Below are 57,671 nucleotides of genomic sequence, written 5' to 3'. Positions count from 1 at the left end.
TGCACGACGCGTTTCGCGCGGTGATCAACCGGGTCGACCTGTCGCAATCGGCCGGCGCGATCCTCGACACGCTGACGAAGGACGGCCGCCACCAGGCGCTGCTCGACGACGCGATCGAGCAGGTGGTCGACGTGCTCGACAAGGAGGAGAACCGCGAGGTGATTGCGGGCTTCATCGTCGAATGGCTGAAGACGCAGTACCCGAAGGTCGAGAAGATCATGCCGACGCAGTGGTTCGGCGAGAACGGCGCGCGGATGCTGGCGAGCGCGGTGAGCCGCGTGCTGGAAGGCGTGGCGGCCGACCCCGAGCACGAGCTGCGGCAACGCTTCGACCGGACGGTCGTGCGGCTGACCGAGCGGTTGAAGCACGATCCCGCGTTCATCGCGAAGGGCGAGGAGATCAAGCACTATATCCGCGACGGCGCTGCGTTCAACGAGTACGTGCGCGATTTGTGGGATCAGTTGCGCGCGTGGCTGAAGGCCGATCTCGCGCGCCCCGATTCGGCGCTGCACCGGCAGGCCGCGACGCTCGGCGGCTGGCTCGGCGCGCGGCTGGCGGAGAGCCCGGCATTGCGCGCGTCGCTGAACGAGCACGTCGAGAAGGCCGTGCACGAGATGGCGCCGGATTTCGCGGATTTCCTGATGCGTCACATTCGCGACACGGTGCGTAACTGGGATGCGCGCGAGATGTCGCGGCAGATCGAGCTGAATATCGGCAAGGATCTGCAATACATCCGCATCAACGGCACGCTGGTCGGCGGGCTGATCGGGCTCGGGTTGTATCTGGTGTCGCTGGTGCCGCGCTGGGCGGCCGGCTGGCTGCACTGACGCGGCCACGGGTATCGCGCGGCGGGCGTGCCGGGCCGCGCCCGTGCATCATGCGTGCGCTTTCGCGCCGTGCAGTTGCAGGCCGAGTGCCTTGATGACCTTCAGGATCGTGCCGAAGCTCGGGTTGCCGTCGTGCGACAGCGCCTTGTACAGCCCTTCGCGCGACAGGCCCGCATCGCGGGCGACCTGCGACATGCCGCGTGCGCGCGCGATCACGCCGAGCGCGTGCGCGATGAAGGCCGGATCGTCGCCGGCTTCCTGCAGACACGCTTCGAAGTAGTCGGCCATGTCGTCTTCGGTTTTCAGATGGTCGGCCGAATCCCACGGCCGGGTGCTGATCTTGTCCATCGATTACTCCATGTCGAGATGCGCGAGCATCGCGTGGGCGGCGCGGATGTCGGCCTGCTGCGTCGATCTATCGCCACCGCAGAGCAGGACGACCCAGATCGTTCCGCGCCGGACGTAGTAGACGCGATAGCCGGGGCCGTGGTCGATCCGCATCGCGACGACCGGCGAGCCGGCGGACTTCCAGTCGCCCGGATTGCCCATCGAGAGACGGTCGATGCGTGCCTGGATGCGGCGCTTCGCGACGCGATCCGGCAGGCCGGCAAACCAGGCGTCGAAGACGCCGGTGGTCCGGATGCTGAACGTTGGGGCACTGTAGGGCATGGATTGCAATGTGTCAACCATGGTTCACATGTCTGATGTGTTGTTTCGTTGCCGCTACAGTAGGGCCGCGCGCTTCGTTTGCGTGCTGAATGGCCGTTCGGCCGAAGTCGGGATCTTCCGAATCCGTCTACAATCAAAAACGTCTTTGCCGCCCGTGCGTGCCTGCCGCGCGCGGGCGGGTCCGTTTGTCCTCCGGTCTCCGGAGGCGCCGCCGTGCAGCGTGTGTCGCGCGGCGGGCAGTGCCGTGGTTTGTGTCCAGTAGGTAAGCGTCCGCGTGCCGTAGGCCGGCGCGCGTTCTGAACGCCGCGTGTCCGTAGGCCGGGCAGGCGGCATCAACCGAGAGTCCCCCATGAAAGCATCGGATTTGTTCGTGAAGGCGCTGGAAGCCGAAGGCGTCGAGTACGTGTTCGGCATTCCCGGCGAAGAAAACCTCGATCTGCTCGAATCGCTGCGGCGATCGAAGATCAAGCTCGTGCTGACCCGGCACGAGCAGGCGGCCGGGTTCATGGCTGCCACCTACGGCCGCCTGACGGGCCGCACCGGCGTGTGTATCGCCACGCTCGGGCCCGGTGCGACCAACTTCGTGACGGCCGCCGCGTATGCGCAGCTCGGCGGGATGCCGATGCTGATGATCACCGGGCAGAAGCCGATCAAGTCCAGCAAGCAGGGCCACTTCCAGATCGTCGACGTGGTCGACATGATGCAGCCGCTCACGAAGTTCACGCGGCAGATCGTGTCGATCGGCAACATCCCGTCGGCCATACGCGAGGCGTTCCGTCGCGCGGAGGAAGAGCGCCCGGGCGCCGCGCACCTCGAGCTGCCGGAAGACATCGCGCACGAGGAGGGCGACGGCAAGCCGATTCCGCGCAGCTACAGCCGGCGGCCGGTGGCCGAGGAGAAGGCGGTCGCGCACGCGGTCGACGCGATCCAGGCCGCGCGCCATCCGCTCCTGATGATCGGCGCGGGCGGCAACCGCAAGACCACCTGCAAGATGCTGCTCGAATTCGTCGACAAGACGGGCATCCCGTTCTTCACGACGCAGATGGGCAAGGGCGTGATCGACGAGACCCACCCGCTGTGGCTCGGCAACGCGACGCTGTCCGACGGCGATTTCGTGCACCGTGCGATCGAGCAGGCCGATTGCATCATCAACGTCGGCCACGACGTGATCGAGAAGCCGCCGTTCTTCATGCGTACCGACGACAAGACCGTGATCCACGTGAACTTCCTCGGCGCGCAGGTCGATCCCGTCTACTTCCCGCAGATCGAGGTGGTCGGCGATATCGCGAACGCGGTGTGGCAGATGAAAGAGGCGCTCGCGCCGCAGCCGCACTGGGATTTCGCGCGCTTCGCGATGATCAAGGAGCATTTCGACGCCCATCTGGCGAAGGGCCAGCACGATCCGCGCTTTCCGATGTACCCGGTGCGGATCGTCAACGATCTGTACAACGCAATGCCGGTCGACGGCATCGTCTGTCTCGACAACGGGATGTACAAGATCTGGTTCGCGCGCTACTGGCGTGCGCACGAGCCGAATTCGCTGCTGCTCGACAACGCGCTCGCGTCGATGGGCGCCGGCCTGCCATCGGCGATCGCGACGAAGATCGTGCATCCGCAGCGCAAGGTGATCGCCGTGTGCGGCGACGGCGGCTTCATGATGAATTCGCAGGAGCTCGAAACGGCTGTGCGGTTGAAGCTCGACCTCGTCGTGATGATCCTGCGCGACGACGCATTCGGGATGATCCGCTGGAAGCAGGAGAACATGAACTTCCCCGATTTCGCGATGACGCTGCAGAACCCCGATTTCGTCGCGTATGCGCAGAGCTACGGTGCGCACGGGCATCGCGTCGAATCGGCCGACGATCTCGAGCCGCTGCTGCGCGAGTGTTTCTCGTCGCCGGGCGTGCACGTGATCGATGTGCCGATCGACTACTCGGACAACGAGCGCGTGCTGAACCGCGAGATCAAGCGCCTGTCGGCGCAACTCTGAATGTCCCGTTCACAGGAAGGAGTCGTTCCATGTTGAAGGAAACCTATCCGTACTACCTCGCCAACGAAGCCGTCTACGCGAACACCGATCTGGAAGTGACGGACAAGTTCAGCGGCAAGGTCGCGACGCGTGTCGCGCTGGCCGACGCGAAGGCCATCGACGCGGCGATCGGCGCGGCGGTCGACGCCGCAAAGCCGATGCGCGAGCTGCCGGCCTACAAGCGGCAGGCCGTGCTCGACCATTGCGTCGCGCGCTTTCGCGAGCGCTTCGACGAGCTGGCCGAGGCGCTGTGCATCGAGGCCGGCAAGCCGATCAACGATTCGAAGGGCGAAGTGACGCGGCTGATCGACACGTTCCGCGTGGCGTCCGAGGAATCGGTGCGCATCGACGGCGAGATCATCAACCTCGAGATTTCCGCGCGTGCGCAGGGCTATACGGGCTACACGAAGCGCGTACCGGTCGGCCCGTGCTCGTTCATCTCGCCGTTCAACTTTCCGCTGAACCTCGCCGCGCACAAGGTCGCGCCCGCGCTCGCGGCCGGTTGTCCGTTCGTGCTGAAGCCCGCGAGCCGCACGCCGATCGGCGCACTGATCATCGGCGAGGTGCTCGCGGAAACCGATCTGCCGAAGGGCGCGTTCTCGGTGCTGCCCGCGCACCGCGACGGCGCCGACCTGTTCACGACCGACGAGCGTTTCAAGCTGCTGTCGTTCACCGGTTCGCCGGCCGTCGGCTGGGCGTTGAAGGAGAAGGCCGGCAAGAAGAAAGTCGTGCTGGAGCTCGGCGGCAACGCGGCCGCGATCGTCGATGCGGACCAGCGCGACCGGCTCGACTACGTGGTCGAGCGTCTGGCGTTCGGCGCGTACTACCAGTCGGGCCAGAGCTGCATCGGCGTGCAGCGGATCCTCGTGCATGCCGACCTGTACGACGTACTGCGCGAGAAGCTGATCGCGAAGACGCGTTCGTTGAAGATGGGCGATCCGAAGGATCCGTCGACGTTCGTCGGCCCGATGATCTCCGAATCCGAATCGCGCCGGCTGTCGGGCTGGATGGATGCGGCCGTCGCGGCGGGCGCGAAGATCGTCGCGGGCGGCAAGGTCGATGGTGCGATGTTCGAGGCGACGCTACTGGAAAACGTTGGGCACGAGCAGGACCTGTACCGGAAGGAGGCGTTCGGCCCCGTTGCGATCCTCGAGAAGTTCGACCGGTTCGACGATGCGCTCGCGCGCGTGAACGACAGCGACTTCGGGCTGCAGGCCGGCGTGTTCACCGATTCGCTCACGCATGCGCAGCGCGCGTGGGACGAACTGGAGGTCGGCGGCGTCGTGATCAACGACGTGCCGTCGTTCCGCGTCGACAACATGCCCTATGGCGGCGTGAAGGATTCGGGCCTCGGTCGCGAAGGGATTCGTTACGCGATCGAAGACATGACCGAGCCGCGGCTGATGGTCGTGCGGCGCCGGTAACGCGCGGGCAGCAGCAGGGTGCCGCGACGGCACGCGGGCGGGCGATCGGGCCGGCCCGCGTGCCGTTTTTCATGGCGGCGCGCGCATCGGGCCGGCACCGGGCGGGCGTGGTGCCCGCGCTGCGTGGCGGGCTGCCCGGCCGCGCTCGACTGCGGGCCTCGCCTCGTGATGTAATCGCGCGAAACTGCCGACCGGGGTACGACGCCGGAAAGCGCAATTCATTCTTCACGAGGTCGATTCATGTCTCCCGTCTCGGCATTCAAGCTGGTTTTGTTGTCATTCCTCGCGATCGTCGCGCTCGAATGCATCGCCAAGCGGCTGCGGCTGCCGCCCGCGGCCGCGCTGCTGATCGGCGGCATCGGCATCGCGTTCATCCCCGGCCTGCCGCCGATCAATCTCGATCCCGAACTGGTGCTGCTGGTGTTCCTGCCGCCGCTGCTGATGGACGGTGCGTACTTCTCGGTGTGGGAGGAGTTCAAGCGTAATGTCGGCGGCATCCTGCTGCTTGCGATCGGCGCGGTCGTGTTCACGACGTTCGCGGTCGGCTTCGCCGTGCACTGGGTGGCGCCGTCGCTGCCGTGGGCCGCGTGTTTCGCGCTCGGCGCGATCGTGTCGCCGCCCGACGCCGTTGCCGCGAAGGCCGTGCTCGAACGCGTCGCGTTGCCGCGCCGGCTGATGGTGCTGCTCGAAGGCGAGAGCCTGCTGAACGACGCGGCCGGGCTCGTGCTGTTCCGCTTTGCGGTCGCGGCCGCGCTTACCGGCGCGTTCAGCCTCGAGCACGCGGTCGTGCGCTTCGCGGAGCTCGGGCTCGGCGGCGTGGCGATCGGCTTCGCGGTCGGCAAGCTCGTCGTGTGGTTCCTGAAGCAGCTCGACGACGACTACCTCGTGATCACCGTCGCGGTGATCGCCGGCTGGATCGCCTATATCGCGGGCGAAATGGTCGAGGTATCCGGCGTGATCGCCACCGTCACGGCCGGCATGATCGTCGGCTGGCATCAGCACGAGGTGTTCTCGGCGGCCGTGCGCACGCGCGGCACCGCGTTCTGGCAGGTCATCGTGTTCCTGCTCGAAGCGATGGTGTTCGTGCTGATCGGGCTGTCGCTGCGCGGCGCGATCCACCGGCTCGGCGGCTTCGAGCAGGTGCTTGCCACGATGGTGCCGCCGATGCTCGCGGTGCTGGCGGCGGTGATCGTGTCGCGTTTCGTGTGGATCTACGCGGTCGAGGCGCTGAAGTGGCCGGTGCGCGGGATCGCGCGGCGCGGCGAAGCGCCCGACTGGAAGGCCGCGACGATCATGAGCTGGGCCGGGATGCGCGGCGTCGTCACGCTGGCGATCGCACTGTCGCTGCCCGAGGCGATGCCCGGCCGCGACGTGATCCTGGTCGCGTCGTTCGCGGTGATCCTCGTCACCGTGCTGCTGCAGGGCACGACGATCGGGCCGTTGATCCGGCTGCTGCGCCTGCCGCAGCGCGAAGAACGTGCGGCGCATCACCTGACCGAGCCGCAGACGTGGGCGTACATCGAGGCTGCGCAGCTCGCGGCGATCCAGCCGCTCGTGCGCGACGAGAACGGGGCCGTGATTCATCCGCGCCTGCTCGAGCAGTACACGTATCGCGCGGAGCTGACCGAGCGGGCGAAGAACGAGCCCGCGTATCCGGCAGAAGTGCGTACCGCACACTACGATGTCGTGCTGGCCGCGATCCGGGCCGGGCGCGCGGAACTGTTGCGCCTGCACCGTTCGGGGCACATCCACGACGAGATGCTGCATGCGCTCGAACGCGACCTCGACCTGCAGGAAGTGTCCGCGCAGCACGCGCGCGGGTAAGGCTGCTCACCACCGTCATACCGCCGTCGAGCGGCCGGCTCCGGCCAGCCCGATGCGCGCGGGCCGATCGTTGCCTGGCGCGCCATTTTTTCTTCCGCCGGCGCGCCGATTCGGCGGATTTCCATCCGGCCCCCAATGCGGCGGGCAGCCGGCCTTGCAGCGCATGCAAACCTTATGGCGCCGGTCTCGCAAACGTTACCGCCTTTCGAATTCCGAAATGATCCGATTTAACTGATTCCGGCTCGTTCGTCATATTTGGCAAAACTAAACCGGAAGGAGATAGATGCTGTGTTCTAATTTCATTTAGAATCAGCCGGTTATGTTTATTGAGAGAAAGGATGCGGAGGTAATGCGGCCGCCAACGGGGAGAAATCGGCGTCCGGAGCCCCGCTAGGCAGTGCCGACAGGCCAAATCGGCGGAATCGGGCGGGATTTTCAACCGCCAGAATGAGATAGCATCCAAGCCGGATAAACAACTCCTATGAAAGAATCGACTGGAGAATCGGCGTTTGAAGCTGTATTTATGAAAGAATCGAGCGGTGATAATGCCTCGGATTGTCTTGAATCGGGGTTATCGGTCCTTCTCGTCGACGATCAACCGTTCGTCGGCGAGGTGATCCGCCGCGCGCTGCGCAGCGAACACGACATCGACCTGCACGTGTGCACTGACGCGCACCGGGCGATGGCGGTCGCGCGCGACGTGAAGCCGACGGTCATCCTGCAGGATCTCGTGATGCCGGAGATCGACGGCCTCGATCTCGTCCGCGCGTGGCGCGCGGATGCCGGCACCGCTCGCGTGCCGATCATCGTGCTGTCCGCGAAGGAGGAGCCGATCGTCAAGCGCGAGGCGTTCATTGCCGGCGCGAACGACTATCTGGTGAAGCTCCCCGACGCGATGGAGCTGGCCGCCCGGATCCGCTATCACTCGAATTCGTACCTGATGTCGCGGCAGCGCGACGAGGCGCTCGATTTCCTGTCGCACGACATGCGTTCGCCGCAGACGTCGATCCTTGCGCTGCTCGACGTCTACCGGACCGAGCACGGCGACATGCCGGCGATCATGGAGCGCATTGCCGGCCATGCACGGCGCGCGCTCGCGCTGGCCGACGGCTTCATCCACCTGACCCGCGCGCAGTCCGAGCGCCGCGCACACGAGGTCGTGAGTCTCAACGAGATCGTGCTCGACGCCGTCGACCAGCTGTGGGAGAAGGCAGCCGGGCTCGGCAGCCGGGTCGCCGCGCACGTGCCCGATACCGAGTGCGTGACGATGGGCGACCGCATGATGCTGACGCGCGCGGTCGCGAACCTGATCGACAACGGGCTGAAGTACGGCCCGGCCGGCACGGACGTGCACTGCACGCTGAGCGGCGAGGACGGTGCCTGGCTGATCGGTGTCGAGGATACCGGCGCCGGGATCGCGCCGGAGCAGCGCACGGCCGCGACCGAGTCGTTCGTGCAGCTCGAATCCGTGCATGGTGCGGCACGCGGCGGCTTCGGCCTCGGGCTCGCGTTCGTCCGCGCGACGGCGGCGCGGCATCGCGGCCAGATCCTGATGCGCAATACGGCGCGCGGCTTCATGGTCGCGCTTCGGCTGCCGGCGCAAGCGGAGCGGTGATTTCGCGGCGCGGCCTGCCGGCGCCGCGCTGCCCGCAGACCCCGATGCGCTCGTGGCGCGCCGTCCGGCGCACAGGCGGGCGCGAATTTTTTCAACGCTGATTTTAGAAAGCCCATAACGAACATGGCCACCGTGACGCCTCGCGCGACCAATGAAAGCCTGCATCCGACGATCGGCGCTGGCCGGCTGACGCTCGGCAATCGCATCCTGCTCAGCTTCGGCGTGCTGTTCGTGCTGATGCTGGTGACAGCCGGCGTGTCGTACGAGCGACTGCGCGCGATCAATACCGAAGCCGTCAGCATCGAGCGCGACTCGCTGCCCGGCGTCTACCTCGCGTCGTCGCTGCGCGGTTCTGTCAACGAATCGTTCACGCTGCTGCAGCAGGCGACCTTCGTCGACACCCAGCCCGAAACCGCGCAACGCGATCTCGCGAAGATCTCCGACGCGCTGAAGGAGATCGAGTCGCTGACGATCGACTACCAGAACACGACGTTCCGCGATGACGACCGGCAGCGCTTCGCGGCATTCCGCGGCGCGTACGACCACTACGTGCCGCTGCTGAACGAAGCCGTGCAGAAGAGCCGCTTGTCGCGTGAGGAGGCCGTCGCCGCCTACGCGAAGACGGTGCCCGCGTGGACCGAGGTCGTGCGCAACGCGAACGTGCTGGTGCAGGAAAACCGCAAGTTCGCCGAGCAGTCCGCGAAGCTGATCCGCGAATCCGTGCAGGACACCGAGGTGGTGCTCGCGACCGCACTGGCGTTCGTGCTGCTGTCCGCGCTCGGTCTCGGCTACTTGCTGTTCCGTTCGGTGACCGTGCCGATGGCGCGGCTCGTCGAGGTGCACGACGTGATGCGCACCGGCAACCTGACGCGGCGCCTCGACCTGCGCCGCCGCGACGAATTCGGCACGCTCGAGACGGGCTTCAACCGGATGGCCGACGAGCTGACCGAGCTCGTGGCACGCGCCCAGCAGTCGTCGCTGCAGGTGACGACGTCGGTGGCCGAGATCGCGGCGACGTCGCGCGAGCAGCAGGCAACCGCGAACGAGACCGCGGCGACGACGACCGAGATCGGCGCGACCTCGCGCGAGATCTTCGCGACGTCGCGCGACCTGCTGCGCACGATGAACGAGGTGGCCGGCGTGGCCGAGCAGTCGGCGACGCTCGCGGGCGTGAGCCAGAGCGGGCTCACGCGGATGGGCGAGACGATGCGCAGCGTGATGGACGCGGCCGGTTCGGTGAACGCGAAGCTCGCGATCCTCAACGAGAAGGCGCTGAACATCAACCAGGTGGTCGCGACGATCACCAAGGTGGCCGACCAGACCAACCTGCTGTCGCTGAACGCGGCGATCGAGGCCGAGAAGGCCGGCGAATACGGCCGCGGCTTCGCGGTCGTCGCGACCGAGATCCGCCGCCTCGCCGACCAGACGGCGGTGGCGACCTACGACATCGAGCAGACCGTGAAGGAAATCCAGTCGGCGGTGTCGGCGGGCGTGATGGGGATGGACAAGTTCTCCGAGGAAGTGCGCCGCGGCATGCTCGACGTGCAGCAGGTCGGCGGGCAGCTGTCGCAGATCATTGCCGAGGTGCAGACGCTCGCGCCGCGCTTCCAGATGGTCAACGAAGGGATGCAGACACAGGCGAACGGCGCCGAGCAGATCACGCAGGCGCTGTCGCAACTGTCGGAGGCCGCGCAGCAGACGGCCGAGTCGCTGCGTCAGTCGTCGCAGGCGATCGACGATCTGACGCTCGTCGCGAACCAGTTGCGCACCAGCGTGTCGCGTTTCAAGGTCGACGCGTGACGCGCGCCGACGCGCAGAACGGCGCCCACGCGCTGTTCCTGATGTTCGAGCTCGACGGCGAACGCTATGCGCTCGACGCGGCCGGCATCGACGAGGTGCTGCCGCTCGCGGTCACGAAGGCCGTGCCCGGTGCGCCCGACTGGATCGCCGGGCTGCTGATGCGCGGCAGCCAGCCGGTGCCGGTGATCGACGTGCCGATGCTGGCGCTCCGGCGCCGCGCGCATGCGTTGCGTTCGACGCGGCTCGTGATGGTTCGCTACCGCGCGAACGGGGCCGGCGGCGAGCGCACGATCGGGCTGATCGTCGAGCGCGCGACGCAGACGATGCGGATCGACCGCGCCGCGTTTCGCGCGAGCGGCATCTCGACCGCGCGCACGCGCTGGCTCGGGCTGGTCGCGAACACGCCCGACGGCGTCGTGCAGCAGGTGTCGGTATCCGACCTGATCGACGACGTCGCGCGCCTGTATCTGTTCGACGGCCTGCCGGGCCACGGGGGAGAGTCTGCATGAAAGAGTCCGAATCGCGATTTCGCGGTTGGCTGCTGCGCGAGACCGGCATCGACCCCGATTCGCTCGGCAACGATTTCCTGATCCGAGCGCTGACGGAGCGCGTGCATGCGCTGCAGACGGACGGCGAGCGCCTGCCGTCGGCGGCGCGGCCGCCCGTGACGCAGGACGCGCTCGACGCATACTGGCAGCAGCTCAACGCGTCGGCCGACGAGCGGCGTGCGCTGATCGAGCTGTTCGTCGTGCCCGAGACCTGGTTCTTCCGCGACCGCGAGGCTTTCGCGACGCTCGCGCGGCTCGCGGTGGAGCGGCTCGCCGCGCTGCCCGGCCGCGTGATCCGCGTGCTGAGCGCGCCGTGCTCGACGGGCGAGGAGCCGTATTCGGCGGCGATGGCGCTGCTCGACGCTGGGCTCGACCCGGCCAGCTTCACGATCGACGCGATCGACCTCAGCGCGCGCGCGATCGAGCAGGCGCGGCTCGGCTGCTACGGGCGCAATGCGTTCCGCGGCACCGCGACGGAATTTCGCGCGCGGCACTTCATGCCGACCCGCGACGGCTGGCTGCTCGACGAGCGCGTGCGTGCGTGCGTGCAGTTCAGTCAGGCGAACCTCGTCGAACCGGCGGTGGACACGGGCATTCGCTACGATTTCGTGTTCTGCCGCAACGTGCTGATCTACTTCGATCGCGACGCACAGGATCGCGTGATCCGCTCGCTCGACGCGCGTCTGGCCGGCGACGGCATGCTGTTCGTCGGGCCGGCCGAAACGGGTGTCGCGATGCGGCACGGGATGCGCTCGGCGCGCGTGCCGCTGGCATTCGCGTTTCATCGCGAGCCCGCCGGCGCGACGGCCGACGCATCCGCGGCCCGGCCGCTGGCGTCGTTGTCGGCGGCGGCGTCGAATCGGCGCACGGAGCGCTTCACGGTCGCGCCGCTCGCGGCGACGCGCTCGGTGCTGGCAGTCACGCCGCCGGCCTGGCTCGACGGCGCACGCCAGCCGTTCGCGGCGGCGCAGCCGGCCATGCACGCAGCTGCGTTCGATACACGGGCCGACCTGCCGGTGGCGATGGCCGAACCGGCTGCGCCGGTTGCCGACAGCGCCGCGCCGACGCTGGAAGAGGCGCAGGCGCTGGCGAATGCCGGCGCGTTCGACGAGGCCGAGCGTGTGCTCGCGCAGTTCTCGGCGCGTGTCGGGCCGCATGCCGATGCGTTCTACCTGAACGGGCTGATCGCGGATGCGCGCGGACGCGCCGCGGAAGCCGGCGACTTCTACCGGAAGGCGCTGTACCTGCGGCCCACGCACCACGAAGCGCTGACCCATCTTGCGACGCTGCTCGACGTCGGCGGCGATCGCGCGGGCGCGCAATGGCTGCTCGAGCGCGCCCGGCGTTCGGCCGGCTGACAAGACTAGGGGTTGGGGACCGACATCGCGATGACCAGAGGAACTCATGAACCGCGCCGCCGCTGCCATTGACGAGACGACGATCGACGTCGACGATTGCTGGAACCGGATCGGCACGCGCGGCGACCGCACGTGCGAGCGGCTGAACGACTGCCTGCGCTGCCTGAACTGCCCGGTGTACGCGTATCACGCGGCGAAGCTGCTCGAGCGCCCGCTCGACGGCGCGGAGATGGCCGACGCGACGCGCCGGATGAGCGCGTCCGGCGCGCCGCACGTGCGCGATGCTGACGCCGACGCCGATACGCACCATGCCGCGCTGGCGTTCCGTGTGGCCGACGAATGGCTCGCGCTGCCGATCGGCGTGCTGCGCGAGATCGCCGGCACGCGCCCGATCCATTCGCTGCCGCATCGGCGCAATTCGGCCGTGCGCGGCGTGGTCAACATCCGCGGCACGCTGCGCATCGCGATCTCGATCGGCGCGCTGCTCGGCCTCGACGCCGCCAAGGGCGGCAACGGCCACGGTGGTGACGATGGCCGCTTCACGCGGCTGCTGGTGGCGGCGCACCAGGGCGAGCCGGTCGTGTTTCCGGTCGACGAAGTCGAGGGTGTGCTGCGCTTCGGCGCATCCGACTGGGTGCCGGTGCCGGCGACGGTCGGGCGCGCGAGCGCCGGCCTGTCGCGCGGCGTGTTGTCATGGCGCGGCAAGTCGGTGGGTCTGCTCGACGACGACCGTCTGTTCGACGCCGTGACACGGAGCATGCGATGAGCGGCGATGACGACCTGAGCCACCTGTCGCTGCTCGAGCTGTATCGCGAGGAGACGCGCACGCAGACCCAGGCGCTGTCCGAGCGGCTGCTCGCGCTCGAATCGGGCGAGCCCGATTCCGTCGCGCTCGAGGCATGCATGCGCGCCGCGCATTCGCTGAAGGGGGCCGCGCGCATCGTCGGCGTGCCGCTCGGCGTCGAGATCGCGGGGCGGATGGAAGAGTGCTTCGTCGCCGCGCAGGCCGGCACGATCGCGCTGACGGCCACGCACGTCGACGTGCTGCTGGCCGGCGTCGATTTGCTGGTGCGCGTCGGCGATCCGCAGGGGCAGCCCGTCACGCAGACCGAGATCGACGTGTTCGCGGCGGCGCTGACGGGTGCCGACGGCGCGCAGACGATGCAGGCGCCGGCCGCCGTCCCGCCGCCGTTGCCGCCGTCGGTCGTGCCGTATCGCGAGCACGACGGCGCGGCGAACGAGCCGGTCGGCGCCAACGCCGCGGTGCCGCCGCTCGCCGTGTCGGGCACGGTGCCCGATCCGGCCCAGGCCGGCCGCGTGGCAGGCGCCGGCGCGATGCGTCGCGTGCGGGCGGACACGCTGAACCGGCTGCTGAGTTTGTCCGGCGAATCGCTGGTCGAATCGCGCTGGCTCAAGCCGTTCGCCGAATCGATGCTGCGCGTGAAGCGCGCGCAGCGCGACGCGGCCCGCTCGCTCGATTTGATGTACGAACAATTTGCCGACGATCTCGACGCGGGCATGCTCGCGTCGATGAACGAAGTGCGGCACATGCTGAACGACCTGCAGCGTTCGCTCGCCGAGCGCATGGACGAATTCGACCGCTTCGAGCGGCGCAGCACGCATATCGCCGAGCAGCTTTACGACGAGGCGCTGCAGTGCCGGATGCGACCGTTCGGCGACGCGACGCGCGCGTACCCGCGCATCGTCCGCGATCTCGCGCGCTCGCTCGGCAAGCAGGTGCGATTCTCGATCGTCGGCGAGGGCACGCAGGTCGACCGCGACATCCTCGACCTGCTCGACGCGCCGCTCGGCCACCTGCTGCGCAATGCGATCGACCACGGCGTCGATTCGCCCGAGGCGCGGCGCGCGCGCGGCAAGCCGGACGAGGCGAGCGTGACGCTGGAGGCGCGCCACAGCGCCGGCTCGCTGCTGGTCAGCGTGATCGACGACGGCCCGGGCGTCGACATGGACGCGCTGCGCGCGGCCGTCGTGCGCCAGCGCCTGACCGACGACGAGACAGCCGCGCGGCTGTCCGATCCCGAGCTGCTCGAATTCCTGCTGCTGCCGGGCTTCTCGATGCGCGACGCGGTGACCGACGTGTCGGGTCGCGGCGTCGGCCTCGACGCGGTGCAGGAGATGGTGCGCGGCGTGCGCGGCGCGGTGCGGATCTTCAACGAGCCGGGCGCCGGCATGCGCTTCGTGCTGCAGTTGCCGCTCACGCTGTCGGTGATCCGCAGCCTGCTCGTCGAGGTCGGCGGCGAGCCGTATGCGTTCCCGCTTGCGCACGTGCGGCGTACGCTCGAACTCGCGCACGAGAACATCGACGTGCTCGAAGGGCAGCCGCATTTCCCGTTCGACGGCCGGCGCGCGGGGCTGGTCGCCGCGCACCAGCTGCTCGACGCGGGCGAACCCGACGCGGCGCGCACGAGCACGGCGGTCGTGGTCGTCGGCGGCGAACCCGAGCTGTATGGTGTCGCGGTCGACCGCTTCCTCGGCGAGCGGATGCTCGTCGTGCAGCCGCTCGACAGCCGCCTGCACAAGATCCAGAACATCGCGGCCGGCGCGCTGCTCGAGAACGGCGACCCGGTGCTGATCGTCGACGTCGAGGACCTGATCCGCTCGGTCGACAAGCTCGTGCGCGGCGGGCAGCTCGCGCGGCTCAAGCGCGACCCGCAACTTGCGCTGGCCGACCGGCGCCGCCGCGTGCTCGTCGTCGACGATTCGCTGACGGTGCGCGAGCTCGAACGCAAGCTGCTGGAAAAGCGCGGTTACGACGTGACGGTCGCGGTCGACGGGATGGAAGGCTGGAACGCGGTGCGCAGCGATGCGTTCGATCTGGTCGTCACGGACGTCGACATGCCGCGCATGGACGGCATCGAGCTCGTCACGCTGATCAAGAGCGATCCGATGCTCAAGCGCGTGCCGGTGATGATCGTGTCGTACAAGGATCGCGACGAGGATCGCCGGCGCGGGCTCGATGCGGGCGCCGACTACTACCTCGCGAAGAGCAGCTTCCACGACGAGGCGTTGCTCGATGCCGTGCACGACCTGATCGGAGATGCACGCGGATGAACATCGGCATCGTCAACGACCTGCCGCTGGCCGTGGAGGCGCTGCGCCGCGTGATCGCGCTGCGCACGGACCACCGCGTGCTGTGGGTCGCGACCGACGGTGACGAGGCGGTGGATTTCTGCGTCGCGCATCCGCCCGATCTCGTGCTGATGGATCTCGTGATGCCGAAGGTCGACGGCGTCGCCGCGACGCGCCGGATCATGGCGCGCGCGCCGTGCGCGATCCTGATCGTGACGGCGAGCGTCAGCGCGAACACGTCGTCGGTCTACGAGGCGATGGGCGCCGGCGCGCTCGATGCGGTCGACACGCCGACGCTCGCGCTCGGGCTGTCGGCCGACGCGTCGCCGCAGGCGCTGCTCGCGAAGATCGACCAGATCGGCCGGCTGCTCGAAAGCCGCACCGCGGTGCTCGTGCCGCCGGGGCCGACGCCCGAGCGCGGCCAGCCGACGCTCGTCGCGATCGGCGCATCGGCGGGCGGGCCGACCGCGCTGACCGCGCTGCTGCGAGCGCTGCCGGCCGACTTTCCGGCGGCGATCGTGATCGTCCAGCACGTCGACCAGGCGTTCGCGTTCGGGATGGCCGAGTGGCTCGACGGCTATACGCGGCTGCCGGTGCGCGTCGCCCGGCAGGGCAGCGTGCCGCAGGCCGGCGAGGTGCTGCTCGCGGCGACCAACGATCACCTGTATCTGTCGCCGCGCGGCGTGCTCGGCTATACGCAGCATCCGGTCGAGACACCGTACCGGCCGTCGATCGACGTGTTCTTCAACAGCGTCGCCGACGGCTGGCAGGGCGAGGCGTTCGGCGTGCTGCTGACGGGCATGGGGCGCGACGGCGCGCTCGGCCTGAAGGCGATGCGCGCGAAGGGCTGCTACACGATCGCGCAGGACGAGGCGACCAGCGCCGTCTACGGGATGCCGAAGGCGGCCGCGGCGATCGGGGCGGCGTCGGCGATCCTGCCGCTCGAGCGGATCGCGCCCCAGTTGATCTCGCGAATCAAGCGCCCGCTGCGCGACTGACGCCGCTCGCGGGGCGCGCGATGCCGTCCCGTTCCGGTGTGCCGCTGGCCGCATTGCGGGCGTCGCGCGGCGTCGCGTACAATGGCGGCCAGCGGAGATGGCATGCCTCCCTGCGGTCGTATGCGGCGCGTTGCGCACGGTGCGGCCCTCAACCGCCGGTTCGCCCGGCTGATGATGCCTGCGTGTTCCTGGGTTGTCAGGAGGTCGCAGGCCGTCCATGCGGATTTCTACCGCCCAGGTTTTGATGTTCCGTCGAATCTGGAAATCATGTTTTTCACGACTTCTGCCGATCTTCTCGCGACCGTGCGCTATGTGTGCCGCTGGCTCGCGCTCTCGGCCCTGCTTGGCACGCTGGCCGGCACGGCTTCCGCCTTGTTCCTGATCGCGCTCGACTGGGCGACCGGCACGCGCGTGGCGCACCCGTGGCTGCTGTGGGGGCTGCCGGCCGCCGGTTTCGCGACCGGCTGGATCTACCATCGCTTCGGCCAGTCCGTCGCGCGCGGCAACAACCTGCTGATCGACGAGATTCACGACCCCAAGGCACTCGTGCCGAAGCGGATGGCGCCGCTCGTGCTCGTCGCGACCGTCGTCACCCACCTGTTCGGCGGCTCGGCCGGCCGCGAGGGCACGGCCGTGCAGATGGGCGGCGCGCTCGCCGATCGCGTCACGCACGTGTTTCGTCTCGATCGCGAGCATCGCCGCGTGCTGCTGATGGGCGGCATCGCGGCCGGGTTCGCATCGGTGTTCGGCACGCCGCTCGCGGGTGCCGTGTTCGGGCTCGAGGTGCTGGCGATCGGGCGCGTGCGGTATGACGCGCTGCTGACCTGCGTCGCCTCCGCGATCGTCGCGGACGTCGTGTGCCGCGCGTGGGGCGTGCATCACACGGCCTATGCGATTCCGTTCGTGCCGGCCGTGTCGGCGACGGGGCTCGCCATGACGGTCATCGCGGGCATTGCGTTCGGCATGGTCGGGCGGTTGTTCGCGTTTGCGACGCATGCGCTGACCGCGTGGTTCCGGCGCGTCGTCCGCTATGCGCCGCTGCAGCCGGTGCTTGGCGGCCTGCTGGTCGCCGCGGCCGCCACCGCGCTGAACGTGCCGCAGTATCTCGGCCTCGGTATCCCGACGATCGAGGCCGCGTTTCACGGCCCGCTGCCGCTCTACGATTTCGCGGGCAAGTTCGCGTTCACCGTCGTCACGCTCGCGTCGGGGTTCAAGGGCGGCGAAGTGACGCCGCTGTTCTACATCGGCGCGACGCTCGGCAACGCGCTCGGCCAGGTGCTGGCGCTGCCGGTGCCCGTGCTCGCGGGGCTCGGCTTCGTCGCGGTGTTCGCTGGTGCGGCCAATACGCCGATCGCGTCGACGATCATGGCGATCGAACTGTTCGGCGCGGATATCGGCGTGTATGCGATCGTCGCGTGTGTCGTCGCGTATCTGTTTTCGGGGCACGCGGGGATCTATCGCGCGCAGCGCGTGGCGGTGGGGAAGGGCGCGCAGGCGGAGGCGGAATGATGCGGGCGCGGAAGGCAGAGTCGTCGCGCATCCTCCGGGAACGCGATGCATGCGATGTCGGAGGGGGAACGTGTCGTTGCGGGTACATCTGATCGGGCCGGGCGGCGCCGGCAAGACCACGGTCGGGGAGATCGTCGCGGCGCGCCTGAACTGGCGGTTCGTCGATGTGGATCGATGCTTCCTGGCCGCGCACGGGAACATCGCCGATTTCATCCGGAGCCACGGCTATGCCGGGTATGCGTCGCACAACGTCCGGCTGTACGAGCAACTCAGGCGCGGCATGTCGGCGCCCACGATCTGCGCGGTGTCGTCCGGGTTCATGCTGTACCCGGACGATGTCGCGCCGGCCTATCCGGCACTACGCCGTGGCATCGAGGCGGACGGATTCACCGCGCTCCTGCTGCCGTCGTTCGACCTCGAACGCTGCGCGAAACTGATCGTGGGCCGGCAAATGTCCCGGCCGTATCTGCATGCGAATGAAGCCGACGAGATGCGCAAGATCCGCGATCGGTTCCCGGCGTTCATGCGCCTGAACTGCAAGCGGTTTGCGAGCGACGGCCCACCCGAACACGTGGCGACCGACATCGAGCGCTTTATCGTGGCGTCGATGGCTTCGCGTGAACACGGTTCGCATCCGGCCGCGGCCGGTACGCGGTGATCCAGCGGATCACCTGGGGCGTGTTCACGCTAACGACGGGCTTGCGCTTGCGCCGGCACCCGTTACGGCTTCGGCAGCCGCGCGACATGGCGCGCCAGCAGTTCCTCGATATCGATGCCTTTTTCCGCCAGCAATGCGGTGACGACGCCGTTCAGTTCGCCGAGCGTTTCCTTGACCGATTCCCGGATCGTATCGACGACCACCTGTGTGCTGCGTTCGATCTCGATGTTGACCGTGTCGTTGACGCCCTTCGCATCGAAGGTCGTCGCGCGGCGCGTTTCGGGAATCAGCCAGACATCGAACCAGCCTTCGTCGCGGTTGACGTCGGACACCGTCAGGCTGCAGCCGTTGATCGCGATATAGCCCTTCGCGAATACGTACCGCTTGAACGCCTCCGGCACTTCGATGCGCACCATCCGGTTGTGTTCGGACATCGCGATGTGCCGGATGGTCCCGGTGAAGTCGACATGGCCGGACAGCGGATGCCCGCCGATTTCCGCGCCGTCTTTCGCAGCCCGCTCCACGTTGATGTGCGCGCCCGTCGCGAGATCGGCCAGCGTGGTGATCCGCAGGCTCGGCAGCATCACGTCGAAGTCGATCAGCTCCGGCGAATGGATGGTCGTCACCGTCAGGCAGACGCCGTCGACCGACACGCTGGCGCCGATCTCGATGTCGTCGGTAAAGCGCTCCGGGAATTCGATGCTGAAGGTTCTCAGTTCCCCGTGGTCGGCGATGGTCTTGATGGTGGCAACGCCCTGGACAATTCCTGTAAACATGGTCGATCCCTAGTCGCAAATTTCCTGATCGACATGATAAGTGATCCCGGAAGCGGCGGCCTTGCGGCCCGCGCCTGGGGGCGAGCGACGAGATTCGCGGGCGCAAAAAAAGCCGTGCACCTGGCACGGCCTCGATCCGGATCCATTTGCCGACGCGCGCCGGCGGTGATGACCGCACCGCCGGCGCGCGCCGTGACGCGCTTGCGTTACACCTCGGCCGGCTCGCCCAGCGGCCCGGTGTCGTCATCCGCCGTGCGCCGCGGCGAATCGGCGAGCCCCTTCGCGAGCTCCAGCGCCTGCCGCTCGAACAGCCGGCGATAGATGCCGCCGTCGATCCGGATCAGCGCGTCGTGGCTGCCTTCCTCGATCACCTTGCCGCGATCGAGCACCAGCAGCCGGTCGAGCGCGCGCACGGTCGACAGCCGGTGCGCGACCACGAGCGTCGTGCGGCCGACCATCAGCCGTTCCATCGCCTGCTGGATCAGCAGTTCGCTCTCGCTGTCGAGGCTCGACGTCGCTTCGTCGAGGATCAGGATCGGCGCATCGGCGAGGAACGCGCGTGCGATCGCGACCCGCTGGCGTTCGCCGCCCGACAGCTTGATCCCGCGTTCGCCGACGAGCGTGTCATAGCCGTCCGGCAGCGTGGCGATGAAGTCGTGCGCGCTGGCCAGCCGCGCGGCGCGCTCGATGTCGGCCCGGCTTGCGTCGGGGCGCGCATACGCGATGTTCTCCGCGAGCGTGCGGTGGAACAGCACGGGCTCCTGCTGGACGATCGCGATCTGGCTGCGCAGCGAGTCCTGCCGCACCCGCGCGATGTCCTGGCCGTCGATCGTGATGCGGCCGCCCGACACGTCGTACAGGCGCTGGATCAGCTTGATGAACGACGTCTTGCCCGACCCCGAGTGGCCGACGAGGCCCACGCGCTCGCCCGGCGCGATCCGCATCGAGAAATCGTCATACAGCGGCACCGGGTGGTTGTCGTAGCGGAACGTCACGTGCTCGAAGCGGATCTCGCCTTGCCCGATCCGGATGGCCGGTGCGCCGGGGCGATCGTCGATGCCGAGCGGCTGGCGTTCGAGCGCGACGAGCTCTTCCATGTCGTTCACCGAGCGCTGCAGGTTGCGAATATGCATGCCGACGTCGCGCAGGTAGCCCTGCAGCATGAAGAACATCGTCAGCGCGAACGCAATATCGCCGACGCTCGCCTCGTTGTTCGCCCACAGCCGCAGCGCGACGCCGATCATCGCGGCCTGCATCGCGACGAGCATCGCGCCCTGCAGCCCGCCGTTGAGCGTGCCGCGCACCCACGTGCGGCGCGTGCGCTGCCGCCACTTGCCGATCACGCGCGCGAGCCGCGCTTCCTCGCGCGTTTCCGCGCCGAACGCCTTGACGACCGCGTTGCAGCTCACGGCATCGGCGAGCGCGCCGCCCATGCGCGTATCCCACAGGTTGCCGAGCCGCGCGGCCGGCGCGACGATGCCGAGCGACACCGCGACCGTCACCGTGATGTACAGCAGCGAACCCGCGCCGACGACGAGCCCCATCACGGGCCAGTGCGTGCCGAGCAGCACGGTGGCGCCGACGAGCATCGTGACCGACGGCAGCAATGCGATCAGCACGGTGTCGTTCAGCAGGTCGAGCGCCCAGATCCCGCGCGTGATCTTGCGCACGGTCGAGCCCGCGAAGCTGTTCGCGTGCCAGTCGGTCGAGAAGCGCTGCACGCGATGGAACGACGCGGCCGCGATCTCGCTCATCATCGTCAGCGTGAGCTTGATGATGTTCAGGTAGACGCCTTGCCGCAGCACCGTCGCGCCGAGGCCGAGCGCGGCGAGCGTGCCGAACGCGACGAGGGCCGCATGCCATGCGGCGGCGCGGTCGGTCAGGCCCATCGACAGCGCGTCGACGAGGCGACCGGCGAACAGTGGCGTGAGCACGTCGGCGAGCGCGGCGAGCAGCGCGAGGCCCGCGACCGTGGCGGTGCGGGCCGGCTGCTTGCGCCAGTAACGGAAGGTGAAGCCGAAGACGGCCTGGAATGCCTGGCCGCCCAGATGGGTGGTTTTTCTGGTCATTTATCGTTGCCCGGCGCATCGCGCGACGGGACTTTCCGGTTCGGAGAACATCGAAAACGCAACAGCCGGACCGCGCGAAAATCGCGGGCGGAAAACGAAACGGGCTGTCGGGAAACGGCGCGGCTGACGGGTTAGCGGAAAACTCGGGAGCCGGCGCGGACGGCGGGCTGGATCAGCTGTGCCGTGGGACCACGTTCGGGAAGGTTGCTGGCATTGGGAACATCTGCACCTCCCCTGAAGTGAACGGTTGAAAGGACGCCGAAAAGACGTGAAAAGATTCTATCAGCAGAGCCGGGCGCGCCGCAACGTCTGACGAATGGGCGTTGCAGTGTCGATACGGTTAGTATTCAGGGTTTCGGCCCTTCTTTTGCGGCCCTTCCACAGTGCGGCAGCGCAAGGGCCGGCACGCGCATCGATTACACTTCAGCGTCTGCGGCGCACGACGCCGCGGCCCTCGCAGATTCACCACGATACATTCCTGAGGAAACGATGAGCGACGTTCAGCAAGGCATCCTGACCCCGATCGATACGGTGTCCCGATACCTCACTTTCACGATTTCGAATGACGGCAATGTGGCAGCGGCACTGGCCGCGCTGCGCGAGATCGTCGACGGACGCGACACGGTGGTCGGGTTCGGGCACGCGCTGGCGGCGCACCTCGGGCACCCGGTCCCGGGCCTGACCGAATTCCCGACGTTCGCGGTGAAAGACCGCACGCTGCCGGCCACGCCGGCCGACGTGTGGGTCTGGCTGCGTGGCGACGACCGCGGCGAGATCGTGCTGCGCGCGCGGGCGATCGAACGCGCGCTGGCGCCGGCGTTCGCGTTGCAGGACGCGGTCGACGGTTTCCGCTATTCGACCGATCGCGACCTGTCCGGCTATGAAGACGGCACCGAGAATCCGGACGGCGACGAAGCGGTGGCCGCGGCGATCGTGACGGGGCAGGGTGCGGGGCGCGACGGCGCGAGCTTCGTCGCGGTGCAGCAGTGGCTGCACGACTTCGACCAGATGGAGCGCATTCCGTCGGGCGACATGGACAACATCATCGGGCGCCGCCGCTCGGACAACGAAGAACTCGACGACGCGCCCGAATTCGCGCACGTGAAGCGCACCGCGCAGGAAAGCTTCGAGCCCGAGGCGTTCATGCTGCGCCGTTCGTCGCCGTGGTCGGACGCGCGCCGCGCGGGCCTCTACTTCGTGGCGTTCGGCTGCTCGTTCCGCGCGTTCGACGTGCAGATGCGCCGGATGAGCGGCGCGGATGACGGCATCGTCGACGGCCTGTTCCGCTTTACGCGGCCGCTGACGGGCGCGTATTTCTGGTGCCCGCCGATGAAGGACGGCAAGCTCGACCTGTCCGCGCTCGGACTGTAAGCGCCTGACGGGTTCGATGAAACGGGGGGGCCGCGCATCGTGCGTGGCCCCCCGTTTTTTTTCGCGGCGATCGTGCGTTGCGTGCGCTGTGTGCGTTGCGTGTCAGCTCAACGTCGTCTCGATCCGCGTGCCGCGCTTGATGAACAACGTGACCGGTGTTTTCTCGCAGATTTCGGCGAGGCGCTGGCGTTGCGCGTCGTCGAGCGGGCCGTCGAGCGTCACGACGCGGCGCACGTATTGGGTACCGTCGCGATCCGCATGCAGCTCGGTGCGCACGTCGATGCGCGCGGCAGGCCACGCCTTGCGCTGCATATACATGCGCAGCGTCGCGGCCGTGCATTGCGCGAGGCCGGCCAGCACGAACGCGAACGGTGCCGGCCCGCGATCCTGGCCGCCTTCGCGTGGCGCTTCGTCGCCGGTCAGCGCGTGGGTGCCGGCTTGCAGCTGGACGACGTAGTCGGGCGCATCGGCGTCGAGGACGGCGGCGGCATGGATGAGCGACATGGCAGGTCTCCGGTCAGCGGGAACGAGAAAGCGGGCGCCGCGGGGCGGCGTGCAGCCGTCAGCATACCGCCCCGATCGCAACGGCGCGCCGTGCGGCTACGCGTCGGCGACGCCGGCGCTGCTGCGCACGAGCGCGGCGATGCGTTCGCGCACCCACTGGTGCGCGCGATCGGCGTCGCGCGATTCATGCCAGTACGCGAGCAGCGGGAACGGCTTGAGCCGCAACGGCAGCGGCCGCACGACGATAGGCAGCAGCGCGGCCATCCGCAACGCATAGGTGTGCGGCAGCGTGACCAGCAGGTTGCCGGTCGCGGCGATCTGGCACGCGGCGAAATAGTGCTGGCAGGTGAGCCGGATATCGCGGAAGCGTCCGTCGTTGCCGAGCAGCACGTCGAGCGATTGCGGCTCGCCGAGCGACGACACCGCGACATGCTCCGCCGTGAAATAGTCGCTGCGTCGCAGCGGGTCGCGCGCCAGCGGATGATCGCTGCGCAACGCGACGACGAGCGAATCGTCGAGCAGGTGTTCGGTGGCGATGCGCGGGCCGGTCGGCACGCGGCGATCGACGGCGAGATCGAGGTTGCCCGACGCGAGTTCGCGCTCGATGTCGGCCACCGCGATGCGGCGGCTCACGAGCCGCAGGCCCGGCGCTTCGTCGGCGAACGCGGCGACGATCCGCGGCAGCGCGATCGATTCGAGCACGTCGCGAATGCCGACCGCGATGCTCAGGTCGAGCGTCGCGGGATCGAATGCCGATGGCGCGCGTGCGGTGCGTTGCAGGCCCTTCAGGTGCACCTGCACGTCCGCGATGATCGAACGCGTGCGTTCGGTGGCCACGACGCGGTTGCCCTGCCGCACGAACAGCGGATCGTCGAAATGCGCGCGCAGCCGGTTGAGTGCATGCGTGACGGCCGGCTGCGTGAGATGCAGCGCGCGGGCGGCCGCGCCGATGCCGCCATGTACGTAGACGGCGTCGAGCACGCGAAACAGGTTCAGGTCGAGACGGTGATCGGCGGGCACGGGGCGTGGGCGGCGTGATGAATCGTGGCTCGATTCTAAAGGATGCGCAGGCAACGGATACGCGGGCGTTCCGGCGTGGCGGTCGATCGCGCGGGACAGGCGCCGATATCGTTTGGGCCGATATCCGGCTGCGCATTTATCCGGATACCCGAGGCATTATGTCGTCATGAAATGCGCAAAGTGCGCCGCACATAATCGCAATAATCGGCGAGAACGGCCCGTGCGACGCGGCGCCCGCCCGCCAGTCACCCCCGACAGCCTGTAGTAATCCGCCATCATGCTGTCCCGGTCGGCCATTTCGCGCCAAAGGCGCGACCCGTTCGGCTAAGATGCCGTCGCTTCATATTTCGGGATAGCCGTCCTGTCGCACGCATTCAAACCAAATATAAGCCTGACAGTTCGACGGTAATAAAAGAAGTCGAAACAAGTCGGGGGCTTGGCCAGTGAATGCAGCAGATCAGAGGTGGGTCGTTATCTATTTGAGTACGGGGTTTTCGTTGGCCCAGGCCGCGCGTCTTGGCGAGGCTTTCAACCTGGCGAATCGCCTGCACGCATACAGTGCGGATTACCAGTTGAAGTACGTATCCGAAAGCGGGGGGCTGTTGCAGTCGTCGTCCGGCGTGAGCATCGCGGCCGATCCGCTCGGCGACGAGCACGGCCGCCGTGCGCTCGCGTTCTTTCATCTTCACGGCGATCGCGCGGCCGTCAACTGGGACGGCGCATTGCAGCGCCGCCTCAGCGACATTCGCCGTCATGCGCGCTGGATCGTCGACGCGATGGATCTGCCCGCGCTCGCGGCCATGCAGCGGCCGTCGGCGACGCTCGAAGAGCGGCCGGGCCGGGCCGGGCGCCGGGTCGCCACGACGGTCGAGCTGCAGGCCGGCGAAACCGACGTGTTCGCCGCCGTGCTCGACATGTTCCGCGTCGACCTTGGCGACAGCGCCGCGCAGGAGATCGCCAGCAACATGCTGCGGCCCGTCGAGCAACGCTATACGCAGTCGATGTGGGCCTTTCGCGAGCTGAGCGCGAGCCCGTCGATCCGGATGTCGGCGCAGCGGCTGCGCGCGCAGAGCGTGAACCGCATCTCGATCGCGAACGCCGCCCAGGCCGCCGCGATGAGCGAGCGCAATTTCCTGCGGCGCTTCAAGAAGGAGATCGGCGTGACGCCGACCGAGTTCGTCCAGCACGTGCGGCTCGAGCGCGCCTGCCACATGCTGGTTCATACGACGCTGCCGGCCGACAAGGTCGCGCGGCGCACCGGGTTCGGCAGCGGCGAGCGGCTCGCGAAGCTGTTTCGCCAGCGCATGCTGATGTCGCCGACGGAATTTCGCGTCACCGAACGCGAAAGGATCCTCACCCGAGGCGCCATGCCGCCCGATGCGGATGGGGGGGCCTGCGACGACGCCGGGGGGCAGTGCGCCGCGTGCGCCGCCGCGCGGGAGAAAACAGGTCGGATACCCGTAGAATCGTCCTGTCGCGATCTCGATCCCCGGTTTCCATGCCCCTCCTCCCCACTACCGCCACCGCCCCTTTCTGCCCGTCGGAAGTAAAGGGCAGCATCACGATCGATGCCGGCGCGCCGCGCTGGCAGAAGCTCAAGCGCTTCTTCGGCCCCGGCCTGCTGGTCGCGATCGGCTACATGGATCCCGGCAACTGGGCGACCGACATCCAGGCCGGCTCGCAGTTCGGCTATTCGCTGCTGTGGGTCGTCGCGTTCTCGAGCCTCGCGGCGATCTTCCTGCAGATGCTCGCGGCGCGGCTCGGCCTCGTCGCGGGCAGGGATCTCGCGCAGGCCAGCTACGACCGCTACGGCCGGCTCGGCCGCATCGTGCAGTGGGTGACCGCCGAAGTGTCGATCATCGCGTGCGACATCGCGGAAGTGCTCGGCTGCGCGCTCGCGTTCAAGCTGCTGCTCGGCGTGCCGCTCGCGTGGGGGATCGTGCTGACCGCGCTCGACACGGTGATCGTGCTCGGCCTGCAGGGCAAGGGATTCCGGCAGATCGAGGCGATCGTGCTCGCGCTGATCGCGACGATGGCGTTCTGCTTCGTCGCACAGGTGGCGATCACGCCGCCCGACTGGCATGCGGTGGTCGGCGGGCTGGTGCCGGGCGATCCGGGCCACGACCGCAAGGACGCGATCGTGCTCGCGCTCGGCATCGTCGGCGCGACGATCATGCCGCACAACCTGTACCTGCATTCGTCGGTCGTGCAGACGCGGCGCGTGGTGGGCGGGGCACGCGGGACGATCCGCGACACGCTCGCGCTGGTGCGCATCGATACTTTCGTGTCGCTGTTCGTCGCGATGCTCGTCAACGCGGCGATCCTGATCGTCGCGGGTGCGGCGTTCCATGCGACGGGCCAGCACAACGTGACCGACATCGAGCAGGCGTACAAGCTGATTACGCCGATCGCGGGCGGCGCGGCCGCGCTGCTGTTCGGCATCGCGCTGCTCGCGTCGGGGCAGAGCTCGACGCTCACCGGCACGATCGCCGGCCAGGTGATCATGGACGGCTTCCTGCATACGAAGATCCCGTGCTACCAGCGCCGGCTGATCACGCGCGGGCTCGCGCTCGTGCCGGCGCTGATCGGCGTGCTGTGGCTCGGCGACGGCTCGGTCGGGCAGTTGCTCGTGTGGAGCCAGGTGCTGCTGAGCCTGCAGCTGCCGTTCGCGATGTGGCCGCTGATCCGCTCGGTCAGCGATCGCAACACGATGGGCGAGCACACGATCGGGCGCGGGATGCAAATCGCCGCGTGGGCGCTGTTCGTCGTCATCACCGGCACGAACCTGCTGCTGATTACCGGTGTGGCGGGCTGATACAGGCTGTCACAGGCTGAAACAGGCGCGCTGCGCGCATGCGGTAAACTGCGGCCTTTCGATCGTCGTCCGAAGTCCGTTATGTGGAGTGAAATCAGCAACATCGGCGATGCCGCGCTGACCCTGCCGATCGCGCTGACGTGCGCGGCGTGGCTCGCGCTGACCAACTGGCGCCTCGCCGTCCGCTGGGGCGTGCTGCTCGCCGCCGGCATGGGCCTCGTCGGCGCAACGAAGATCCTGTATGCCGGGTGCGGCATCGAGCTGCCGCAATTCGATTTTCGCGTGATCAGCGGCCATACGATGCTGTCGACGTCCGTGTGGACCGTCGCGCTGTCGATGCTGTGGCAGGCGTTCCGGCCGGGCAAGGCGCCCGGTATCGCGGCCGGGCTGGCCGTCGGTGCGATCACGGCCGTCGCACGCGTGTTCGATCATTCGCACACCGTTCCGGAAGTGATCGTCGGCTGGATGCTCGGCGCGTTGGTCGCGCTGCTGTTCCTGCGCGGCTATGACGGCGCGCGGCAGCGTGCATTCTCGCCGCGCGTCGCGGCCGTCTGCCTGCTGCTCGTGTCGGGCATCGCGTACGGACACCGTGCGCCGTTCCAGCAGATGATCGATACCCATTCGCCGCAACTCTGCGCGTTCGTGCGCGCGCCGTCGGGCGACGGCTTCTGACGGTCGCCTGACGCGGCGCCCCGGCGCCGCTTGCTTGCCGCCGGCGTTCGCCCGGCGGTGCCACGATGGCACGCCGATTCCGCTTCCCGACCGCTTCCTCGCCCGCGTGGAACGCAACCCCCGTCATTCCCTGAATCAATGAACCAGCCGGCCCACGCGGTTGGTGGCGCCGGCCCGTGCTTGCATGCCGGCACGCGAAGGTCATGAACCGGGTCTATGACCGGGCATAACGAATATTCATTTCATCGATTGGCACCATTCGCGTACGCTGGCTGTCGTTCAACCGGGGCCGGCTACCTGGCCTGCCCGGTGCGCGTCGCGTTCATCTCGATATACTCGCGGAAACCGTGCGGTGTCTCGTGATGTCGAGGCGCGGCCAACCGGCCCGCAGCGGCCGGAGCAGGCACGGCAAACCCGTCGCGGTCGCCATCCGCGACGACGATTCACGATAGGAGCAGGTCACATGACAGTCGTTTCTTCGCGCCTTGCCGGCAAGTGCGCATACATCACGGGCGCCGCCGGCGGCCTCGGCCGCGCGATCGCGCGCCGGATGGTCGAGCAGGGTGCGCGCGTGTTCGTGACCGACATCGCCGACGCCGCGGTGCTCGACGCGTTCGCGCAGGAACTCAACGCAGGCCATGCGGCGCCGGTCGCGTTCGCCGCGACGCAGGACGTGCGCGACGAGGCGCGCTGGCAGGCGTTGCTCGCGCAGGCGGTCGATGCGATGGGCGGGCTGTCCGTGCTTGTCAACAACGCGGGCGTCGGCTCGATCGGCTCGCCTGCGCAGATCGAACTGGACGAATGGCGGCGCGTGATGGCGATCAACGTCGAGAGCATCGTGCTCGGCTGCAAGCATGCGCTGTCGTACCTGGCCGAGAGCCACCCTGCGTCGATCATCAACATCTCGTCGGTCGCCGCGTTCAAGGTCGAGCCGGATTTCACCGCGTACAACGCGTCGAAGGCGGCGGTCGCGTCGCTGACGAAGTCGGTCGCGATCGACTGCGCACGCCGCGAGATCGACGTGCGTTGCAACTCGATTCACCCGGCATTCATCCGCACGGGGATCGTCGAGCCGCTGTTCCAGTCGCTCGGCGAACGCGACGCCACGCGCAAGCTCGCGCGCGGCATTCCGCTGCGCCGGCTCGGCGAGCCGGACGACGTCGCGCACGCGGCCGTGTATCTCGCATCCGACGAGAGCCGCTTCGTGACGGCCGCCGAACTCGTGATCGACGGCGGCATGTGCGCGGTCTGACGCGCATCCCGAACAACAACACCTGGAGGAGAACATCGTGTCGACACCCGTGAACCGCCAACTGCTGCTGAAGACGCGCCCGGAAGGGCGGGTCGGCCGCGAACATTTTTCGCTCGTCGAGACGCCGGTGCCGGCGCTCGCGGACGGCGAGGTGCTCGTGCGCGTGCTGTATCTGTCGATGGACCCGACCAACCGCGTGTGGATGAGCGACGTGCCGCAGTACCTGCCGCCCGTCGCGATCGGCGAGGTGATGCGCGCGCTCGGCATCGGGCGCGTGGTCGCGTCGCGCCATGCGGGGTTCGCGGAAGGCGATCTCGTGCAGGGGCTGGTCGGCTGGCAGGACTACGCGGTCGTGCCGGCCGAGCAGGCCGCGCAGCTCGTGAAGCTGCCCGCGCAGTCGGGCCTGCCGCTGCCGACGCTACTCGGCGCGTGCGGGATGAGCGGGCTGACCGCGTACTACGGGCTGACCGACATCGCGCCGGTGCAGCCCGGCGAGACGCTCGTCGTATCGGCGGCGGCCGGCTCGGTCGGCTCGATCGCCGGGCAGATCGGCAAGATCCACGGCGCGCGCGTGGTCGGCATCGCGGGCGGCGCGGACAAGTGCCGCTACCTGACCGAGACGCTCGGCTTCGACGCGGCCGTCGACTACAAGGCCGACGATTTCCGTCAGCAACTGAAAGCGGCGACGCCGGACGGCGTGCACGTGAACTTCGAGAACGTCGGCGGCGAGGTGATGCGCGCGGTGCTGTCGCGGATGGTGATCGGCGGGCGCGTCGCGCTGTGCGGCGTGATCTCGAACTACAACAGCGGGCGCGCGGCGGACGACGTCGGCGTGCTGATCTCGAAGCGGCTGACGATGCGCGGCTTCCTGATCCTCGACTATCGCAAGAGCCGCGAGGCCGTGCAGACGCTCGCGGGCTGGCTGCGCGACGGCCGGCTCAAGGCCGAGGAGACGGTGGCGGACGGTCTCGAAAACGCGCCCGACGTGCTGAATCGCCTGTTCGACGGCGACCATCGCGGCAAGCTCGTGCTGCGCGTCGATCCCGACGCGTGACCGGCCCGCGGCACGGCGTGCGAGGTCGTTCGTACGCTGCCGCGAGCGGGTGGCGGACGCGGTGCGTTCGAGCAACCGTGTCTTAGTTTCGGACTTGTCCCATATATTGTCCGGGCTTCTCTCCCTAAAGTGATTGCCAGCAGACAGGCGGCGTGACCGACGCGTCACGCCGCCTTTTTTTCTGGGCACGCGGCAGAGGAGAGGGAACATGCGAAACGACGCGAAGCAGCTGGCATCGGTGGCGATGCGCAATCGAACGGTGCGGGGCGCCGGTGTCGCGCGGCGGATGGCGATCGGGCTTGGCGTGGCGTTCGCGGTGTCGAATGCGGTGGCGGCCGGGCACGCCGCGTCAGGCGGCGTCGTGCGGTTCGCGGGCGCGCTCGTCGATTGCTACGACGTGACGCTCGATGCGCGGTCGGGCGTGGTGGTCGAAGGGCGAGAGAGGGTGAACGGCGGGGCGGCGGCAACGCTGCGATTCGATGCGCATGGCCGGCGTTTGCCGGGTGCCCATGTGGCACTGGTCGGGCCCGACGGTGCACCGTTCGCGCCGGATGTCGCTTCGCGTGTGCGTGCAACGTGGCGCGATGCGCACGACGATCGACGCGTGCCGCTGGTATCGGGCCGTACGTATCGCGTAGGGCCGTATGGCGGCGTGATGATGCTGGCGGCGGATGAAGAAACGGGCGCCGTGGCGCCCGTCGTGATCCGCATTCGTCATCCGTGACGGCGAATGTCCGCCGATGCGCGGCACGTGGCCGCGCGGTGGGTCATTCGGCCTGTTCGGCCCGCGCGTAGATGTCCCAGCTCGCCATGAACAGCGCGGCGACGAGCGGCCCGATCACGAAGCCGGTGATGCCGAACAGCGCCATCCCGCCAAGCGTCGAGATCAGCACGACCCAGTCGGGCATCTTCGTGTCCTTGCCGACGAGGATCGGGCGCAGCAGGTTGTCGACGAGGCCGATCACGCCGACGCAGAACACGACGAGGATCACGCATTTCCACACCGCGCCGATCATCAGCAAGTAGAGCGCGGCCGGCACCCATACGAGGCTCGCGCCGATCGCGGGCAGCAGCGACAGGAACGCCATCAGCGCGCCCCACAGCACGACGCCTTCGATCCCGAGGATCCAGAAGATCAGGCCGCCGAGCGCACCCTGCACGAGCGCGACCGCGATGTTGCCCTTCACGGTCGCGCGCACGACCGTCGTGAATTTTGCCAGCAGCAGGTTCTTGTGCTCGTCGTCGAGCGGCAGCGCGCGGCGCACGCGGCGGCCGATCTCGCCGCCGTCGCGCAGCAGGAAGAACACCATGTACAGCATCACGCCGAAGCTCACGACGAACTGGAACGTGTTCTGGCCGATGCTGAGTGCCTGCGCTGCAGCGAGCTGGCTGATCTGCGCGGCGCCATCGGTCAGTTTCTTCTGGATGCCCGGGAGGTTGCTCAGCCCGTATTTCTGCAGCAGGTGCTGGATCGACGACGGCAGCGCGTGGATGATGTCCTGGAAGTATTGCGAATAGTTAGGCTGTGCGGTCTTGATTTCCTGGTACACGTACGCGATTTCCTGCACGAGCGTCGCGGCGACGAACACGAGCGGCAGGATCACGATCAGGACGATCAGCGACAGCGTCACGAGCGCGGCCAGGTTGCGCCGCTTGCCGAAGCGCGCGGCGAGCCAGCGTTGCACGGGCTGGAACAGGATCGCGAGAATGGTACCCCAGAACACGGCTCCGGAAAACGGCGCGAGGATCCAGCAGAGTCCGACGGTGACCGCGGCCAGCAGGAAATAGAAGAATTTTTGGTGGTCGTGTCCGCTTTCCATGGATGACATTCGCGCAGATTGATGCGTGGTTTGATTGAATCTCGTTGCCCCGCGCACGATCGGTTCACGATCGTCACGGGTTCGCGCCGAAATGCGCCGTCGGGCGGCCCGAACCGGAGTATGCCCGCAAAGGTGCCGCCATCATAGCCGCTGCGCGCGGCACATGCGAAAACGCCGCGGCCGGGGCCGCGGCGCTGCCGGGAAGCAAACGCGGCGCAACGCCGCGTGTCGCATCGTCAGATATTGAGCTTCGTGACCTTGGTGCCGTTCACCGACAGGTCGCCCATCAGGCCCGCGTTGGTCAGGACCAGCACCTCGACCGGTGCGGTGGCCGTGGTCGTATCGACCGCGCCGTTCGCACCGACCTTCACGACCGCGACCGATGCGTCGGCGCCGGCGGCCCAGCCATCGGACTTGCGGAACGAGTCGAGCGCATCCTGCGTCATGAACAGGAACACGATCGCCTTCGATTGCGCGCCGGCCTGCAGGCCGACCGACAGCGACGACGTGTTGTAGTAGCCGACCGTGCTGCCGCCGACGCGCAGTGCGCCGTTGCCGGACTGGCCGCCGACGATGAAGCCGGCCTGCAGCACGTTCGGGAACACGAGCACGCCGCGCGATTTCCCGACGAGTTCACGCGAACCCGGCACCGTCGAATAGAGGCGCGACAGCGTCGCGTTGACGCTGGCGTCGATCGACTCGCGCTTCGACGCGCTGGCCGCGGCGCCTTCCGGTTTGTCCGGCGTGGTCGTGCAGCCGGCGAGCGCGAGGCTGCCGAGCAGGACGGCGGCGGCGGCTTTCATGGCAAAGGTCTTCTGCATGGCGTTTCTCCTTCGTTTGTCTGATTGAGGACGGACGGTACGGGCGCGGGGCGGCCTGCTCCGTTCAACGGCGGGCAAGGAGCAGGCCCGCAACGAACGCGAGGCCGGCGACGACGCCGGCGGTTTGCCACGGGTTGTCGTGCACGACCTGCGACACGCGTTCGGCCGAATCGCGCAGCCGGGCGGCCGCGCTGCCCGACGCATGGTCGAGCGTGCTGCGCGCTTCATCGAGCCTGGATTGCACGCGCTTGCGCAGCGCGGCGATATCGCCGTCGCCGTCGTTTTTCAGCAGATCTTCGAGTTCGTCGACCAGCCCGCGCAGATCGTCGGTGACGTCGGCATGCAGGTCGCGGGCCGCCGAGCGCGTCGTGCGGCCCACACGCCGGCCCGTGCGACGAATGTCGGAGAGGCCGCGATCCAGTTTGTGTTCGATCGAGTCAGTGAGCGCCATGGTGTTTATCCTCCTTCGATTCAAGGCCAATTTGAAGATAAGACGAATCCCAGCAACTTATGTGATTCACGTGGCCCAATTTTGTTTCGAGACAAATTTTCAATTCGTCGGCAGGATCGCCGCGAAGCCCCGCCGCACGGGGCGGCACGGCCGTTGAAAAAAATTCGCATTCCGGGCGAAGCGGCATATCGGGCGGCGGTAGGCGGTGAAGGCCAGGTAAATATGGCGTCGCCAGGGCTGCCAGGTAAATAGTGCCGTTGCAGGCCTTGTGCTGATGCAAATGCACTAGTCGATGCTGTGTGGACGAGCATGGTTCGTGCCCGGGGCCGCCCATATGCGGCCGTCGCCAAGCGCGACGTCGATCACGACGGGATCGTGGTCCGATGAGCGGTACGCGTCGGGTGCGTAATAGGACGACCGTTGCGCGGACGTTTTGTAATCGGGCACGGGTTGCAGGGCCACCGGTTCGTCGGCGTTGATGTGCCAGACGTGCACGGCCTTCACGCGCGCGGCGAGTGTCGGCGTGGCGAGCGCGTGGTCGAGGTTGCCCGCTTCGCCGCGAAATACGTAGCTGTACGCAGCATCGCCGCCGAAGCGGGCCACCAGGTTCGCGTAGCCGCGCGATTCGAGCGCGCGAACCGGATCTTCCTTCGCGTAGCTGTTCAGGTCGCCGATCAGCAGCACGCCGTCGGCCGCGGTGCCTGTCGGCGACGTGGCGAGCCAGTCGGCGACGCGCGCGGCGGCCCGCGTGCGCGCTGCGTTCCAGCAGCCCTGGCCGTCCGACTGGTCGCGATCGGCGCCGGTCGCGTTCGGGCAGTTCTTCGATTTCAGGTGATTGACCGCGACCGTGAATGCGCGCGTGCCGCCGATGCGCCGGAATGTCTGCGCAAGCGGCGGGCGGTGCCGGCCGCCGAGCGCGACCGTCGCCGCGCGCCCGGCCGGCTCGACGGTGCGGCTGTCGTACAGCAGCGCGACCGCGATCGCATCGCGGCCGAGCCGCGCGGTGCCGGGATCGACCGCGCGCCAGCCGTCGCCAAGTTGTGCGGCGAGACGCTGCACGGCGCTTGCGTCGCCGTAGCCGTTGTTCGCGATTTCCATCAGCCCGATCACGTCGGCACGCAGCGCGCGCAATGCCGCGACGATCTTCGCCTCCTGCCGCGCGAACGCGGCGGGCGTTTTCGCGCCGCGGTTGGCCGGGGCATCGAATCCGCCGCCAGTCCCGTCGCCGTTGAAATAGTTGAATACGTTGAACGACACGATGCGCACGTCGGCAGCGGGATGCCGGGCCGGCGCCTCGGTACGCGGATTCGCGGCGGCATCGAACACCGGTGCCGCACCGGCAATCGGTTGCAGCCGCCACACGCCGTAGCGCGGTTCGAGCACGCCTTCGACGCCGCGCACCGTGTAGCCCGCGCGCAGCGTGTTGGCGGCGCTCAGCGCGGGCGGCGGATAGCGCACGGTCGCGGGATCGCGGCGGTTCGAGCCGTCGTCGAGCACGATGCGGTTGCGGGCGTTGGCGGCCGCGCGTTCGGCGGCTTCGGCCGGCGGTGCGACGTGGGTCGGGATGCGCAGCCGGCCGTTGCTGAGAACGACGCTGCCGTAGCGGCCGAGTTCGTGGGTATCGCTGACCGTCAGCGTTTGCGGCAGGCGCACCCGCATGCCTTCGTGCGCGGCCAGCACGGCAGGCGTGGCGACCGGCAGCGTGAGCGTTGCCGGTGTGACCGTCTGCCCGCGTGCGCAGACTGTCATGCCGCCCGACAGCGTGAATTGCGTCCGGCCGTATCGCTCGTCGACGCGACCCGTGAGGTGCATGAGATCGCCGGCCTTCGCGCGCGCGTTCGGTGCGTACACGAACACGCCTTCCGGGACGCCCGGCCGGTGCCGTCGCTGCGCGTCGGCCTGCTGGACGAAGAAGCCGCCGAGGCCGTCGGCGCCGCCGAATGCCGCGGTGACGACCGCTTCGATCGAGGTCGTTTGGCCGGCCAGCGGCGACGGGCCGCCGGCGCCGCGGAGGTCCGCAATCGGCGTGGTGGCGCCGCCGCAACCGGCGCTGATCTGCGGCGTGACCGCGGCCGGCCGGGTGACGGCAGCGGCCGGAGCGGCAGCGGCGAAGAGGGCAGCCAGGGCGATGAACGGTGCAACGGCAAGCGGCGGAAGCAGGCGTGACATGGGGCGGTCCACAGGAAGAAAATCCGAAGGTTCGGGAAGGCATCTTGACGGCAAAATGTCAGGAAGCGGCCGAATTGGCCGTCCGGCCAGTGCCGATTGGCCGACGATGCAAGCCGCCCGGCGGCTGCTACGCTTTTGCATCGGTCGGCGCATCCCGATCGCGCAGCGAACGCTGCCGCGCCCCGTTCCAACAGGAGAAATCCATGTCTTACATGCTGTTGATTGTCGAACCGACCGACCAGCGCGCCGAACGCACGCTCGACGAAGGTCAGGCGCTGTACGCGCGGATGGTCGATTTCGCCGAGACGCTGAAGGCGCGCGGCGTGCTGCGCGGCGTCGAGTCGCTGGAGCGCTCCGAGCGCGGGACGCGCGTGCAGGTGCGCGACGGCGAGACGCGCCTGCTCGACGGCCCGTTCGCGGAGGCGAAGGAGATGGTCGGCGGCTTCTTCCTCGTCGACGTCGACACGCGGGAGGAGGCGATCGAAATCGCGCGCGAGTGCCCGGCCGCGCAATGGTGCACGGTCGAGGTGCGTGCGGTCGGCCCGTGCTTCCTGTGATTGCCGTGACTCGGTATTTACCCTGATTTGTCGCGGAATATGTCGATCCGGCCGTCATCCGGCCGTCGTCCGGATAAGGCGCCGATGAACGGGCGCCGCCCTCCATCGATGACAAGGAGTAAACGATGCGATTCATGATCATGATCCGGGCGAACGCCGTCAGCGAGTCCGACGCGTTGCCCGACAACCGGCTGGTCGAGGCCATGACCGTCTATCACGAGGAACTGGCCAGGGCCGGCGTGCTGCTCGACGCGAACGGGCTGCGGCCGAGCGCGAGCGGCTGGCGCGTGCGCTACTCGGGCGGCAAGGGCACGGTGGTCGACGGCCCGTTCGCCGAAACGAAGGAGCTGATCGCCGGCTACACGCTGATCCAGGTGCGTTCGCGCGAAGAAGCGCTCGAATGGACGCGCCGGTTTCCCGCGCCGTTCGGCGCCGAGATGGATTGCGAGATCGAGGTGCGGCCGCTGTTCGAGCTTGACGACCTCACGCCGAGCGACGCGGTCGAGCGGTTCCGCGAACTCCACGTCGGCCGCACCGGCGCCTGATTGATTGCCCAGCTGAATCCAACCTCACCGGGAGCACCCGACATGCACAAGATGGTCTTCATCAACCTGCCCGTGGCCGACCTGCCGCGTTCGAAGGCGTTCTACCAGGCGCTCGGCTTCGAAGTCGTGCCGGCCTATACCAACGACCAGGCCGCCTGCATCAAGATCAGCGACACGATTTTCGCGATGCTGCTCGTGCGACCGTTCTTCCAGACGTTTACCGGCAAAACCATCATCGATCCGGCAACGCAGGTGCAGGCGCTGTCGTGCCTGTCGTGCGAAAGCCGCGCCGAGGTCGACGCGATCGTCGCGAAGGCGCTGGCGGCCGGCGGGTCCGCGCCGCAAGCGCCACGCGAGTACCCGAACATGTACGGCCACGGGTTCGACGATCCGGACGGCCACGCATGGGAGCTGATGGCCATGCCGCTGGACGCGTCCGCCGAGGGGCAGGCGTCGTGACGCGTGAGGCGACTCACCGTGCGATCGAAGCGGTCTGGCGGATCGAGGCGCCCAAGATCATCGCGCGCGCCGCGCGCGTGGTGCGCGACGTCGGCGTGGCCGAGGAGCTGGCGCAGGACACGCTCGTCGCGGCGCTCGAGCACTGGCCCGTCGACGGCGTGCCCGACAACCCGGCCGCCTGGCTGATGACGGCCGTGAAGCGTCGCGCACTCGATCGTGTCCGGCAGGAGTCGCTCCATGCGGCCAAGCGCGACCAGCTCGGCCACGAGATGGACGCGCTCGAAGCGCATGTCGTCCCTGACATCGCGGAGGCGCTCGCCGACGCGCGCGACGACGACATCGGCGACGATCTGTTGCGGCTGATCTTCACGTCGTGCCACCCGGTGTTGTCGACCGATGCGCGCGTCGCGCTGACGCTGCGGCTGCTCGGCGGGCTGACGACGGGCGAGATCGCGCGTGCGTTCCTGACGCCCGAGGCGACGATCGCGCAACGGATCGTGCGCGCCAAGCGCACGCTCGCGGCGGCGCACGTGCCGTTCGAGGTGCCGGCCGCCGATGCGCGGCCCGTGCGGCTCGCGTCGGTGCTCGAAGTGATCTATCTCGTGTTCAACGAAGGCCATGCGGCGACCTCGGGCGACGACTGGACACGCCCGGCGCTGTGCGACGAGGCGTTGCGGCTCGGCCGCGTGCTGGCCGGGCTGGCGCCGGACGAGAGCGAGGTGCTCGGGCTCGTCGCGCTGATGGAACTGCAGGCGTCGCGCATGCATGCGCGCACCGACGCGCAGGGCCGGCCCGTGCTGCTGCTCGACCAGGATCGCAGCCGCTGGGATCCGCTGCTGATCCGGCGCGGCCTCGCGGCGCTCGAACGCGCGACGAAGCTCGGCGGCGTACGCGGGCCGTATGCGCTGCAGGCCGCGCTGGCCGCTTGCCATGCGCGCGCGCGGCAGGCGTCGGATACGGACTGGGCGCAGATCGTCGCGCTGTATGACGCGCTTGCCGAAGTCGCACCGTCGCCCGTCGTCGAGCTGAATCGTGCAGTGGCCGTGGGGATGGCGTTCGGGCCCGCTGCGGCGCTCGAACTCGTCGACGCGCTGCGCGACGATCCCGCGCTCGCGCGCTATCACTGGCTGCCGAGCGTGCGCGGCGACCTGCTGGCGAAGCTTGGCCGCACCGATGAGGCCAAGGCCGAATTCCGCCGCGCGGCGGAACTGACGCGCAACGAGCGCGAACGCGAATTGCTGCTCAGGCGCGCGACGGACGCGTGACGCACGCAGCACGCACTGACGCACTGACGCACTGACGCACTGACGCACTGACGCACGGACGCACGGACGCACGGACGCACGGACGCACGGACGCACGGACGCACGGACGCACGGACGCACGGACGCACGGACGCACGGACGCACGGACGCACGGACGAACGGACGAACGGACGAACGGACGAACGGACGAACGGACGAACGGACGAACGGACGAACGAGCGGACGCAGCAAGCAGCAAGCAGCAAGCAGCAAGCAGCAAGCACACCGCACCCCGCACCCCGCACCCCGCACCCCGCACCCCGCACCCCGCACCCCGCACCCCGCACCCCGCGCACTTATATACCCGGCGCACCCGGCACCACGCCCCACGCCCCGCGTCCCCCCGGGCACTATCGCCCGGATTGAAAAAGCCTATTGGGGGATGCGAACGCGAGCGCCTAGATTGAAGAGCACGATGCGCGCGCCCCGGCACCCGCATCGTTCCCCACATACCTGATCGGTCCGGCTTCGCACGCGGCCGCGCCGACTCGAACGGAGGCGCAAATGGCTCAACTCAAGGGCAGCAAAACCGAAGAGAACCTGAAGGCTGCATTCGCGGGCGAATCGCAGGCGAACCGGCGTTATCTGTATTTCGCTTCGAAGGCTGACGTCGAAGGCCAGAACGACATCGCCGCGCTGTTCCGCTCGACCGCCGAAGGCGAAACCGGCCATGCGCATGGCCACCTCGAATATCTGGAAGCGGTCGGCGATCCGGCCACGGGCTTGCCGTTCGGTTCATCGCGGCAGAATCTCGAATCGGCGATCGCTGGCGAAACGCACGAATACACCGACATGTATCCGGGCATGGCGAAGGCGGCGCGCGACGAAGGTTTCGACGAAATCGCGAACTGGTTCGAGACGCTCGCGAAGGCTGAACGCAGCCACGCGAACCGCTATACGAAGGCGCTGGACAGTCTCGTCGACTGACGGGCCGCCGCGGGTCGCACGGCAGGCGGTGCGACCGGCAAGCGGCTGGCTGTTCGTTCATCGCTGCCCGCAGCGCGCGGGCGGCGCTGGCGCGCACGCGCGCCACGCTGGAGCGCCCCATGCCCCACAAGGAAGGCAGTCTCGAAGCCCCGACCCGGCATCCGCTCGACTGGCAGTCCGAAGCGTTCTACGACCAGGCCGCGATCGATGCCGAAATGACGCGCGTGTTCGACATCTGCGCCGGATGCCGGCGCTGCGTGTCGCTGTGCGGTGCGTTTCCGACGCTGTTCGATCTGGTCGACGACACGCCGATGGGCGATATCGAGGAAGTGCCGAAGGACGCGTTCGGCAAGGTCGTCGACCAGTGCTACCTGTGCGACCTCTGCTACATGACGAAATGCCCGTACGTGCCGCCGCACGCATGGAACGTCGACTTCCCGCACCTGATGCTGCGCGGCAAGGCCGCACGCTACAAGCGCGGCGAAGCGACGCTGCGCGACAAGGTGCTGTCGAACACCGACGCGCTCGGCCACTTCGCCGGCATTCCGATCGTCACGCAGGCGGTGAACGCGGTGAACCGCACGCCGCCCGCGCGCCATGCACTCGAAGCGGCGCTCGGCGTCGATCGCGATGCGTGGCTGCCGGAATTCGCGCCGCGCAAGTTCCGGCGCACGGCGAAGCCCTCGGACGGCGTGCCCGTGCGCGACGGCGAACGCACGCCCGGCAAGGTCGCGGTCTACGCGACGTGCTACGTGAATTTCAACGAGCCGGGCATCGGTCACGACCTGCTCGCGATCCTCGCGCACAACGAGATCCCGTACGAGCTCGTCTCGCGCGAAGCCTGCTGCGGGATGCCGCTGCTCGAGCAGGGCAATCTCGCCGGCGTGGCCGCGAAGAAGGAGGTGAACCTGCCCGTGCTCGAACGCTATGCGCGCGAAGGCTATGCGCTGATCGGCGCGATTCCGAGCTGCGTGCTGATGTACAAGAGCGAGCTGCCGCGGATGTTCCCCGGCGACGAAGCCGTGCGCGCGGTGGCCGACGCATTCTGGGATCCATTCGAATACGTGATCGCGCGCCATCGCGACGGACTGCTGAAGACCGATTTCAAGACGGGCCTCGGCACCGTGTCGTATCACGTGCCATGCCATGCGCGCGTACAGAACATCGGCCGCAAGACGGCCGACGCGCTGTCGCTTGTGCCCGATACGCGCGTGAATGTCGTCGAGCGCTGCTCGGGCCATGCGGGCACGTTCGGCGTGAAGAAGGAGTTTCATGCGGACGCGATGCGGATCGGCGGGCCCGTGTTCAAGGCGATGGCCGAGCCGCAGCCGGATTTCGTGTCGTCGGACTGCGCGCTGGCCGGCCATCACATCGTGCAGGGCATCGACGACAAGGGGCTGCCGTCCGCGCCGCTCGCGCATCCGCTCACGTTGCTGCGCCGCGCGTACGGCATCTGAGCCGCCGCCGGCCGACCCACGAGGACCTCCCATGACGTTGACCCGCGACTCCCTGCTGACGCTCGAAGCGTACGCGAAGATCCGCAAGGCCGAACACGCGCGGCTCGTCGCGTACAAGCGCCGCCGCGCGGTGGCGCTCGGCAATCACCTGCGCTTCCTGTTCGAGGACGAGACGACGATCCGCTATCAGATCCAGGAAATGCTGCACATCGAGAAGATCTTCGACCAGGCGGGCATCGAAGGGGAGCTGGAAGCGTATCTGCCGCTCGTGCCGGACGGCACGAACCTGAAGGCGACGATGCAGATCGAGTATGAGCACGAGATCGAACGGCGCGCGGCGCTCGCGCGGCTGATCGGCGTCGAGGATCGTGTGTACCTGCAGGTCGACGGGCACCCGAGCGTCTACGCGATCGCCGACGAGGATCTCGAGCGCGACAACGCCGTGAAGACGTCGGCGGTGCACTTCGTGCGCTTCGAGTTCGGCGCGCCGATGCGCGCGGCGCTCAAGGGCGGGGCGGCGCTGTCGATCGGCTGCGATCACCCGGCCTACACGATGCCGGCGCAGCGCGTGGATGCGGACGTGACCGCATCGCTGGCCGGCGATCTGCGCTGACGCGTCCGATGCGCGACCTGCGCACCGTTTTCCGTTTTTCTGTTCCGACCCGAAACGGGATTTCCGCCCACGAGGCGGCGCGGTCGCGCGCCTGCCGCCGCGCAGATGTAACAGGCGTCACGGGCTTGCACGCGGCGAAAAATGTGCATCCCGCGTCACCGTGCTTTCATCACCCGCAGAGAAACAATAAAAAGATTGTGCACGGAGATAATTAAAATCGGCCGAATTTGAATGATTTACCGATTCGTGAATATCTTGTTACGCTTTTTTCCCTGATTTACCGATGTTGGGCAGCAATGCGCCGGATTGTTGCCGGCAGGGGTCTGAGCAGCCCGAAAATGCTCATAAAAAGCTATTCTTCATACGCTGTAGAGCCCAGCCAGACGGGCCTTTCCAGCGATGGGCATAAAGATCTCTCAAAAAAATTCATGCGTAAATACATTACGCATCCATGGCTGGTTGTTTCAGTGCGTAACATTAAATCATTGTCATATTGAGATTAACCCTAGGGATGGTATGCTTCGTGCACAAAAATTCCCACATTGGAGTGAGACCGTGATTTGTGCGTCATTGCCGGGAATCGCGGCACCGTGAAAGTGCGGTGCCGCACCGGCGTGCACAACCCCGGATAACCATAATGTGCAACCTGGCCGCCCCGCGACGCGATGTGTCGCGACGGCGCCGCCAATCGCAGCCCCGGCCTGGCTGCGTGGAGAGATCTACTATGTTCTTCGATGAGCTTAACGATGAAGAGTGGTTTCGTCTTTCAACGCTGATCGCCGATGAACCCATCCGGCTGAACCGTCGTGGGCGTCCACGCGCCGAACCGCGCGTCGTTGCCAATGCGGTGCTCTGGATCCTGACGACCGGGGAAGCCTGGTCGAAGCTGCCCGGTCGTTATCCGTCCGGGCCGACGTGCCGTCGTCGCTACGAGGAGTGGCTCGCGTCCGGCACGCTGCTGCAGATGATCGACGCGTTGACCCAGTTCAGCGGGCGTACGTTCGCGTATATCCCGCCGCCGCCGGTGCCGGTCGTGCCCGCGCGTCGTGCCGAGCCCATGCCCGACAACGACCGCTTGCGCGGCGTGTTCTGGCAGAACCCCGAATCGTGGCAATTGCCGGTCGCTCAGGCAAACGTTTGGGAGGGCGAGGGCGCGTCGCTGAGCGCGATGCCGGTCGACGAAGTGGTCGATCCGTCGGCCGTGTCGTTCTCGGTGCCGGGTGCGCCGTCGGTGGAGTTGCGCCATGCGCATGCACATGCGTCGTCGGCGAGCTTCGCCGCGGCCGAGCCGCAAATCGACGAGTATCGCGGTTATACGATCTGCGGCATCGCGCAGCCCGTGCAGAACCTGATGTATCGCGCCTGGGCCGAGATTACGCAGGACGACCGGCGCGTCGAGCGCTCGGGCCTCATCGGCCCGCGCTTCACCGATGCCGAGGAAGCCGAGCAGTTCGCGCTCGACTGGGCGCGCCAGTGGATCGATCGCCATGGCGCGAGCGACGAACCGGCGCGCGAGCCGCAAGGCGAGGTGCTGGCCGGCCTGTCCGCGCTTGCGCGTGCGGAGTCGGACATCCAGCGCTTCATCGCCGAGCGTCATGCGGGCGCACTGTCCGAAAGCCGTAACGATCCGGTGCAGTCGGAGCGTCGCGAATACGTGTACCGCGTAGGCTGATCGCCAACCTGCTGAAACGCGCGGGCCGTCGTGTGCCACGACGCCCGCGCGGAAGTCCCGTCCTTTCATGTCTGCCTCGCCCGGGGCGCCGCTGTCGAAGCGGCGCCCCGGGCGTACGACGCATTGTTACTGCCGGCCGTAGGTATCGTCGAAGCGGACGATGTCGTCCTCGCCGAGATACGCGCCCGACTGCACCTCGATCAGCTCGAGCGGCATCTTGCCCGGGTTCTCCAGGCGGTGCGATACGCCGAGCGGGATGTACGTGGATTCGTTTTCGGACAGCAGGAACGTTTCGTCGCCGCGCGTGATGCGCGCGGTGCCGCGCACGACGATCCAGTGTTCGGCGCGGTGGTGGTGCATCTGCAGCGACAGTCGCGCACCCGGCTTCACGACGATGCGTTTCACCTGGAAGCGCTCGCCCATGTCGACCGAGTCGTAGTGGCCCCACGGGCGATGGACCTTGCGGTGATCGGCTGCTTCCGCGCCGCGTTGCGCCTTGATTTGCCCGACGATTTTCTTCACGTCCTGCACGCGCGACTTGTCCGCGACGAGCACGGCATCGGGCGTTTCGACGACGACGAGGTTCTGCGTGCCGACGCAGGCGACGAGCCGGCTTTCCGAATGCGCGAACGTCGATTCCGCGCCTTCGAGCAGCACGCGGCCGCGGCCGACGTTCCCGGCTTCGTCCTTCGGCGAGATCTGCCAGATCGCGTCCCACGAGCCGACGTCCGACCAGCCCGCGTCGAGCGGCACGACGACGCTCTCGCACAGTTGCGGCAGGGTCGCGAGCCGCTCCATCACCGCGTAGTCGATCGAGTTCGACGGCGACGCGGCGAATGCGTCGCGATCGACCCGGAAGAAATCGCCGTCGGCCTTGCCCTGGGCGACCGCCTGTTCGCAGGCTGCGTAGATCGCGGGTTCGAGCTGGCGGATCGCCTTCAGCCAGACCGACGCGCGCACGATGAAGATCCCGCTGTTCCACCAGTATTCGCCCGATGCGACGTACTGCTGAGCGAGTTCGAGATGCGGCTTCTCGACGAAGCGGTCGAGGCGGCGCACGTCGAGGCTGCCCGTCCCGGCATCGCCGAGCGGCGCGCCGACGCGGATGTAGCCGTAGCCGGTTTCCGCGTGCTTGGGCACGATACCCATCGTCGCGATCTTGCCTTGCATCGCGCAGTGCACGCCGGCCGCGACGGCCGCGTGGAAGCGCGGCAGGTCGGCGACCGCATGGTCGGCCGGCATCACGGTCATCACGGCATCGTTGCCGCCGGCGACGAGCCGCAGGGCGGCGAGCGTCAGCGCGGGCGCGGTGTCGCGGCCGATCGGCTCGAGCATGATCGACGCCGATTTGCCGGTCAGGCGCAGCTGTTCGGCGGTCGTGAAGCGGTGATCCTCGCCGCATACGATCAGCACGTCGTCGTTCAGCGGATGGGCGGCCGTCAGGCCGTCGAGGCGCAGCGCGGTCGACTGCAGCAGCGAATGTTCGCCGAGCAGGCCGATCAGCTGTTTCGGAAAACGTTCGCGCGACATCGGCCACAGGCGCGTGCCGGAACCGCCGGCGAGAATCACCGGTTGCACGGCGACGCGCGTGCCGGCGGCGGGGGCGGCGGAAGAAGAATGGCGCGTTTCGGCAGCCACGGCCGGAGCATTCATGAGGACACTCTCCACGGTTGAAGTCAGTGCCTATCTTTGTAGCACGAAGTAAATCGACAATAAAACCGAACCCATTTTCCGGATATTCGCCAGGCATTCATCAGGAAGAATTTTCCGCGCTAGCATCCGATGCAAATAAAAAAATAAAAAATAAATCCGGGAATCGGCCGGTCTTGACCGCCCGCAAAGGGTGCACGGAAATCGTAAAGGTTCTGAAAAATTCCCGATTTCTGGGCATTTCGGGAAAACCTGCCGATTTAATTAAAAAACTTCCCGGCAAGAATTTCCGATTATTTTTCGAAATACTTGTGCGCTTGAGGAGGAATTTTCTTACCGCTTCAATAGCGTCATGCAACGTTTGAATCGAATGTGCGGCACGGGTCGCACAAGGAGCTGTTCGGCAAACGCCTGTTCAAAGAGGAAGCAGACATGTTGAGCGTGCTGGCGAGAGTCATCGATATCGCGATGGTCGTGATGGGGGCGTTGATCGCCGCCACGCTGCACGGTGGCAGCATCTGGCTCAACGACCTGCAGCGCACGATGATGCTGTTCGATTGCCTGCTCGTCGTCGTGTGCTTTCCCGCCTTCGGCATCTACCAGTCCTGGCGCGGCAAGCGTCTCGTCGGGCTGGTGGGGCGGGTTGCGTTTGCGTGGCTCGTGGTCGAGCTCGCGGGCATCCTGTTGAGCTTCAGCTTTCATCAGTCGGGCGACCTGTCGCGGCTGTGGCTGGGTTACTGGGCGCTCGTGACGATGGCGTTGCTCGTCGGCTCGAAAGCCTGCGTGCACGTCGTGCTGCGGCAATTGCGCCGCGGCGGCTACAACCTGAAGGCGGTCGCGATCGTCGGCGGTACGCCGGCGGCGCGGCGGCTGATCGCGCAGATGCGGGCGCGGCCGGAAGCCGGTTTCAATCCGGTGTGCGTGTACGACGAAAGCGAAGCGCCGGGCGAAGTCGCGCTCGACGACGTGCGCATCGAGCGGCAGTTCGACTCGCTGGTGTGGCTGGTGCGCAGCCGCGCGATCAGCGAGCTGTGGCTCACGCTGCCGATTACGGAAGAGCGCCGGATTCACCAGATCGTGACGGTGTTCCGCCACGACTTCGTGAACATCCGCTTCATCCCGGACGTGCGCACGCTGTCGTTCTTCAACCAGGAAGTGGTCGAGGTGCTCGGCGTGCCGGCGATCAACCTCGCGGCGTCGCCGATCACCGACGTGCGGATCCTGCCGAAGTTCGTGTTCGACCGGGCGTTCGCGCTGGTGGCGCTCACGGGCCTCGCACCGGTGATGCTGCTGATCGCGTGCCTGATCAAGCTGACGTCGCGCGGGCCGGTGTTCTTTCGCCAGAAGCGCAAGGGCATCGACGGGCACGAGTTCGAGATCTACAAGTTCCGGTCGATGAAGGTGCACCAGGAAGTGGCGGGGCAGGTCACGCAGGCGAAGAAGAACGATTCGCGCGTGACGCCGGTCGGCCGGTTCCTGCGCCGCACGAGCCTCGACGAGCTGCCGCAGTTCATCAACGTGCTGAAGGGCGAGATGTCGGTCGTCGGCCCGCGCCCGCATGCGCTCGCGCACGACGACATCTACAAGGATCTGGTCAAGGGCTACATGTTCCGCTACCGGATCAAGCCGGGCATCACCGGGTGGGCGCAGATCAACGGCTTTCGCGGCGAGACCGACCAGATCGAGAAGATGATGGGACGCGTGAAGCTCGATCTGTACTACATGCAGAACTGGTCGTTCTGGCTCGACATCAAGATCGTCGTGCTGACGCTCTGGAAAGGCTTCACCGGCAGCAACGCTTACTGAGTCTCGACGCCGCGCCACGCAGGCATTCCGGCTTTACGAATTTCGAATCATTGGTCAAGAGGTCCGACACATCATGAATCTGACTATCATCGGCAGCGGTTACGTAGGTCTTGTCACCGGCGCCTGTCTCGCCGACATCGGGCACGACGTGTTCTGTCTCGACGTCGACCAGGCAAAGATCGACATCCTGAACAACGGCGGCGTGCCGATCCACGAGCCGGGTCTCAAGGAAGTGATCGCGCGCAACCGCTCGGCCGGCCGCCTGCGTTTCTCGACCGACATCGAGGCCGCGGTCGCGCATGGCGACGTGCAGTTCATCGCGGTCGGCACGCCGCCCGACGAGGACGGCTCGGCCGACCTGCAATACGTGCTCGCGGCGGCGCGCAACATCGGCCGCCACATGACGGGCTTCAAGGTGATCGTCGACAAGTCGACGGTGCCGGTCGGCACGGCCGAGCGTGTGCGCGCGGCGGTGGCGGAAGAGCTCGCGAAGCGCGGCGCCGACCAGATGTTCTCGGTCGTGTCGAATCCGGAATTCCTGAAGGAAGGCGCGGCGGTCGACGATTTCACGCGGCCGGACCGCATCGTGATCGGCTGCGACGACGACGTGCCGGGCGAGCGCGCCCGCGAGCTGATGAAGAAGCTGTACGCACCGTTCAACCGCAACCACGAACGCACGCTGTACATGGACGTGCGCTCGGCCGAGTTCACGAAATACGCAGCGAACGCGATGCTCGCGACCCGCATTTCGTTCATGAACGAACTGGCGAACCTCGCCGACCGCTTCGGCGCGGACATCGAGGCCGTGCGCCGCGGGATCGGCTCCGATCCGCGCATCGGCTATCACTTCCTGTATGCCGGCTGCGGCTACGGCGGCTCGTGCTTCCCGAAGGACGTCGAGGCGCTGATCCGCACGGCTGACGAGAACGGGCAGGCCCTGCAGATCCTGAAGGCCGTGTCGTCGGTCAACGCGACGCAAAAGCGCGTGCTCGCCGACAAGATCGTCGCGCGCTTCGGCGAGGACCTGACCGGCCGCACGTTCGCGATCTGGGGCCTCGCGTTCAAGCCGAACACCGACGACATGCGCGAAGCGCCGAGCCGTGAGCTGATCGCCGAGCTGCTGTCGCGCGGGGCGCGCATCGCCGCGTACGACCCGGTCGCGCAGCAGGAAGCGCGCCGCGTGATCGCGCTCGATCTCGCCGATCACCCGAGCTGGCTCGAGCGCCTGACCTTCGTCGACGACGAGGCGCAGGCCGCCCGCGATGCCGACGCGCTCGTGATCGTCACCGAATGGAAGATCTTCAAGAGCCCCGACTTCGTCGCGCTCGGCCGCTTGTGGAAAGCGCCGGTGATCTTTGACGGCCGCAACCTGTACGAGCCGGAGACGATGAGCGAGCAGGGCATCGAATACCACCCGATCGGCCGGCCGGGCTCGCGCCAGGCCGTCGCCGCCCGTGTGCCGGGCACCGCGCCTGCAAGCGCGTAACCCGTTTCCTGTCACTCGTTACGAGACGCCATGTTCCGGAACATCCTGATCGTCTGCCACGCGAACGTCTGCCGCAGCCCGGCAGCGGAAATGCTGTTCAAGTCGCACGCCGCGTCGCGCGGCGGCCCGCGCCCGACGTTCCACTCGGCGGGCGTGCATGCGAATGACGGCGACGGCATCGATCCGGTGATGCGTCAGCTGCTTGCCGAGCGGGGCGTCGATGCGACGACCCACCGCTCGCGGCGGCTGTCGCGCCGGATCGTGCGCGACGCCGACCTGATTCTCGTCAGCGAGCGCGGACAGATCAAGGCCGTCGAATCGGTCGATCCGTTCGCGCGCGGCAAGGTCCACCTGCTCGGCAAGTGGGAAGGGGCCGAGATTGCCGACCCGCACGGCGGCCCCGAGGCCGATTACCGCAAGAGCTACTCACTGATCGAACGTCTGGTTCAAGGATGGCTACAGAAACTATGCTGAAACGCCCGATGCGCCCGGTGGCGCTTGCCGTCGCGCTGACGACTTTCCTGTCAGCCTGTGCAACCGCGCCCGGCAACTACCTCGACTCGTCGAACCTGAAGGACGAAGGCCGGCAGCAAGCGGCCGAAACCTATCCGGTTCATTACATCGACGCCAAAGTGGTGATGGATCAGCTGCAGAAAGCGCAGGTCGACCATCCGCTGCCGCCCGGACGTTACACCGATCCGTCGGAGTACGTGTACCGCGTCGGCCCGCAGGACATCCTCGGCGTCACCGTGTGGGACCACCCCGAGCTGACGACGCCGCAGGGCCAGTCGTTCTCGAGCGGCGGCAACACGACGCAGACGGTCGCGGGTGCGCTGCAGCAGCCGTATACGACCGCGCTGCCGGGCCAGGCCGATCCGTACGGGCAGACGGTCGCCGCCGACGGCACGATCTTCTTCCCGTTCGTCGGCCGCATCAAGGTGGCCGGCAAGACGGTCGCGCAGATCCGCGAGCAGATGGCCACCACGCTGTCGCGCTACGTGAAGAATCCGCAGCTCGACGTGCGGGTGCTGTCGTTCCGCAGCCAGAAGGTGCAGGTGACGGGCGAGGTGAAGCAGCCGGGCCCGCTCGCGGTGAGCGACGTGCCGCTGACGCTCGTCGACGCGATCTCGCGCTCGGGCGGCTCGACCAACGAGGCCGACCTGCAGCGCGTGCGCCTGACGCGCGACGGCAAGCTCTATACGCTCGACGCGAACGGCGTGCTCGATCGCGGCGAGGTGCGGCAGAACGTGATGCTGCAGCCGGGCGACATCATCAACGTGCCGGACCGCAGCGACAGCCGCGTGTTCATCATGGGCGAGGTCAAGACGCCGGTCACCGTGCCGATGCTCAAGGGCAAGCTGACCCTCGCCGATGCGCTGACGTCCGGCGGCGGCATCCTCGACACCGATGCGAATCCGCGCAAGATCTACGTGATGCGCGGGATGCGTGACAACCCGACGAAGCCGGAAGTGTTCCGTCTCGACATGACGCAGCCGGATGCGCTGATGCTGTCGAGCCGCTTCCCGCTTCAGCCGCTCGATGTGGTCTACGTCAGCACGGCCGGCTCGGTGCAGTTCAACCGTGTGCTGCAGCAGGTGTTGCCGACGATTCAGACGATCTTCTTCATGCGGCAAATCACGCGCTGATAGCCCGCCGGGGCGGCGCCTCCGCCCCGGCACCACTCAAGCGGGAACGAATGGTGAACACGCAAGCGAAACACTCCTACGCGGATCTGTCCGCGAAAACCGAGGAAGAGGACGTCGTCCTCGGCCAGTTGCTCCAGGTGATCATGGACGACATCTGGCTGTTGCTCGGCATCGCGGTGACGGTCGTCGCGCTCGCCGGCCTCTACTGCTACATCGCGAAGCCGGTCTACCAGGCCGACGTGCATGTGCGGGTCGAGGGCAACGACAACACGTCGCAGGCGCTCACGCAGACGCAGACGGGCGCGATGATCAACAGCGGCCCGCAGCAGGCGCCGACCGATGCGGAAATCGAGATCATCAAGAGCCGTGGCGTGGTCGCGCCGGTGGTCGAGCAGTTCAAGCTGAACTTCTCGGTCGTGCCGAAGACGCTGCCGGTGATCGGCAGCTTCGCCGCGCGCGTCGGGACGCCGGGCGAACCGGCGAAGCCGTGGCTCGGCCTGAAGTCGTACGCCTGGGGCGGTGAAGTGGCCGACGTCGATTCGATCAACGTCGTGCCCGCGCTCGAAGGCAAGAAGCTGACGCTGACGGCCGGCCCGAACGGCACCTATTCGATCGTCGACCAGAACGGCATGCGGCTGCTGTCGGGCCACGTCGGCGAATCGGCGCAGGGCGGCGGTGTGACGCTGCTCGTGTCGAAGCTCGTCGCGCGCCCGGGCACGCAGTTCACGGTGGTCCGCTACAACGATCTCGACGCGATCAGCGGCTTCCAGACCGGCATCCAGGTGACCGAGCAGGGCAAGCAGACGGGCGTCGTGCAGATCTCGCTCGAAGGCAAGGACCCGGACCAGACCGCCGCGATCGCGAACGCACTCGCGCAGTCGTACCTGAACCAGCACGTGGTCGCGAAGCAGGCCGAAGCGACCAAGATGCTCGACTTCCTGAAGGGCGAGGAGCCGCGCCTGAAAGCCGACCTCGAACGCGCGGAAGCCGCGCTGACGCAGTACCAGCGCACGTCGGGCTCGATCAACGCGAGCGACGAGGCGAAGGTCTACCTCGAGGGCAGCGTGCAGTACGAGCAGCAGATCGCCGCGCAGCGCCTGCAGCTCGCGTCGCTCGCGCAGCGCTTCACCGATTCGCACCCGATGGTGATCGCCGCGAAGCAGCAGCTCGCGGAGCTGCAGGGCGAGAAGGACAAGTTCAGCAACCGCTTCCGCAGCCTGCCGGCCACCGAAGTGAAGGCCGTCCAGCTGCAGCGTGACGCGAAGGTTGCCGAGGACATCTACGTGCTGCTGCTGAACCGCGTGCAGGAGCTGTCGGTGCAGAAGGCCGGCACGGGCGGCAACATCCACCTCGTCGACTCGGCGCTGCGTCCGGGCGATCCGGTCAAGCCGAAGAAGGTGCTGATCCTGTCGGCCGCGGTGTTCCTCGGGCTGATCCTCGGCACGGGCGTCGTGTTCCTGCGCCGCAACATGTTCCAGGGCATCGAGGATCCGGACCGCATCGAGCGCGCGTTCAACCTGCCGCTGTACGGGCTGGTGCCGCAAAGCGCCGAGCAGGTGAAGCTCGACGCGCAGGCCGAGAAGAGCGGCAGCCGCGCGCGGCCGATCCTCGCGAGCCTGCGTCCGAAGGATCTCAGCGTCGAGAGCCTGCGCAGCCTGCGCACCGCGATGCAGTTCGCGATGATGGATGCGAAGAACCGCGTGATCGTGCTGACGGGCCCGACGCCCGGCATCGGCAAGAGCTTCCTGACGGTCAACCTCGCGGTGCTGCTCGCGCATTCGGGCAAGCGCGTGCTGCTGATCGACGCGGACATGCGTCGCGGCCTGCTCGACCGCTACTTTGGCCTCACGTCGCAGCCGGGGCTGTCCGAGCTGCTGAGCGACCAGTCGGCGCTCGAAGATGCCGTGCGCGAGACGCCGGTGCAGGGCCTGTCGTTCATCTCGTCCGGCACGCGCCCGCCGAACCCGTCGGAGCTGCTGATGTCGTCGCGCCTGCCGCAATACCTCGAAGGGCTCGGCAAGCGCTACGACGTCGTGCTGATCGATTCGCCGCCGGTGCTGGCAGTGACCGACGCGACCATCATTGGCCGCATGGCCGGCTCGACGTTCCTCGTGCTGCGCTCGGGCATGCATACCGAAGGCGAGATCGCCGACGCGATCAAGCGCCTGCGCACCGCGGGTGTCGACCTGGAAGGCGGGATCTTCAACGGCGTGCCGCCGAAGGCGCGCGGCTACGGCCGCGGCTATGCGGCCGTGCATGAATACCTGAGCGCCTGATCCGCATCGCACGTAACCGGGCGGGCAGCCAGTGTCGCCCGCCCGGCCGACAGGAGAACCAACGATGAAAATTTCCGTGCTCGTTCCGACCTATCGGCGCCCCGCCGACCTCGCGCGCTGCCTGCTGGCGCTGCAGCGGCAGCATCGGCTGCCCGACGAGGTGATCGTCGTCGCGCGCCCGGAGGACGACGCCACGCACGAACGGCTCGCCGATCCGGCGGTCGGCGGCGCGCTGCCGCTGCGCATCGTGCCCGTCGAAGTGCCGGGCCAGGTCGCCGCGCTGAACAAGGGGCTCGACTCGGCGAACGGCGACATCGTCGCGATCACCGACGACGACGCGGCGCCGTACCCCGACTGGCTCGCGCGCGTCGAGTCGGTGTTCGCAGCCGATCCGCGCGTGGGCGCGGTCGGCGGGCGCGACTGGGTGCACGAGAAGGGCCGCGTGCTCGACGAATCGCGCGAACTCGTCGGCCAGCTCACGCTGTCCGGCAAGATCGTCGGCAACCATCATCTCGGCGTCGGCGGCATGCGCGAAGTCGACATGCTGAAAGGCGCGAACATGAGCTATCGCCGTGCCGCGATCGAGCGGCTGCGCTTCGACACGCGGCTGCGCGGCGCCGGTGCGCAGGTGCACAACGACATGGGTTTCAGCATGCACGTGCAGCGCGACGGCTGGAAGCTCGTCTACGACCCGGCGATCGCGGTCGATCATTTTCCGGCCGAGCGCTTCGACGACGACCGGCGCGATGCCGCATCGCTGAATGCGATCAGCAACGGCGCGTACAACATGCACCTGATCCTGCGTGAGCATCTGCCGCCGGTCCGGCGCGAGATCGCGTGGTGGTGGTGGACGCTGGTCGGTACGCGTGTCTACCCGGGCCTCGCGCACGTGCTGCTGTCGCTGCATACGGCGAAGCGCGAGCGGATCCGCGAGCACTGGCGCGCGGTGCGCCGCGGCGCGCGCGACGCCCGCCGCGCGAACCTTGCCCCCCATCGTGCGGCGATGCCGCCGGTGACGTCTTGAACGAGCCGCGCGCGCAACGCCGCGCGGCCGAACCCGGAGGAGGGCTCGAATGACTGCAACCAAGGTCCATGTCCATCTGTTTTATGGCGCCGATCCGCGTACCTACCGGAAAGGCGAGAACATCGGCTGCCTGTACGGCTATCACCATGCCGAATCCGACGAATTCCGGCTGACCTATTCGCAGGACGGCGGCGAGAACCGCGTCGCCAGCCTCGCGCGCCGTGCGCTGAAGGCGGCGCTCGGCTTCGACGTCGTGCATGCGTGGCGCAACCGCGCGGCGCTGCTGAACACCGACGTGATCTGGACGCACACGGAGCAGGAGCATCTTGCCGCTTCGCTGATCCTGAAGCTGGCCGGTGCGCAGGGCAAGCGCCCGCTGCTGCTCGCACAAAGCGTCTGGCTGTTCGACAAGTGGGGCAGCTTCGGCGGCCCGCGCCGCTGGCTGTACCGCAAGCTGATCGCGCGTGCCGACGCGCTGACCACGCTGGCGCGCGACAACGCGGACCTGTGCCGCCGCTATCTCGGCCGCGACGCCGAGTTCGTCTACTACGGGCTGAACACGCAGGACTTCCCGATCACCGAGCCGCGGCAATGGCAGCCGAACCGGCCGCTGCGGATCGCGGCGATCGGCAACGACCGCGACCGTGACTGGCGCACGTTCCTGGCCGCATTCGGCGGCGACGAGCGCTACGACGTGCGGCTCGCGACGCGCCGCCGCGTGCCGCGCGAGTGGCATGCGCCGAACGTGAAGATCGGCTCGGCATCGGGGCTCGCGAAGCAGCACGAGCTGTACGCGTGGGCCGACGTGATCGTCGTGCCGCTGCGGCCGAACTTCCATGCGTCGGGCATCACCGTGATGCTCGAGGCGGCGGCCGTCGGCAAGCCGATGATCGTGTCCGACGTCGGCGGGCTCAGCGATTACTTCCCGCACGATACGGCTGCCTATGTGCCGGCGTTCGACGCGCAGGCGATGCGTCAGGCCGCCGATCGCTTCGTCGCCGATCCGGGCGTGGCGCTGGGCTGCGCGCAGGCCGCTGCCGCGTGCCTGCGCGAGCGCGACCTGACCACGCAGGCGTTCGCCGAGCAGCACGTGCGGATCACGCGCGACATGCTGCGCCGGCGCCGGACACCGGCAGCCGCGGGCCTGGCGATGCCGCTCGCGGATTCGCGACCGTCGTCGCGGTGAGAGCGGATCGATGAGTACGATTACCGCCGAGCGCGCACCGTCGCGCAACCGCAACTGGCTACCCGAACCGAAGCACTGGGTCGGGCAGGCCGGGCTGTGGACGTTCACCGCCGCGCTGATCGCCATTCACCAGGGCAAGGTACTGACGCTCGCGTTTCCGGTGCTGGCCATCGCGGTCGGCATCTGGCTGTATTTCAAGAGTCCGGCGCGCTACGTCGGCTTCATGTGGTGGGTGTGGTTCCTGAGTCCGGAAGTGCGGCGTCTCGCCGACTGGTCGAAGGGCGCATTCACGCCAACGAGCCTGATCCAGGTCGCGCCGCTCGCGGTGACGATGATCGCCGGCCTCGGGCTGATCCGGCATTACCGCGTGCTCGCGCAGCGGCGCGGGATCCCGATCCTGCTGATGCTGTTCGGGCTCGCGTACGCGTACCTCGTCGGGATCGTGTCGAGCGGCGTGATGGCCGCGACCTATGACCTCGCGAACTGGGTGTACCCGGTGCTGATCGGCTTTCACATCATGGTCAACGCGCGCGACTACCCGGAGTACCGCGACGTGCTGCTGTCCACGTTCATGTGGGGCATGCTGGTGATGGGCGTGTACGGCGTCGTGCAGTACTTCGTGATGCCGCAGTGGGACGTGCTGTGGATGATCGGTTCCGACATGGGTTCGCAGGGCGAGCCGGTGCCGTACGGCGTGCGCGTGTTCAGCACGATGAACTCGTCGGGGCCGTTCGCGTTCGCGATGATGGGCGCGCTGGTGTTCGTGCTCGCGGCGCCGCAGAAGATCCGCTGGTTCGCGGGGGCGGCGGGCTTCGTGTCGTTCGCACTGTGTCTCGTGCGCTCGACGTGGGGCGGCTGGGTGATCGCGCTCGCGATCCAGCTCGCGCAGTCGAACAACCGCGTGCGGATGCGGATTCTCATCAGCGGCGTCGTGCTGGTCGGGCTGTGCGTGCCGCTGCTGACCGTCGGGCCGGTGGCCGACCGTCTCGGCGCGCGTCTCCAGTCGATCACGAACCTGAAGGACGATCGCAGTTACGACGACCGCAACAAGTTCTACGCGACCTTCGCGCAGACGGCGTTTACCGACGTCGCCGGCGAAGGGATGGGCGCGACGGGCGCATCGACGAAGCTGTCGAGCGACAGCGGCGAGCTCGGCAAGTACGGCAGCTTCGACAGCGGCGTGATGAACGTGCCGTTCGTGCTCGGCTGGCCCGGCACGTTGCTGTACCTCGCCGGTGTCGTGATGCTGTTCGGCCGCACGCTGCGCGCGGCGTTCAAGCTGCGCAAGGACAAGTTCGTCGGCGCGTGCCTGAGTCTGTGCCTGTCGACTTTCGCGATGCTCGTGTTCACGAACTCGCTGATCGGCACGGGCGGCCTGCTGATGTTCACAGCCATTTTTTCGATTCTTTCCGCGGCGCACTGGCAAAAGGCACAACGCCTGCTGGCCGCCGCGCGTTTACGGGGAGGCGACCATTGAGAATCGCGATCGTCACGCACGTCGTGCGACATAACGACGGGCAGGGCCGCGTCAATTACGAAATCGCGCGCGCGGCGCTGGCCGAGAACTACGAGGTCACGCTGGTCGCGTCGCACGTCGCGCCCGAGCTGCTGGCCGACCCGCGCGTGCGCTGGGTGCCGGTGAAGGTCGGCGGCTTCTGGCCGTCGAATCTCGTCAAGCAGCAGGTGTTCGCGCTGAAGAGCGCGGCGTGGCTGCGCGCGCACCGCGACGAATACGACGTGCTGCACGTGAACGGCTTCATTTCGTGGATCAAGGCCGACGTGAATACCGCGCACTTCGTGCACGGCGGCTGGTTCAAGAGTCCGTACTATCCGTTCGGGCCGACGAAGGGGCTGTGGTCGGCTTACCAGTACGTCTATACGCGCGTGAACACCACGCTCGAGCGCTGGGCGTACCGGCGTTCGCGCGCGATCACGGCCGTGTCGCAGAAGGTGGCCGACGAGATCGCAGGGCTCGGCATCGACAGCCGCAAGATCAGCGTGATCTACAACGGCGTCGACGCCAGCGCGTTCGCGGGCGCTCAGGCCGACCGCGCGGCGTTCAAGCTGCCGGACGACGCATTCCTGCTGCTGTTCGTCGGCGACCTGCGCACGCCGCGCAAGAACCTCGGCACCGTGCTGAAGGCGCTGACGAAGCTGCCGGCGAACGTGCACCTGGCGGTGGCCGGCTATCTGCCCGGCAGCCCGTATCCGGACGAGGCGCGCGCGCTCGGCATCGATTCGCGCGTGCATTTCCTCGGTCTCGTGAAAAACATGCCGACGCTGATGCGTTCGGTCGACGCCTACGTGTTCCCGTCGCGCTACGAAGCGATGAGCCTGTCGCTGCTCGAGGCGATGGCGGCCGGGCTGCCGGTCGTCACCGCGCGCACGGCGGGCGGCGCGGAAATCATCACGCGCGAATGCGGGATCGTGCTGGAGGATCCGGACGATCCGGCCGCACTCGCGCAGGCGATCGGCACGCTCGCGGCATCGCGCGACACCTGTCGCGCGATGGGCGACGCCGCCCGCGAACTGATGACCCGTTTCGGCTGGGCGCACATGGGCGCCCAGTATGTCGCGCTCTATCGGCGCATCGGCCAACCCTCGCAGCCGTCCGCTTTCGAGCGGGTCGAGCATGCGGTCACGCAGGAGCAGTCGTGATGTCCCAATCTTCCCGGCCGATCAAATCGTTGCAAATCGGCATGCACTGGTTCCCCGAACGCGCGGGCGGCCTCGACCGGATGTACTACTCGCTCGTCGGCGCGCTGCCGGGCGCGGGTGTCGAGGTGCGCGGGCTCGTTGCCGGCTCGCCGAAAGTCGCCGACGACACGGACGGTGCGATCCAGGGCTTCGGCCCCGCAACGGAGTCGCTCGCGCGCCGGATGCTCGCCGCGCGGCGCGCGCTGCGCGAGGAGATCCGCAGCGAGCGTCCGGACGTGATCTCGTCGCACTTCGCGCTGTACACGTTTCCTGGCCTCGACGTCACGCGCGGGATTCCGCAGGTGTCGCATTTCCAGGGGCCGTGGGCCGACGAAAGCCAGGTCGAAGGCGCCGCGTCGCTCGGGCAGCGCGCGAAGCGCTATCTCGAACAGGCCGTCTATACGCGTTCGTCGCGGCTGATCGTGTTGTCGCAGGCGTTCGGCCAGATCCTGACGAATCGCTACGGAATCGATCCGTCACGTGTGCGCGTGATTCCCGGCTGCGTCGATACCGCGCAGTTCGACACGCCGCTCACGCCCGGCGAGGCGCGGCACAAGCTGCAACTGCCGCAGGACCGGCCGATCGTGCTGGCCGTGCGCCGGCTCGTGCGGCGCATGGGGCTGGAGGACCTGATCGACGCGATCGGCCTCCTCAAGCACCGTCACCCGGACGTGCTGCTGCTGATCGCCGGCAAGGGCAAGATCGGCGAGGAACTCCAGCAGCGCATCGATGCGGCCGGACTGCAGGACAACGTGAAGCTGCTCGGCTTCGTGCCCGACAACCATCTCGCGGCGCTGTATCGCGCGGCGACGGTCAGTGTCGTGCCGACGGTCGCGCTCGAAGGCTTCGGGCTGATCACCGTCGAATCGCTCGCGTCCGGCACGCCCGTGCTGGTCACGCCGGTCGGCGGGCTGCCGGAGGCCGTCGCCGGGTTGTCCAGCGATCTCGTGCTGCCGTCCACCGGCGCGGACGCGATCGCGGAAGGGCTCGGCGCCGCGCTGTCGGGCGCGATCACACTGCCCGACGAGTCCGCGTGCAAGCGCTATGCGCGCGATCATTTCGACAACGCGGTGATCGCGCGGCGCGTCGCCGGCGTGTACGAAGAGGCGATCCAGGCAGCCGGCTGAGTGCCCGCGGCGCGCAACCTGCGCGCTGAACCGAAAGCCGAACCGGTGCGCGTGCGTGGCCGGTTCGCGTGCCGGCCGCCCGCGAAGGGCAGGCCG

49 protein-coding genes and 1 riboswitch (1 of these 50 cut by a window edge) are annotated in these 57,671 nt (G+C 67.8%); of the genes, 38 read left to right on the top strand and 11 right to left on the bottom strand.

Annotation, left to right across the window (positions count from 1 at the left end):
* Window positions 1–827, top strand: partial view of a DUF445 domain-containing protein gene (locus tag LGN19_RS09370; protein ID WP_122949085.1) — the 3' portion only. The gene continues 460 nt to the left of window position 1, outside the view; the window shows 827 of its 1,287 coding nt (coding positions 461–1,287); its start codon lies off the left edge, out of view; the stop codon is at window positions 825–827.
* 48 nt (window positions 828–875) lie between these two features.
* Here the strand turns inward: LGN19_RS09370 and LGN19_RS09365 are convergent, their stop codons facing one another.
* Entirely contained in the window at window positions 876–1,175 is a 300-nt protein-coding gene (locus LGN19_RS09365) for an addiction module antidote protein (RefSeq protein ID WP_021157290.1), read from the bottom strand.
* Window positions 1,176–1,178: 3 nt separating this feature from the next.
* Window positions 1,179–1,496: a type II toxin-antitoxin system RelE/ParE family toxin gene (locus LGN19_RS09360; protein WP_226214175.1), complete on the bottom strand. Its 318-nt coding sequence runs from the start codon at window positions 1,494–1,496 to the stop codon at window positions 1,179–1,181.
* A 349-nt stretch (window positions 1,497–1,845) separates the two neighbouring features.
* Here LGN19_RS09360 and LGN19_RS09355 point away from each other — a divergent pair, with 349 nt between their 5' ends.
* From LGN19_RS09355 to LGN19_RS09300, 12 genes are all read left to right on the top strand, one after another.
* Complete coding sequence (locus tag LGN19_RS09355; RefSeq protein ID WP_175013290.1) at window positions 1,846–3,486, top strand: acetolactate synthase large subunit; 1,641 nt, start codon at window positions 1,846–1,848, stop codon at window positions 3,484–3,486.
* A gap of 29 nt (window positions 3,487–3,515) precedes the next feature.
* Window positions 3,516–4,949: an aldehyde dehydrogenase family protein gene (locus LGN19_RS09350; RefSeq protein WP_174958197.1), complete on the top strand. Its 1,434-nt coding sequence runs from the start codon at window positions 3,516–3,518 to the stop codon at window positions 4,947–4,949.
* 240 nt (window positions 4,950–5,189) lie between these two features.
* The gene (locus LGN19_RS09345; protein WP_226214173.1) at window positions 5,190–6,773 is read left to right on the top strand and encodes a Na+/H+ antiporter; all 1,584 of its coding nucleotides are present in this window, start codon (window positions 5,190–5,192) and stop codon (window positions 6,771–6,773) included.
* A gap of 481 nt (window positions 6,774–7,254) precedes the next feature.
* Window positions 7,255–8,388, top strand: a complete 1,134-nt coding sequence (locus tag LGN19_RS09340; RefSeq protein WP_319000642.1) for a hybrid sensor histidine kinase/response regulator — start codon at window positions 7,255–7,257, stop codon at window positions 8,386–8,388.
* Between the two features lie 123 nt (window positions 8,389–8,511).
* Complete coding sequence (locus tag LGN19_RS09335) at window positions 8,512–10,188, top strand: methyl-accepting chemotaxis protein (RefSeq protein WP_226214169.1); 1,677 nt, start codon at window positions 8,512–8,514, stop codon at window positions 10,186–10,188.
* Window positions 10,185–10,697: a chemotaxis protein CheW gene (locus tag LGN19_RS09330; protein WP_226214167.1), complete on the top strand. Its 513-nt coding sequence runs from the start codon at window positions 10,185–10,187 to the stop codon at window positions 10,695–10,697. Before LGN19_RS09335 ends, LGN19_RS09330 begins: the two co-directional genes overlap by 4 nt.
* Window positions 10,694–12,094: a CheR family methyltransferase gene (locus LGN19_RS09325; protein ID WP_226214165.1), complete on the top strand. Its 1,401-nt coding sequence runs from the start codon at window positions 10,694–10,696 to the stop codon at window positions 12,092–12,094. The genes LGN19_RS09330 and LGN19_RS09325 overlap by 4 nt, the downstream gene beginning before the upstream one ends.
* Window positions 12,095–12,140: 46 nt before the next feature.
* The gene (locus tag LGN19_RS09320) at window positions 12,141–12,860 is read left to right on the top strand and encodes a chemotaxis protein CheW (protein WP_226214163.1); all 720 of its coding nucleotides are present in this window, start codon (window positions 12,141–12,143) and stop codon (window positions 12,858–12,860) included.
* A complete protein-coding gene (locus tag LGN19_RS09315; RefSeq protein ID WP_226214162.1) occupies window positions 12,857–15,166 on the top strand; it encodes a hybrid sensor histidine kinase/response regulator in 2,310 nt (769 codons plus the stop codon). Before LGN19_RS09320 ends, LGN19_RS09315 begins: the two co-directional genes overlap by 4 nt.
* Window positions 15,163–16,182 (top strand): chemotaxis response regulator protein-glutamate methylesterase, encoded by a 1,020-nt coding sequence (locus tag LGN19_RS09310; protein ID WP_174958192.1) that lies wholly within the window; start codon window positions 15,163–15,165, stop codon window positions 16,180–16,182. The genes LGN19_RS09315 and LGN19_RS09310 overlap by 4 nt, the downstream gene beginning before the upstream one ends.
* A gap of 84 nt (window positions 16,183–16,266) precedes the next feature.
* Window positions 16,267–16,370, top strand: a riboswitch (Fluoride riboswitch).
* A 79-nt stretch (window positions 16,371–16,449) separates the two neighbouring features.
* The gene (locus LGN19_RS09305; protein WP_175221761.1) at window positions 16,450–17,691 is read left to right on the top strand and encodes a voltage-gated chloride channel family protein; all 1,242 of its coding nucleotides are present in this window, start codon (window positions 16,450–16,452) and stop codon (window positions 17,689–17,691) included.
* A 70-nt stretch (window positions 17,692–17,761) separates the two neighbouring features.
* Entirely contained in the window at window positions 17,762–18,349 is a 588-nt protein-coding gene (locus tag LGN19_RS09300) for a shikimate kinase (protein WP_226214160.1), read from the top strand.
* A 62-nt stretch (window positions 18,350–18,411) separates the two neighbouring features.
* Here the strand turns inward: LGN19_RS09300 and LGN19_RS09295 are convergent, their stop codons facing one another.
* Window positions 18,412–19,125, bottom strand: coding sequence for a riboflavin synthase subunit alpha (locus tag LGN19_RS09295; RefSeq protein WP_122949099.1), 714 nt, complete (start codon window positions 19,123–19,125; stop codon window positions 18,412–18,414).
* Between the two features lie 206 nt (window positions 19,126–19,331).
* Window positions 19,332–21,194: an ABC transporter ATP-binding protein gene (locus LGN19_RS09290; RefSeq protein WP_175221762.1), complete on the bottom strand. Its 1,863-nt coding sequence runs from the start codon at window positions 21,192–21,194 to the stop codon at window positions 19,332–19,334.
* A gap of 489 nt (window positions 21,195–21,683) precedes the next feature.
* Between LGN19_RS09290 and LGN19_RS09285 the strand changes: the two genes are divergently transcribed.
* Window positions 21,684–22,565, top strand: coding sequence for a Dyp-type peroxidase (locus LGN19_RS09285; protein ID WP_174958188.1), 882 nt, complete (start codon window positions 21,684–21,686; stop codon window positions 22,563–22,565).
* A 102-nt stretch (window positions 22,566–22,667) separates the two neighbouring features.
* On the opposite strand, the gene LGN19_RS09280 is transcribed toward LGN19_RS09285, so the two are convergent.
* Complete coding sequence (locus LGN19_RS09280) at window positions 22,668–23,069, bottom strand: OsmC family protein (protein ID WP_174958187.1); 402 nt, start codon at window positions 23,067–23,069, stop codon at window positions 22,668–22,670.
* 96 nt (window positions 23,070–23,165) lie between these two features.
* Window positions 23,166–24,089 (bottom strand): LysR family transcriptional regulator, encoded by a 924-nt coding sequence (locus LGN19_RS09275; RefSeq protein WP_226214158.1) that lies wholly within the window; start codon window positions 24,087–24,089, stop codon window positions 23,166–23,168.
* Between the two features lie 497 nt (window positions 24,090–24,586).
* Here LGN19_RS09275 and LGN19_RS09270 point away from each other — a divergent pair, with 497 nt between their 5' ends.
* The 6 genes from LGN19_RS09270 (at window position 24,587) to LGN19_RS09245 (ending at window position 30,606) form a co-directional block, all read left to right on the top strand.
* Window positions 24,587–25,639 carry a helix-turn-helix domain-containing protein gene (locus LGN19_RS09270; RefSeq protein WP_175221764.1) on the top strand — a complete coding sequence of 351 codons (1,053 nt, stop codon included), beginning with the start codon at window positions 24,587–24,589 and terminating at the stop codon, window positions 25,637–25,639.
* Window positions 25,588–26,904, top strand: a complete 1,317-nt coding sequence (locus LGN19_RS09265; protein ID WP_122949105.1) for an Nramp family divalent metal transporter — start codon at window positions 25,588–25,590, stop codon at window positions 26,902–26,904. The genes LGN19_RS09270 and LGN19_RS09265 overlap by 52 nt, the downstream gene beginning before the upstream one ends.
* Window positions 26,905–26,985: 81 nt before the next feature.
* Complete coding sequence (locus LGN19_RS09260) at window positions 26,986–27,576, top strand: phosphatase PAP2 family protein (RefSeq protein WP_226214156.1); 591 nt, start codon at window positions 26,986–26,988, stop codon at window positions 27,574–27,576.
* A 463-nt stretch (window positions 27,577–28,039) separates the two neighbouring features.
* A complete protein-coding gene (locus LGN19_RS09255; RefSeq protein ID WP_021157604.1) occupies window positions 28,040–28,828 on the top strand; it encodes an SDR family oxidoreductase in 789 nt (262 codons plus the stop codon).
* Between the two features lie 37 nt (window positions 28,829–28,865).
* Entirely contained in the window at window positions 28,866–29,882 is a 1,017-nt protein-coding gene (locus tag LGN19_RS09250; RefSeq protein ID WP_043177915.1) for an NADP-dependent oxidoreductase, read from the top strand.
* Window positions 29,883–30,090: 208 nt separating this feature from the next.
* Entirely contained in the window at window positions 30,091–30,606 is a 516-nt protein-coding gene (locus LGN19_RS09245; RefSeq protein ID WP_226214147.1) for a thioesterase, read from the top strand.
* A gap of 43 nt (window positions 30,607–30,649) precedes the next feature.
* Here LGN19_RS09245 and LGN19_RS09240 read toward each other — a convergent pair whose 3' ends face one another.
* From LGN19_RS09240 to LGN19_RS09225, 4 genes are all read right to left on the bottom strand, one after another.
* A complete protein-coding gene (locus tag LGN19_RS09240; protein WP_122949108.1) occupies window positions 30,650–31,702 on the bottom strand; it encodes an AI-2E family transporter in 1,053 nt (350 codons plus the stop codon).
* A 236-nt stretch (window positions 31,703–31,938) separates the two neighbouring features.
* Window positions 31,939–32,523 (bottom strand): YSC84-related protein, encoded by a 585-nt coding sequence (locus LGN19_RS09235; RefSeq protein WP_122949109.1) that lies wholly within the window; start codon window positions 32,521–32,523, stop codon window positions 31,939–31,941.
* Window positions 32,524–32,587: 64 nt separating this feature from the next.
* Complete coding sequence (locus tag LGN19_RS09230) at window positions 32,588–32,974, bottom strand: DUF883 family protein (protein ID WP_122949110.1); 387 nt, start codon at window positions 32,972–32,974, stop codon at window positions 32,588–32,590.
* 285 nt (window positions 32,975–33,259) lie between these two features.
* Window positions 33,260–35,143, bottom strand: coding sequence for an ExeM/NucH family extracellular endonuclease (locus LGN19_RS09225; RefSeq protein WP_226214145.1), 1,884 nt, complete (start codon window positions 35,141–35,143; stop codon window positions 33,260–33,262).
* Between the two features lie 203 nt (window positions 35,144–35,346).
* On the opposite strand from LGN19_RS09225, the gene LGN19_RS09220 reads away from it, so the two are divergent.
* The 8 genes from LGN19_RS09220 to LGN19_RS09185 all read left to right on the top strand — a co-directional run bounded on the left by LGN19_RS09220 (window position 35,347) and on the right by LGN19_RS09185 (window position 42,677).
* Window positions 35,347–35,700 carry a YciI family protein gene (locus tag LGN19_RS09220; RefSeq protein ID WP_226214143.1) on the top strand — a complete coding sequence of 118 codons (354 nt, stop codon included), beginning with the start codon at window positions 35,347–35,349 and terminating at the stop codon, window positions 35,698–35,700.
* A gap of 125 nt (window positions 35,701–35,825) precedes the next feature.
* Entirely contained in the window at window positions 35,826–36,245 is a 420-nt protein-coding gene (locus LGN19_RS09215) for a YciI family protein (RefSeq protein WP_122949113.1), read from the top strand.
* Window positions 36,246–36,287: 42 nt separating this feature from the next.
* Window positions 36,288–36,704 carry a VOC family protein gene (locus tag LGN19_RS09210; RefSeq protein WP_122949114.1) on the top strand — a complete coding sequence of 139 codons (417 nt, stop codon included), beginning with the start codon at window positions 36,288–36,290 and terminating at the stop codon, window positions 36,702–36,704.
* Window positions 36,701–37,969 (top strand): RNA polymerase sigma factor, encoded by a 1,269-nt coding sequence (locus LGN19_RS09205; RefSeq protein ID WP_175221769.1) that lies wholly within the window; start codon window positions 36,701–36,703, stop codon window positions 37,967–37,969. Before LGN19_RS09210 ends, LGN19_RS09205 begins: the two co-directional genes overlap by 4 nt.
* Before the next feature lie 543 nt (window positions 37,970–38,512).
* Window positions 38,513–38,935, top strand: coding sequence for a rubrerythrin family protein (locus LGN19_RS09200; protein WP_043177896.1), 423 nt, complete (start codon window positions 38,513–38,515; stop codon window positions 38,933–38,935).
* 119 nt (window positions 38,936–39,054) lie between these two features.
* Complete coding sequence (locus tag LGN19_RS09195) at window positions 39,055–40,392, top strand: heterodisulfide reductase-related iron-sulfur binding cluster (protein WP_226214136.1); 1,338 nt, start codon at window positions 39,055–39,057, stop codon at window positions 40,390–40,392.
* 31 nt (window positions 40,393–40,423) lie between these two features.
* Complete coding sequence (locus LGN19_RS09190; RefSeq protein WP_122949117.1) at window positions 40,424–41,005, top strand: DUF3501 family protein; 582 nt, start codon at window positions 40,424–40,426, stop codon at window positions 41,003–41,005.
* Between the two features lie 724 nt (window positions 41,006–41,729).
* Window positions 41,730–42,677, top strand: coding sequence for a transposase (locus LGN19_RS09185; RefSeq protein WP_122949118.1), 948 nt, complete (start codon window positions 41,730–41,732; stop codon window positions 42,675–42,677).
* Window positions 42,678–42,803: 126 nt separating this feature from the next.
* Here the strand turns inward: LGN19_RS09185 and LGN19_RS09180 are convergent, their stop codons facing one another.
* The gene (locus LGN19_RS09180; protein WP_226214134.1) at window positions 42,804–44,330 is read right to left on the bottom strand and encodes a mannose-1-phosphate guanylyltransferase/mannose-6-phosphate isomerase; all 1,527 of its coding nucleotides are present in this window, start codon (window positions 44,328–44,330) and stop codon (window positions 42,804–42,806) included.
* Window positions 44,331–44,759: 429 nt separating this feature from the next.
* Between LGN19_RS09180 and LGN19_RS09175 the strand changes: the two genes are divergently transcribed.
* The 10 genes from LGN19_RS09175 to LGN19_RS09130 all read left to right on the top strand — a co-directional run bounded on the left by LGN19_RS09175 (window position 44,760) and on the right by LGN19_RS09130 (window position 57,575).
* Window positions 44,760–46,133, top strand: coding sequence for an undecaprenyl-phosphate glucose phosphotransferase (locus LGN19_RS09175; RefSeq protein ID WP_122949728.1), 1,374 nt, complete (start codon window positions 44,760–44,762; stop codon window positions 46,131–46,133).
* A 73-nt stretch (window positions 46,134–46,206) separates the two neighbouring features.
* A complete protein-coding gene (locus LGN19_RS09170; RefSeq protein WP_122949120.1) occupies window positions 46,207–47,619 on the top strand; it encodes a UDP-glucose dehydrogenase family protein in 1,413 nt (470 codons plus the stop codon).
* Between the two features lie 30 nt (window positions 47,620–47,649).
* Complete coding sequence (locus tag LGN19_RS09165; RefSeq protein ID WP_122949121.1) at window positions 47,650–48,093, top strand: low molecular weight protein-tyrosine-phosphatase; 444 nt, start codon at window positions 47,650–47,652, stop codon at window positions 48,091–48,093.
* A complete protein-coding gene (locus LGN19_RS09160) occupies window positions 48,087–49,265 on the top strand; it encodes a polysaccharide biosynthesis/export family protein (protein WP_122949122.1) in 1,179 nt (392 codons plus the stop codon). The genes LGN19_RS09165 and LGN19_RS09160 overlap by 7 nt, the downstream gene beginning before the upstream one ends.
* Window positions 49,266–49,315: 50 nt before the next feature.
* A complete protein-coding gene (locus LGN19_RS09155; RefSeq protein WP_226214132.1) occupies window positions 49,316–51,541 on the top strand; it encodes a polysaccharide biosynthesis tyrosine autokinase in 2,226 nt (741 codons plus the stop codon).
* A gap of 64 nt (window positions 51,542–51,605) precedes the next feature.
* Window positions 51,606–52,565, top strand: a complete 960-nt coding sequence (locus LGN19_RS09150) for a glycosyltransferase family 2 protein (protein ID WP_226214130.1) — start codon at window positions 51,606–51,608, stop codon at window positions 52,563–52,565.
* A gap of 49 nt (window positions 52,566–52,614) precedes the next feature.
* A complete protein-coding gene (locus LGN19_RS09145) occupies window positions 52,615–53,751 on the top strand; it encodes a glycosyltransferase family 4 protein (RefSeq protein WP_226214129.1) in 1,137 nt (378 codons plus the stop codon).
* Window positions 53,752–53,761: 10 nt separating this feature from the next.
* The gene (locus LGN19_RS09140; protein ID WP_174958175.1) at window positions 53,762–55,228 is read left to right on the top strand and encodes an O-antigen ligase family protein; all 1,467 of its coding nucleotides are present in this window, start codon (window positions 53,762–53,764) and stop codon (window positions 55,226–55,228) included.
* Window positions 55,225–56,409: a glycosyltransferase family 4 protein gene (locus LGN19_RS09135; RefSeq protein WP_226214127.1), complete on the top strand. Its 1,185-nt coding sequence runs from the start codon at window positions 55,225–55,227 to the stop codon at window positions 56,407–56,409. The genes LGN19_RS09140 and LGN19_RS09135 overlap by 4 nt, the downstream gene beginning before the upstream one ends.
* Window positions 56,409–57,575, top strand: a complete 1,167-nt coding sequence (locus LGN19_RS09130) for a glycosyltransferase family 4 protein (RefSeq protein WP_226214125.1) — start codon at window positions 56,409–56,411, stop codon at window positions 57,573–57,575. The genes LGN19_RS09135 and LGN19_RS09130 overlap by 1 nt, the downstream gene beginning before the upstream one ends.
* Window positions 57,576–57,671: the final 96 nt, after the last annotated feature.

Source organism: Burkholderia sp. AU30198, from assembly GCF_020419825.1.
Classification (GTDB): Bacteria; Pseudomonadota; Gammaproteobacteria; order Burkholderiales; family Burkholderiaceae; genus Burkholderia.
This window is presented reverse-complemented; position numbering and strand designations above follow the sequence as displayed.

Bases quoted from the DNA above. Each gene is read 5' to 3' on its own strand.
- LGN19_RS09365 (WP_021157290.1), bottom strand. From the start codon at position 1,175: ATGGACAAGATCAGCACCCGGCCGTGGGATTCGGCCGACCATCTGAAA.
- LGN19_RS09360 (WP_226214175.1), bottom strand. From the start codon at position 1,496: ATGCCCTACAGTGCCCCAACGTTCAGCATCCGGACCACCGGCGTCTTC.
- LGN19_RS09355 (WP_175013290.1), top strand. From the start codon at position 1,846: ATGAAAGCATCGGATTTGTTCGTGAAGGCGCTGGAAGCCGAAGGCGTC.
- LGN19_RS09350 (WP_174958197.1), top strand. From the start codon at position 3,516: ATGTTGAAGGAAACCTATCCGTACTACCTCGCCAACGAAGCCGTCTAC.
- LGN19_RS09345 (WP_226214173.1), top strand. From the start codon at position 5,190: ATGTCTCCCGTCTCGGCATTCAAGCTGGTTTTGTTGTCATTCCTCGCG.
- LGN19_RS09340 (WP_319000642.1), top strand. From the start codon at position 7,255: ATGAAAGAATCGACTGGAGAATCGGCGTTTGAAGCTGTATTTATGAAA.
- LGN19_RS09335 (WP_226214169.1), top strand. From the start codon at position 8,512: ATGGCCACCGTGACGCCTCGCGCGACCAATGAAAGCCTGCATCCGACG.
- LGN19_RS09325 (WP_226214165.1), top strand. From the start codon at position 10,694: ATGAAAGAGTCCGAATCGCGATTTCGCGGTTGGCTGCTGCGCGAGACC.
- LGN19_RS09320 (WP_226214163.1), top strand. From the start codon at position 12,141: ATGAACCGCGCCGCCGCTGCCATTGACGAGACGACGATCGACGTCGAC.
- LGN19_RS09315 (WP_226214162.1), top strand. From the start codon at position 12,857: ATGAGCGGCGATGACGACCTGAGCCACCTGTCGCTGCTCGAGCTGTAT.
- LGN19_RS09310 (WP_174958192.1), top strand. From the start codon at position 15,163: ATGAACATCGGCATCGTCAACGACCTGCCGCTGGCCGTGGAGGCGCTG.
- LGN19_RS09305 (WP_175221761.1), top strand. From the start codon at position 16,450: ATGTTTTTCACGACTTCTGCCGATCTTCTCGCGACCGTGCGCTATGTG.
- LGN19_RS09295 (WP_122949099.1), bottom strand. From the start codon at position 19,125: ATGTTTACAGGAATTGTCCAGGGCGTTGCCACCATCAAGACCATCGCC.
- LGN19_RS09290 (WP_175221762.1), bottom strand. From the start codon at position 21,194: ATGACCAGAAAAACCACCCATCTGGGCGGCCAGGCATTCCAGGCCGTC.
- LGN19_RS09285 (WP_174958188.1), top strand. From the start codon at position 21,684: ATGAGCGACGTTCAGCAAGGCATCCTGACCCCGATCGATACGGTGTCC.
- LGN19_RS09280 (WP_174958187.1), bottom strand. From the start codon at position 23,069: ATGTCGCTCATCCATGCCGCCGCCGTCCTCGACGCCGATGCGCCCGAC.
- LGN19_RS09265 (WP_122949105.1), top strand. From the start codon at position 25,588: ATGCCCCTCCTCCCCACTACCGCCACCGCCCCTTTCTGCCCGTCGGAA.
- LGN19_RS09260 (WP_226214156.1), top strand. From the start codon at position 26,986: ATGTGGAGTGAAATCAGCAACATCGGCGATGCCGCGCTGACCCTGCCG.
- LGN19_RS09255 (WP_021157604.1), top strand. From the start codon at position 28,040: ATGACAGTCGTTTCTTCGCGCCTTGCCGGCAAGTGCGCATACATCACG.
- LGN19_RS09245 (WP_226214147.1), top strand. From the start codon at position 30,091: ATGCGAAACGACGCGAAGCAGCTGGCATCGGTGGCGATGCGCAATCGA.
- LGN19_RS09240 (WP_122949108.1), bottom strand. From the start codon at position 31,702: ATGGAAAGCGGACACGACCACCAAAAATTCTTCTATTTCCTGCTGGCC.
- LGN19_RS09235 (WP_122949109.1), bottom strand. From the start codon at position 32,523: ATGCAGAAGACCTTTGCCATGAAAGCCGCCGCCGCCGTCCTGCTCGGC.
- LGN19_RS09230 (WP_122949110.1), bottom strand. From the start codon at position 32,974: ATGGCGCTCACTGACTCGATCGAACACAAACTGGATCGCGGCCTCTCC.
- LGN19_RS09225 (WP_226214145.1), bottom strand. From the start codon at position 35,143: ATGTCACGCCTGCTTCCGCCGCTTGCCGTTGCACCGTTCATCGCCCTG.
- LGN19_RS09220 (WP_226214143.1), top strand. From the start codon at position 35,347: ATGTCTTACATGCTGTTGATTGTCGAACCGACCGACCAGCGCGCCGAA.
- LGN19_RS09215 (WP_122949113.1), top strand. From the start codon at position 35,826: ATGCGATTCATGATCATGATCCGGGCGAACGCCGTCAGCGAGTCCGAC.
- LGN19_RS09210 (WP_122949114.1), top strand. From the start codon at position 36,288: ATGCACAAGATGGTCTTCATCAACCTGCCCGTGGCCGACCTGCCGCGT.
- LGN19_RS09200 (WP_043177896.1), top strand. From the start codon at position 38,513: ATGGCTCAACTCAAGGGCAGCAAAACCGAAGAGAACCTGAAGGCTGCA.
- LGN19_RS09195 (WP_226214136.1), top strand. From the start codon at position 39,055: ATGCCCCACAAGGAAGGCAGTCTCGAAGCCCCGACCCGGCATCCGCTC.
- LGN19_RS09190 (WP_122949117.1), top strand. From the start codon at position 40,424: ATGACGTTGACCCGCGACTCCCTGCTGACGCTCGAAGCGTACGCGAAG.
- LGN19_RS09185 (WP_122949118.1), top strand. From the start codon at position 41,730: ATGTTCTTCGATGAGCTTAACGATGAAGAGTGGTTTCGTCTTTCAACG.
- LGN19_RS09180 (WP_226214134.1), bottom strand. From the start codon at position 44,330: ATGAATGCTCCGGCCGTGGCTGCCGAAACGCGCCATTCTTCTTCCGCC.
- LGN19_RS09175 (WP_122949728.1), top strand. From the start codon at position 44,760: ATGTTGAGCGTGCTGGCGAGAGTCATCGATATCGCGATGGTCGTGATG.
- LGN19_RS09170 (WP_122949120.1), top strand. From the start codon at position 46,207: ATGAATCTGACTATCATCGGCAGCGGTTACGTAGGTCTTGTCACCGGC.
- LGN19_RS09165 (WP_122949121.1), top strand. From the start codon at position 47,650: ATGTTCCGGAACATCCTGATCGTCTGCCACGCGAACGTCTGCCGCAGC.
- LGN19_RS09160 (WP_122949122.1), top strand. From the start codon at position 48,087: ATGCTGAAACGCCCGATGCGCCCGGTGGCGCTTGCCGTCGCGCTGACG.
- LGN19_RS09155 (WP_226214132.1), top strand. From the start codon at position 49,316: ATGGTGAACACGCAAGCGAAACACTCCTACGCGGATCTGTCCGCGAAA.
- LGN19_RS09150 (WP_226214130.1), top strand. From the start codon at position 51,606: ATGAAAATTTCCGTGCTCGTTCCGACCTATCGGCGCCCCGCCGACCTC.
- LGN19_RS09145 (WP_226214129.1), top strand. From the start codon at position 52,615: ATGACTGCAACCAAGGTCCATGTCCATCTGTTTTATGGCGCCGATCCG.
- LGN19_RS09140 (WP_174958175.1), top strand. From the start codon at position 53,762: ATGAGTACGATTACCGCCGAGCGCGCACCGTCGCGCAACCGCAACTGG.
- LGN19_RS09130 (WP_226214125.1), top strand. From the start codon at position 56,409: ATGTCCCAATCTTCCCGGCCGATCAAATCGTTGCAAATCGGCATGCAC.